This is a genomic window from Neisseria oralis, from assembly GCF_045062685.1.
Lineage (GTDB): Bacteria > Pseudomonadota > Gammaproteobacteria > Burkholderiales > Neisseriaceae > Neisseria > Neisseria oralis.
In genome coordinates this window covers 56,050-112,291 of sequence record NZ_JBJGEB010000008.1, presented here as the reverse complement: position 1 = coordinate 112,291, position 56,242 = coordinate 56,050, and the positions used below count along the sequence as shown (strand labels likewise).

Annotated in this window: 59 protein-coding genes and 1 other RNA gene (2 of these 60 running past the window's edge); 46 read left to right on the top strand and 14 right to left on the bottom strand. The window is 52.3% G+C overall.

Annotated elements, in window-relative coordinates:
• The 10 genes from ACI43T_RS08900 to ACI43T_RS08855 all read left to right on the top strand — a co-directional run.
• Positions 1–230, top strand: the 3' portion of a protein-coding gene (locus ACI43T_RS08900) for a ParB/RepB/Spo0J family partition protein (RefSeq protein WP_009175077.1). Its footprint begins 631 nt before the window's first position; only the last 230 of its 861 coding nucleotides appear in the window; its start codon lies off the left edge, out of view; it ends in the stop codon at positions 228–230.
• Between the two features lie 326 nt (positions 231–556).
• Positions 557–910: an ATP synthase subunit I gene (locus tag ACI43T_RS08895; RefSeq protein WP_405386589.1), complete on the top strand. Its 354-nt coding sequence runs from the start codon at positions 557–559 to the stop codon at positions 908–910.
• A complete protein-coding gene (atpB, locus tag ACI43T_RS08890) occupies positions 900–1,766 on the top strand; it encodes a F0F1 ATP synthase subunit A (protein WP_009175075.1) in 867 nt (288 codons plus the stop codon). Before ACI43T_RS08895 ends, atpB begins: the two co-directional genes overlap by 11 nt.
• A 69-nt stretch (positions 1,767–1,835) precedes the next feature.
• Positions 1,836–2,072, top strand: coding sequence for a F0F1 ATP synthase subunit C (atpE, locus tag ACI43T_RS08885; RefSeq protein WP_009175074.1), 237 nt, complete (start codon positions 1,836–1,838; stop codon positions 2,070–2,072).
• Between the two features lie 74 nt (positions 2,073–2,146).
• Positions 2,147–2,617 (top strand): F0F1 ATP synthase subunit B, encoded by a 471-nt coding sequence (locus ACI43T_RS08880; protein ID WP_377080396.1) that lies wholly within the window; start codon positions 2,147–2,149, stop codon positions 2,615–2,617.
• Between the two features lie 4 nt (positions 2,618–2,621).
• A complete protein-coding gene (locus ACI43T_RS08875) occupies positions 2,622–3,155 on the top strand; it encodes a F0F1 ATP synthase subunit delta (RefSeq protein WP_009175072.1) in 534 nt (177 codons plus the stop codon).
• A gap of 10 nt (positions 3,156–3,165) precedes the next feature.
• Complete coding sequence (atpA, locus tag ACI43T_RS08870) at positions 3,166–4,713, top strand: F0F1 ATP synthase subunit alpha (RefSeq protein WP_293279587.1); 1,548 nt, start codon at positions 3,166–3,168, stop codon at positions 4,711–4,713.
• A 24-nt stretch (positions 4,714–4,737) separates the two neighbouring features.
• Positions 4,738–5,613, top strand: coding sequence for a F0F1 ATP synthase subunit gamma (atpG, locus tag ACI43T_RS08865; protein ID WP_009175070.1), 876 nt, complete (start codon positions 4,738–4,740; stop codon positions 5,611–5,613).
• A 38-nt stretch (positions 5,614–5,651) separates the two neighbouring features.
• A complete protein-coding gene (atpD, locus tag ACI43T_RS08860; RefSeq protein ID WP_009175069.1) occupies positions 5,652–7,049 on the top strand; it encodes a F0F1 ATP synthase subunit beta in 1,398 nt (465 codons plus the stop codon).
• 10 nt (positions 7,050–7,059) lie between these two features.
• Complete coding sequence (locus ACI43T_RS08855) at positions 7,060–7,485, top strand: F0F1 ATP synthase subunit epsilon (RefSeq protein ID WP_009175068.1); 426 nt, start codon at positions 7,060–7,062, stop codon at positions 7,483–7,485.
• A 193-nt stretch (positions 7,486–7,678) separates the two neighbouring features.
• Here the strand turns inward: ACI43T_RS08855 and ACI43T_RS08850 are convergent, their stop codons facing one another.
• From ACI43T_RS08850 to minC, 4 genes are read right to left on the bottom strand one after another with little or no spacing between them, the layout of a single operon-like run.
• Positions 7,679–8,599: a hydrogen peroxide-inducible genes activator gene (locus ACI43T_RS08850; RefSeq protein ID WP_009175067.1), complete on the bottom strand. Its 921-nt coding sequence runs from the start codon at positions 8,597–8,599 to the stop codon at positions 7,679–7,681.
• Between the two features lie 3 nt (positions 8,600–8,602).
• Positions 8,603–8,869, bottom strand: coding sequence for a cell division topological specificity factor MinE (gene minE, locus ACI43T_RS08845; RefSeq protein WP_009175066.1), 267 nt, complete (start codon positions 8,867–8,869; stop codon positions 8,603–8,605).
• Between the two features lie 3 nt (positions 8,870–8,872).
• Positions 8,873–9,685 carry a septum site-determining protein MinD gene (gene minD, locus ACI43T_RS08840; protein ID WP_009175065.1) on the bottom strand — a complete coding sequence of 271 codons (813 nt, stop codon included), beginning with the start codon at positions 9,683–9,685 and terminating at the stop codon, positions 8,873–8,875.
• A gap of 32 nt (positions 9,686–9,717) precedes the next feature.
• Positions 9,718–10,422, bottom strand: a complete 705-nt coding sequence (minC, locus tag ACI43T_RS08835; protein ID WP_377080402.1) for a septum site-determining protein MinC — start codon at positions 10,420–10,422, stop codon at positions 9,718–9,720.
• 278 nt (positions 10,423–10,700) lie between these two features.
• Between minC and rnpB the strand changes: the two genes are divergently transcribed.
• Positions 10,701–11,066, top strand: an RNA gene (gene rnpB, locus ACI43T_RS08830) — RNase P RNA component class A.
• Positions 11,067–11,109: 43 nt separating this feature from the next.
• Here rnpB and ACI43T_RS08825 read toward each other — a convergent pair.
• The 5 genes from ACI43T_RS08825 to sstT form a co-directional block, all read right to left on the bottom strand.
• Positions 11,110–11,322: a hypothetical protein gene (locus ACI43T_RS08825; protein ID WP_377080404.1), complete on the bottom strand. Its 213-nt coding sequence runs from the start codon at positions 11,320–11,322 to the stop codon at positions 11,110–11,112.
• Complete coding sequence (locus tag ACI43T_RS08820) at positions 11,309–11,563, bottom strand: HNH endonuclease (protein ID WP_377080406.1); 255 nt, start codon at positions 11,561–11,563, stop codon at positions 11,309–11,311. Before ACI43T_RS08820 ends, ACI43T_RS08825 begins: the two co-directional genes overlap by 14 nt.
• 240 nt (positions 11,564–11,803) lie before the next feature.
• The gene (locus tag ACI43T_RS08815; protein ID WP_405386572.1) at positions 11,804–13,591 is read right to left on the bottom strand and encodes an aminopeptidase P family protein; all 1,788 of its coding nucleotides are present in this window, start codon (positions 13,589–13,591) and stop codon (positions 11,804–11,806) included.
• Positions 13,592–13,717: 126 nt separating this feature from the next.
• Complete coding sequence (locus ACI43T_RS08810) at positions 13,718–15,163, bottom strand: oligopeptide:H+ symporter (protein ID WP_405386570.1); 1,446 nt, start codon at positions 15,161–15,163, stop codon at positions 13,718–13,720.
• Positions 15,164–15,348: 185 nt separating this feature from the next.
• Positions 15,349–16,566, bottom strand: a complete 1,218-nt coding sequence (gene sstT / locus ACI43T_RS08805; RefSeq protein ID WP_009175060.1) for a serine/threonine transporter SstT — start codon at positions 16,564–16,566, stop codon at positions 15,349–15,351.
• 349 nt (positions 16,567–16,915) lie between these two features.
• On the opposite strand from sstT, the gene ACI43T_RS08800 reads away from it, so the two are divergent.
• Complete coding sequence (locus ACI43T_RS08800) at positions 16,916–18,754, top strand: autotransporter assembly complex protein TamA (protein ID WP_039851154.1); 1,839 nt, start codon at positions 16,916–16,918, stop codon at positions 18,752–18,754.
• 86 nt (positions 18,755–18,840) lie between these two features.
• A complete protein-coding gene (locus ACI43T_RS08795; RefSeq protein ID WP_405386587.1) occupies positions 18,841–23,043 on the top strand; it encodes a translocation/assembly module TamB domain-containing protein in 4,203 nt (1,400 codons plus the stop codon).
• 87 nt (positions 23,044–23,130) lie between these two features.
• On the opposite strand, the gene ACI43T_RS08790 is transcribed toward ACI43T_RS08795, so the two are convergent.
• Positions 23,131–24,027, bottom strand: coding sequence for a LysR family transcriptional regulator (locus tag ACI43T_RS08790; RefSeq protein WP_009175057.1), 897 nt, complete (start codon positions 24,025–24,027; stop codon positions 23,131–23,133).
• A gap of 346 nt (positions 24,028–24,373) precedes the next feature.
• Between ACI43T_RS08790 and ACI43T_RS08785 the strand changes: the two genes are divergently transcribed.
• The gene (locus tag ACI43T_RS08785; protein WP_405386567.1) at positions 24,374–24,775 is read left to right on the top strand and encodes a DoxX family protein; all 402 of its coding nucleotides are present in this window, start codon (positions 24,374–24,376) and stop codon (positions 24,773–24,775) included.
• 96 nt (positions 24,776–24,871) lie between these two features.
• Positions 24,872–25,477, top strand: coding sequence for a nitroreductase family protein (locus ACI43T_RS08780; RefSeq protein WP_003755715.1), 606 nt, complete (start codon positions 24,872–24,874; stop codon positions 25,475–25,477).
• Between the two features lie 74 nt (positions 25,478–25,551).
• On the opposite strand, the gene ACI43T_RS08775 is transcribed toward ACI43T_RS08780, so the two are convergent.
• Positions 25,552–26,013: a four-helix bundle copper-binding protein gene (locus ACI43T_RS08775; protein ID WP_405386565.1), complete on the bottom strand. Its 462-nt coding sequence runs from the start codon at positions 26,011–26,013 to the stop codon at positions 25,552–25,554.
• Between the two features lie 371 nt (positions 26,014–26,384).
• Positions 26,385–27,755: a signal recognition particle protein gene (ffh, locus tag ACI43T_RS08770; RefSeq protein ID WP_293279561.1), complete on the bottom strand. Its 1,371-nt coding sequence runs from the start codon at positions 27,753–27,755 to the stop codon at positions 26,385–26,387.
• Between the two features lie 137 nt (positions 27,756–27,892).
• On the opposite strand from ffh, the gene ACI43T_RS08765 reads away from it, so the two are divergent.
• The gene (locus tag ACI43T_RS08765) at positions 27,893–28,699 is read left to right on the top strand and encodes a cytochrome C assembly family protein (RefSeq protein WP_009175052.1); all 807 of its coding nucleotides are present in this window, start codon (positions 27,893–27,895) and stop codon (positions 28,697–28,699) included.
• Positions 28,700–28,848: 149 nt separating this feature from the next.
• Here ACI43T_RS08765 and ACI43T_RS08760 read toward each other — a convergent pair whose 3' ends face one another.
• Together ACI43T_RS08760 and ACI43T_RS08755 are read right to left on the bottom strand one after the other, a co-directional pair.
• Entirely contained in the window at positions 28,849–29,181 is a 333-nt protein-coding gene (locus ACI43T_RS08760; protein ID WP_009175051.1) for a hypothetical protein, read from the bottom strand.
• Between the two features lie 102 nt (positions 29,182–29,283).
• Positions 29,284–31,146 carry a ribonuclease catalytic domain-containing protein gene (locus ACI43T_RS08755; protein WP_377079646.1) on the bottom strand — a complete coding sequence of 621 codons (1,863 nt, stop codon included), beginning with the start codon at positions 31,144–31,146 and terminating at the stop codon, positions 29,284–29,286.
• Between the two features lie 148 nt (positions 31,147–31,294).
• On the opposite strand from ACI43T_RS08755, the gene ACI43T_RS08750 reads away from it, so the two are divergent.
• The 30 genes from ACI43T_RS08750 to nuoN all read left to right on the top strand — a co-directional run.
• On the top strand, positions 31,295–31,438 hold the full coding sequence (locus ACI43T_RS08750; protein WP_377079647.1) for a hypothetical protein: 144 nt from the start codon (positions 31,295–31,297) through the stop codon (positions 31,436–31,438).
• Positions 31,439–31,441: 3 nt separating this feature from the next.
• On the top strand, positions 31,442–31,738 hold the full coding sequence (locus ACI43T_RS08745) for a hypothetical protein (RefSeq protein WP_377079648.1): 297 nt from the start codon (positions 31,442–31,444) through the stop codon (positions 31,736–31,738).
• A 94-nt stretch (positions 31,739–31,832) separates the two neighbouring features.
• Positions 31,833–32,564 carry an LOG family protein gene (locus ACI43T_RS08740; RefSeq protein WP_377079649.1) on the top strand — a complete coding sequence of 244 codons (732 nt, stop codon included), beginning with the start codon at positions 31,833–31,835 and terminating at the stop codon, positions 32,562–32,564.
• 371 nt (positions 32,565–32,935) lie between these two features.
• Positions 32,936–33,292 carry an NADH-quinone oxidoreductase subunit A gene (locus ACI43T_RS08735; RefSeq protein ID WP_049223664.1) on the top strand — a complete coding sequence of 119 codons (357 nt, stop codon included), beginning with the start codon at positions 32,936–32,938 and terminating at the stop codon, positions 33,290–33,292.
• Complete coding sequence (locus ACI43T_RS08730; protein ID WP_003677002.1) at positions 33,283–33,765, top strand: NuoB/complex I 20 kDa subunit family protein; 483 nt, start codon at positions 33,283–33,285, stop codon at positions 33,763–33,765. Before ACI43T_RS08735 ends, ACI43T_RS08730 begins: the two co-directional genes overlap by 10 nt.
• Positions 33,766–33,778: 13 nt before the next feature.
• Entirely contained in the window at positions 33,779–34,372 is a 594-nt protein-coding gene (locus ACI43T_RS08725; protein ID WP_405386559.1) for an NADH-quinone oxidoreductase subunit C, read from the top strand.
• A complete protein-coding gene (nuoD, locus tag ACI43T_RS08720; RefSeq protein WP_009310869.1) occupies positions 34,362–35,618 on the top strand; it encodes an NADH dehydrogenase (quinone) subunit D in 1,257 nt (418 codons plus the stop codon). The genes ACI43T_RS08725 and nuoD overlap by 11 nt, the downstream gene beginning before the upstream one ends.
• A gap of 70 nt (positions 35,619–35,688) precedes the next feature.
• Positions 35,689–36,129, top strand: coding sequence for a pyruvate kinase (locus ACI43T_RS08715; RefSeq protein ID WP_405386557.1), 441 nt, complete (start codon positions 35,689–35,691; stop codon positions 36,127–36,129).
• A 53-nt stretch (positions 36,130–36,182) separates the two neighbouring features.
• On the top strand, positions 36,183–36,656 hold the full coding sequence (nuoE, locus tag ACI43T_RS08710) for an NADH-quinone oxidoreductase subunit NuoE (protein ID WP_405386555.1): 474 nt from the start codon (positions 36,183–36,185) through the stop codon (positions 36,654–36,656).
• Positions 36,657–36,801: 145 nt separating this feature from the next.
• Positions 36,802–37,242 (top strand): hypothetical protein, encoded by a 441-nt coding sequence (locus tag ACI43T_RS08705; protein WP_003776109.1) that lies wholly within the window; start codon positions 36,802–36,804, stop codon positions 37,240–37,242.
• 151 nt (positions 37,243–37,393) lie between these two features.
• On the top strand, positions 37,394–38,689 hold the full coding sequence (gene nuoF / locus ACI43T_RS08700; protein WP_308021270.1) for an NADH-quinone oxidoreductase subunit NuoF: 1,296 nt from the start codon (positions 37,394–37,396) through the stop codon (positions 38,687–38,689).
• A 187-nt stretch (positions 38,690–38,876) separates the two neighbouring features.
• Complete coding sequence (locus ACI43T_RS08695) at positions 38,877–39,233, top strand: endonuclease domain-containing protein (protein WP_070774982.1); 357 nt, start codon at positions 38,877–38,879, stop codon at positions 39,231–39,233.
• Between the two features lie 370 nt (positions 39,234–39,603).
• Positions 39,604–41,865 (top strand): NADH-quinone oxidoreductase subunit NuoG, encoded by a 2,262-nt coding sequence (gene nuoG / locus ACI43T_RS08690; protein WP_405386552.1) that lies wholly within the window; start codon positions 39,604–39,606, stop codon positions 41,863–41,865.
• A gap of 2 nt (positions 41,866–41,867) precedes the next feature.
• Positions 41,868–42,944: an NADH-quinone oxidoreductase subunit NuoH gene (nuoH, locus tag ACI43T_RS08685; RefSeq protein ID WP_003776119.1), complete on the top strand. Its 1,077-nt coding sequence runs from the start codon at positions 41,868–41,870 to the stop codon at positions 42,942–42,944.
• A 76-nt stretch (positions 42,945–43,020) separates the two neighbouring features.
• Positions 43,021–43,449 carry a hypothetical protein gene (locus ACI43T_RS08680; RefSeq protein WP_405386549.1) on the top strand — a complete coding sequence of 143 codons (429 nt, stop codon included), beginning with the start codon at positions 43,021–43,023 and terminating at the stop codon, positions 43,447–43,449.
• A gap of 28 nt (positions 43,450–43,477) precedes the next feature.
• A complete protein-coding gene (locus ACI43T_RS08675; protein WP_405386547.1) occupies positions 43,478–44,377 on the top strand; it encodes a hypothetical protein in 900 nt (299 codons plus the stop codon).
• Entirely contained in the window at positions 44,374–45,717 is a 1,344-nt protein-coding gene (locus ACI43T_RS08670) for a hypothetical protein (protein ID WP_070636168.1), read from the top strand. The genes ACI43T_RS08675 and ACI43T_RS08670 overlap by 4 nt, the downstream gene beginning before the upstream one ends.
• Before the next feature lie 72 nt (positions 45,718–45,789).
• A complete protein-coding gene (locus ACI43T_RS08665; RefSeq protein WP_405386545.1) occupies positions 45,790–46,359 on the top strand; it encodes a hypothetical protein in 570 nt (189 codons plus the stop codon).
• 58 nt (positions 46,360–46,417) lie between these two features.
• Positions 46,418–46,897, top strand: coding sequence for an NADH-quinone oxidoreductase subunit NuoI (gene nuoI / locus ACI43T_RS08660; RefSeq protein ID WP_002216341.1), 480 nt, complete (start codon positions 46,418–46,420; stop codon positions 46,895–46,897).
• Positions 46,898–46,908: 11 nt separating this feature from the next.
• Positions 46,909–47,580, top strand: a complete 672-nt coding sequence (locus tag ACI43T_RS08655; protein WP_039404433.1) for an NADH-quinone oxidoreductase subunit J — start codon at positions 46,909–46,911, stop codon at positions 47,578–47,580.
• Positions 47,577–47,882, top strand: coding sequence for an NADH-quinone oxidoreductase subunit NuoK (gene nuoK, locus ACI43T_RS08650; RefSeq protein ID WP_002215628.1), 306 nt, complete (start codon positions 47,577–47,579; stop codon positions 47,880–47,882). The genes ACI43T_RS08655 and nuoK overlap by 4 nt, the downstream gene beginning before the upstream one ends.
• Positions 47,883–47,947: 65 nt before the next feature.
• Positions 47,948–48,493 carry a protein adenylyltransferase Fic gene (fic, locus tag ACI43T_RS08645; protein WP_405386540.1) on the top strand — a complete coding sequence of 182 codons (546 nt, stop codon included), beginning with the start codon at positions 47,948–47,950 and terminating at the stop codon, positions 48,491–48,493.
• A 131-nt stretch (positions 48,494–48,624) separates the two neighbouring features.
• Positions 48,625–48,966 (top strand): hypothetical protein, encoded by a 342-nt coding sequence (locus ACI43T_RS08640; protein WP_002215633.1) that lies wholly within the window; start codon positions 48,625–48,627, stop codon positions 48,964–48,966.
• Between the two features lie 48 nt (positions 48,967–49,014).
• The gene (nuoL, locus tag ACI43T_RS08635) at positions 49,015–51,039 is read left to right on the top strand and encodes an NADH-quinone oxidoreductase subunit L (protein ID WP_405386537.1); all 2,025 of its coding nucleotides are present in this window, start codon (positions 49,015–49,017) and stop codon (positions 51,037–51,039) included.
• A 190-nt stretch (positions 51,040–51,229) separates the two neighbouring features.
• Positions 51,230–51,556: a chorismate mutase gene (locus tag ACI43T_RS08630; protein ID WP_405386535.1), complete on the top strand. Its 327-nt coding sequence runs from the start codon at positions 51,230–51,232 to the stop codon at positions 51,554–51,556.
• 202 nt (positions 51,557–51,758) lie between these two features.
• Positions 51,759–52,079 (top strand): cupin domain-containing protein, encoded by a 321-nt coding sequence (locus ACI43T_RS08625; RefSeq protein WP_405386533.1) that lies wholly within the window; start codon positions 51,759–51,761, stop codon positions 52,077–52,079.
• Positions 52,080–52,180: 101 nt separating this feature from the next.
• The gene (locus ACI43T_RS08620) at positions 52,181–53,359 is read left to right on the top strand and encodes an AAA family ATPase (RefSeq protein WP_405386531.1); all 1,179 of its coding nucleotides are present in this window, start codon (positions 52,181–52,183) and stop codon (positions 53,357–53,359) included.
• Entirely contained in the window at positions 53,359–53,829 is a 471-nt protein-coding gene (locus ACI43T_RS08615; RefSeq protein WP_405386529.1) for a type II toxin-antitoxin system VapC family toxin, read from the top strand. Before ACI43T_RS08620 ends, ACI43T_RS08615 begins: the two co-directional genes overlap by 1 nt.
• A gap of 100 nt (positions 53,830–53,929) precedes the next feature.
• Complete coding sequence (locus ACI43T_RS08610; protein WP_060974819.1) at positions 53,930–55,426, top strand: NADH-quinone oxidoreductase subunit M; 1,497 nt, start codon at positions 53,930–53,932, stop codon at positions 55,424–55,426.
• A 9-nt stretch (positions 55,427–55,435) separates the two neighbouring features.
• Positions 55,436–56,242, top strand: partial view of an NADH-quinone oxidoreductase subunit NuoN gene (gene nuoN, locus ACI43T_RS08605; RefSeq protein ID WP_039404494.1) — the 5' portion only. The gene runs 669 nt beyond the window's last position; the window shows 807 of its 1,476 coding nt (coding positions 1–807); its start codon is at positions 55,436–55,438; the stop codon falls past the right edge of the window.

Genomic DNA, 56,242 nt, shown 5'->3' with positions numbered 1-56,242 from the left:
GCGAAGTGGAACGGCGCAGCCAAGTGGCGCAACAGGCAGTCCGCAAAGACGTCAAAAAGACCATCAGTGCCGATATACGCCGTCTGAACGATGCACTGACCGAAAAATTGGGCGTTAACGTTGAAGTCCGTACCACCAATCATAAAAAAGGCAAAATCGTCCTGCATTTCGATACGCCGGAGACGTTCGAATATCTACTCAAACAGTTAGGTGTGGAATACGAAGCGTAGAATACGACCGGCACTCTTAGCGCAACACAGGCCGTCTGAAAATTTTTAGACGGCCTGTGTTGAAGAAATAAACATTTTTAGTTCAAAGGAGTTTGAAATATCCGTCAATTCAGAGAGGATATAGTGGCTGTGCGATAAGGGGATTGCATGTAATGCTGTGTAGTTTATGTTAAAATCAATAAAGATCACTGCTGCTGTGCTTTTATGGCAAGGAATATCAAAGTTGTATTTTCACAAAGGTTAACACGCCCTTGACGCTGCGCCCCCTCTTCAATTATAGTGGCCTTACTTGAATCTTTAATATGGTATTGGTTTCCCTGACAATTATGCGGCAGATTCTGATTTGGCAGTGTGCGATGCTGGCGGCAGTTGCTTTTGTCAGTGCAGTTTGTTGGGGAGGAAGAGGATTTTGGTCCGCTTTGGCCGGCGGCGCATCTTACCTGATACCGACTGTGGCCGCGGTTTTACTTTTAAGGCTTTTAAAAAACAGGCCGTACCTGCAAAGTAGAATGTTCATGGCAGGAGAGGCTTTAAAAGTAATGCTGTCGTTGGCGTTGATGTTGTCGTTTTTTGCTGTATGGCATCAATCGCTGGTGTTTTTACCGTTTTTGTTCGGTTTGTTCAGCGTCAGCCATTTGGTTTTTTTAGTATTGTTGAGAGTTAAAGATTATGGCAGGTGAATCAATGACTGCTGCCGACTACATCAAGCACCACTTGCAAAGCTTGACTAGTCTGTCGGATGTAGCGCAGGGACAAGGTTTGAAAAATATTGCTGATTTCTCATTCATCAATATGGATACTTTATTCTTTTCCATATTGTTGGGCGTAATCAGCAGCTTTTTGCTGTGGCGCGGCGCCAAAAAAGCTACCGCCGGTGTTCCGGGGCGTTTTCAAGCAGCGGTGGAAATCCTGTTCGAATTTGTCGACGATATGTGCAAGAGCATTATTCATAACGAAAAATCGCGCAGGGCTGTCGCTCCGTTGGGATTAACGTTGTTTGTTTGGATTTTTTTAATGAATGCGATGGATATGCTGCCAGTAGATTTGCTGCCATGGACTTGGCAACATCTGACAGGCAATCACCATGCCCTGTTACGCATCGTCCCAACTGCCGACTTGAACACTACGCTGGCTTTGGCCATCGGTGTACTCGGTATTTGTATTTACTATAATATCAAAATTAAAGGCTTCGGCGGTTGGATGCATGAGTTGTTCAGCGCGCCATTTGGTGCGAAGTTGGCGCCGGCTAACTTCTTGTTGAATTTGGTTGAATTCTTGTCGAAAACCGTATCACACGGTATGCGGTTGTTCGGTAATATGTATGCTGGCGAATTGGTATTTTTGCTGATTGCACTATTAGGCGGTGCATGGGCCGCGTCAGGCAGTGTCGGTGTAATGGATCCGATTTTATTTGTACTTCATCTTATCGCCGGTTTAGCGTGGGCGATTTTCCATATTTTGGTCATTACTTTGCAGGCATTTATCTTCATGGCTTTGGCGTTTGTCTACATCGGCCAAGCCCATGATACACATTGATGTTTTTTATAAGTTTTCAGAAATTTTTCCAACGTAGTTTAATTTTTAGCTTTTCAAGGAGTTTTTAAAATGGGTGGTTTAATTGCTATCGCTTGTGGTTTGATCGTTGCATTCGGCGCGATGGGTGCCGCCATCGGCATCGGTATGGTCGGTTCCAAATATTTGGAATCTTCCGCTCGCCAACCCGAACTGATCGGCCCGCTGCAAACCAAACTGTTCCTGATTGCCGGTTTGATTGACGCTGCATTCCTGATTGGCGTGGCTATCGCATTACTGTTTGCTTTCGTTAACCCGTTTGCAGGCTAATCCGGACAGTTAACTGTTTCGATACAGACGGTCAGCCGTTTGTTTGATTAACCCTAATACGAAGGTTAGGTAAAGTGAATATTAATGCAACCTTATTTGCGCAGATCTTAGTCTTTATCGGTTTGGTTTGGTTTACCATGAAGTTTGTGTGGCCTCCAATCGCAAAAGCTTTGGATGAGCGTGCTGCGAAAGTTGCCGAAGGCTTGGCTGCTGCTGAGCGCGGTAAAAATGACTTTGAGCAGGCGGAAAAGAAAGTTGCAGAACTTTTGGCCGAAGGGCGTACTCAAGTTGCCGAAATGGTGGCTAATGCAGAAAAACGCGCGGCAAAAATCGTGGAAGAAGCTAAAGAACAGGCTTCTACTGAAGCTGCCCGAATTACTGCGCAAGCTAAAGCTGATGTTGAGCAGGAGATGGTTCGTGCACGTGAAGTATTACGTGAACAGGTAGCCTCACTGGCAGTGAAAGGTGCAGAGTCTATTTTGCGCGATGAAGTTGATGTTTCTAAACATGCGCAGTTGCTCGGTGCCTTGAAACAGGAGCTGTAATCTTATGGCAGAGTTCGCAACTATTGCTAGGCCGTATGCGAAAGCATTATTTGGTTTAGCTCAGGAAAAAAAACAGATAGAGTCTTGGTTGGGCGAACTTAAAAATCTGTCGGCGGTTGTACGGCAGGAAAAAGTGATTTCCTTAATCGAACAACCTGAAACGGACACTTCCGAAAAGGCAAGATTATTAACTGATTTGGTCGGTTTAAAAGACGACAGTCTCAAAAATTTCGTGACTGTTTTGGCTGAGCAGAAACGGTTACCGATTTTGCCGGAAGTTTATGTGCAATATCAAGACTTAACCTTGACACTCAACGATACCAAGTCAGCCGTTATTTACAGTGCTTATGAATTGACTTCTGCTCAAGCGGCAGAATTGACTGAAATGCTGAAAAAGCGCTTCAACACTGAATTGGTAGTAACAACCCAAGTCGATCCAAAATTAATTGGGGGGATAAGGGTAGAAGTGGGTGATCAGGTCTTGGATTTGTCTATACGGGGCAAATTAAATGCTTTGTATACGACTATGACAAATTAGGAGAGTTTTCATGCAGCTTAATCCTGCTGAAATTAGCGAATTGATTAAAGCCAAAATCGAAAATTTGTCTGTAAATACGGAAGTTCGTACACGTGGTACGGTTATTTCCGTGACAGATGGTATTGTGCGTATTCACGGCTTATCAGACGCAATGCAAGGTGAGATGCTCGAATTTCCGGGTAACACTTTCGGTTTGGCTATGAACTTAGAGCGCGACTCTGTAGGTGCCGTAGTGTTGGGTGAATATGAGCACATTAAAGAAGGTGATACAGTTACATGTACTGGCCGTATTTTAGAAGTACCGGTTGGTCGTGAATTAGTTGGGCGCGTAGTTGATGCGCTGGGTCGCCCGATTGATGGTAAAGGCCCGATTAATACGACTCAAACTGCACCAATCGAAAAAATTGCACCTGGTGTAATTGCCCGTAAATCGGTTGATCAGCCGATGCAGACAGGTTTGAAGGCAATTGATTCAATGGTTCCGATTGGTCGGGGACAACGTGAGCTGATTATTGGTGACCGTCAGACCGGTAAAACTGCAGTAGCATTGGATGCGATTGTAAATCAAAAAGATACCGATGTTATCTGTATTTATGTGGCAATTGGTCAAAAAGCTTCATCCATTGCTAATGTGGTTCGCAAACTTGAAGAATACGGCGCAATGGAACATACTATTGTTGTGGCAGCTACAGCTTCGGAGGCCGCCGCCCTGCAATATATCGCCCCATATGCCGGTTGTACAATGGGAGAGTTTTTCCGTGACCGCGGTGAAGATGCTTTGATCGTATACGATGATCTATCTAAACAGGCTGTTGCGTATCGCCAGATTTCCCTATTATTGCGTCGTCCTCCTGGTCGTGAGGCATATCCGGGTGATGTGTTCTATCTGCATTCCCGCCTATTGGAACGTGCTGCCCGTATCAATCAAGATGAGGTTGAAAAGTTGACTGACGGTGCGGTCAAAGGAAAAACGGGTTCGTTAACAGCACTACCTATCATTGAAACGCAAGCTGGTGACGTATCTGCATTCGTACCGACCAACGTTATTTCGATTACCGACGGTCAAATTTTTTTGGAAACTGACCTGTTTAATGCAGGTATCCGTCCGGCAATCAATGCTGGTATTTCTGTATCGCGTGTAGGTGGCGCGGCGCAGACCAAAGTGATCAAAAAATTGGGTGGTGGCATTCGTTTGGCATTGGCTCAGTATCGTGAATTGGCCGCGTTCTCTCAGTTTGCTTCCGATCTGGATGAAGCAACGCGTAAACAGCTGCAGCATGGCGAAGTGGTTACAGAACTGATGAAACAAAAACAGTTCAGTACCTTGAATACTGCTGAAATGGCTCTGACTTTATGGGCAATTAATAACGGTTCATATGAGGATGTACCGGTTTCTAAAGCTTTGGCTTTTGAGACGGAGTTTTTAAGTTATGTCCGTACACAACAGCCTGGTGTTTTGGATGCCATCAATTCATCAGGTGCAATGTCTGATGAAAGCGAGCAGATATTGGCCGAAGCCATGAAATCTTTCAAATCTTCTTATGCTTACCAAGCATAAGATTTGAGATGAAAGGAGTCTGAAATGGCAGTCGGGAAAGAGATTCTCACCAAAATCCGAAGTGTTCAGAATACCCAAAAGATCACTAAAGCGATGCAGATGGTGTCAACTTCCAAAATGCGGAAGACTCAGGAGCGGATGCGCTTGGCGCGTCCGTACGCCGAAAAAGTACGTTTGGTTATGAGCCATTTGGCACAAACCAATTCGGATCATGGGATTAAATTATTGGAACCTCACCGCGAAATCCGCAAGGCTGGTTTCATTTTAATTACTTCCGATAAAGGCTTGTGCGGAGGCTTGAATGCTAACGTATTAAAGCGATTTTTGGCGCAAGTCCAAGAGTATCAGGAAAAGGGCATTGCAGTTGAAGTTGTATGTTTGGGCAGTAAAGGTTTGGCGGCCTGTCAAAATATTGGGTTAAATATCATCGCCAGTGCGACAAATTTAGGCGATACCCCAAAAATGGAAACGCTGCTGGGACCATTAACCGAAATATTCCAACGATATGAAAAGCATGAGTTAGATGTGATTCAGTTGGTTTACTCGGGCTTCATCAATACCATGCGGCAAGAACCGCGTATGGAGGTGTTGCTGCCCATCGGACAGAGTGTGATGGACGAAGTCAATACGCGCAATGATTACAATTGGGATTACCGCTATGAACCGAGTCCCGTTGCCGTATTGGAATATTTGGTTCGTCGCTATTTGGAATCTGTGGTTTACCAAGCATTAAGCGATAATATGGCATCAGAACAAGCCGCTCGTATGGTTGCAATGAAAGCTGCGACCGACAATGCAGGCAATGCCATCAAAGAGTTGCGGTTGGTATACAACAAGTCGCGTCAAGCTGCGATTACCACGGAATTGACAGAAATTGTGGCAGGAGCGGCGGCAGTTTGAGGCCGTCTGAAACCTGTACAGGAAATTAGGATACGATAATGAGCCAAGGCAAAATCGTACAAATTATTGGTGCGGTAGTTGATGTGGAATTTCCGCGTGACGCCATTCCGCATGTTTACGACGCTCTGAAATTAGACGAAAACAATCTGACTTTGGAAGTTCAACAACTTCTGGGGGACGGTGTGGTTCGTACTATTGCAATGGGTAGTTCAGACGGCCTTAAGCGGGGTATGACTGTAAGCAATACAGGCGCGCCGATTACTGTGCCGGTAGGTAAAGGCACTTTGGGACGTATTGTCGATGTATTGGGTACACCTGTTGATGAAGCAGGTCCGATTGATACCAACAAACACCGTGCCATCCATCAGACAGCCCCGAAATTCGATGAGTTGTCCGCTACTACTGAGCTGCTGGAAACAGGCATTAAAGTGATTGATTTGCTGTGTCCGTTTGCCAAAGGCGGTAAAGTAGGTCTGTTTGGCGGTGCCGGAGTAGGCAAAACCGTAAACATGATGGAATTGATTAACAACATCGCCAAAGCACACAGCGGCTTGTCCGTATTTGCGGGCGTAGGTGAGCGTACCCGTGAAGGTAATGACTTCTACCACGAGATGAAAGATTCCAACGTATTGGACAAAGTGGCCATGGTTTACGGTCAGATGAACGAACCTCCGGGTAACCGTCTGCGTGTAGCCTTGACCGGCTTGACTATGGCCGAATATTTCCGTGATGAAAAAGACGAAAGCGGCAAAGGTCGCGACGTATTGTTCTTCGTGGACAACATTTACCGTTACACTTTGGCCGGTACCGAAGTGTCTGCATTGCTGGGCCGTATGCCTTCAGCAGTGGGTTATCAACCGACATTGGCTGAAGAAATGGGTCGTTTGCAAGAGCGTATTACCTCTACCCAAACAGGTTCCATTACTTCCATCCAAGCCGTATATGTGCCTGCCGATGACTTGACCGACCCGTCTCCTGCAACGACGTTTGCCCACTTGGACGCTACTGTCGTATTGAGCCGTGATATTGCATCTTTGGGTATTTACCCTGCAGTTGACCCGCTTGATTCCACTTCACGCCAACTGGATCCGATGGTGTTGGGTCAAGAGCACTACGATGTGGCACGCGGCGTACAGTCCACTTTGCAAAAATATAAAGAATTGCGTGACATTATCGCTATTCTGGGTATGGATGAATTGTCAGACGAAGATAAACTGACCGTGATGCGTGCGCGTAAGATTCAACGCTTCCTGTCGCAACCGTTCCACGTTGCCGAAGTATTTACCGGCTCTCCTGGTAAATATGTATCGTTGCGTGACACCATTGCCGGTTTTAAAGCGATTTTGAGCGGCGAATACGATCACCTGCCGGAACAAGCGTTCTACATGGTGGGCAGCATTGATGAAGCCGTAGAGAAAGCGAAAACCGTAAATTGAGGAGGCTGGCATGAATGTCATGCAAGTTGAAGTGGTAAGTAACGAACAAAATATCTACTCAGGCGAAGCTACATTTGTAGTTATTCCGACTGTGCAAGGTGAACTCGGTATTTATCCGCGACATGAGCCGATTATGAGTTTGGTGCGTCCTGGGGCATTGCGCTTGACTGTGCCTGACCAAACGGAGGAAGTGTTGGTTGCCGTTTCGGGAGGACTGTTGGAAGTACAACCTGAAAAGATAACCATTTTGGCTGATGTGGCAGTACGCAGTGGTGAAATGGATCAGGCACGAGCAGAGGAAGCGAAAAAAGTGGCGGAAGCTGGTATTTCGCAAGCTCAAGATGACGAATCGTTGGCTAAAGCGCAAGTTGCTCTGGCGGCAGCGATTGCCCAGCTTAAAACTTTGGATTATCTTCGTTCTCAAAGAAACAAATAGGAATTTTGTTTTAAAGGAAAAGCACGGCGAGCCGTGCTTTTTTGTTGGCTGGCTGATATTGCCAATAGTGAAAATGATAGGGAACATTTGTAGTAAAGACTTTTGCTTAATGGGCTTGAGAATAAAACAGGCCGTCTGAAAAATAAGAGGTTTTGCCCTTTATTTTTCAGACGGCCTGTTTTGTATGTAGAAATTACTCTTTTACAAAAGTAACACCGTTCAGATGAGAGTGTAATATTGCATTGCGCAAAGCAGTTAAGGCTTTAGGTCGTACGAAATTGCGGCGGTAAGCCAATACGACGCGGCGTTTGGGTGCGGTTGCTTCAAACGGGATAATGCTGAACAGCATGTGGTCGTTTTCGGTCAGTGCCGTAGCGGGCATGACGCTGATGGCAAGGCCGCTGGCAACCATATGGCGGATGGTGTTGATGGAACTGCCTTGCAAGGTATTGGTCAACCCTTGAATCCTCTGCTTGGCCGCTAGTTCCGAACAGCTTGCCAGCACTTGATCGCGCATACAATTACCTTCGGTTAACAGCAAGACCTTCTCTTCCGACAGTAGATGGGGAGTAATAGCATCTAATTCTTCAAACGGGTGTCCTTTAGGGACGATAACAAAGAAAGGCTCGTCATAAAGCGGTTCGGTAACGATGCCCGGTTCTTGGAACGGTTCGGCAACAACGATGGCATCCAAATCACCGCGTTTGAGGGTTTCGGTCAGAATGTGGGTATAGTTTTCCTCCAGCATCAATGGCATTTTAGGCGCGCTTTCGCGTAAAGCCATAATTAGCTTGGGCAGCAGGTACGGGGCAACGGTGAAAATCAGGCCGAGTTTGAATGCACCTTCAAGCTCGTTTTGCTCTTCATTGGCCAAATGCTTGATTAAGTCCGCTTCTTCCAACACACGGCGGGCTTGGGCGACGATGCGTTCGCCTGCTTCGGTGGTAATGATATCGTTGCTGCTGCGGTCAAACAGCGATACTGAAAGTTCTTCTTCCAGCTTCTTGATGGCGATGGAAAGGGTGGGCTGGCTGACGAAGCAGCGCCGCGCTGCGCGTCCGAAATGACGCTCTTGCGCGACGGCTACGATATAACGCAATTCGGTCAGCGTCATGGATTAAACCTTTTTTTGTTCGGGCAGGGTGATGTTCAGTTCGAGAACATCCATACCATCTTGTTTTTCTTGAGAGATACGGATGTCGTCAAGTGATACGTTGACGTATTTCGACAGGACTTCCAGCAACTCTTTGCGCAATGTCGGCAGGTAATCGGGCGTTGCACTTGTGCCTTGAGCGCGTTCTTGTGCGATGATGATTTGCAGGCGGTCGCGCGCAACGGTTGCGGTTTTGGTTTTTTTGCCGAACAGGATATCAATCAGAGACATGAATCAACCTCCGAACAGTCGTTTGAAGAAGCCTTTTTTCTCGGCTTCCAAGAAACGCATTTCCCGGTTTTCACCGAGCAGTCGGGCAATAACGTCTTTATAGGCTTCTGCCGCGGTAGCATCCTGCTGATGGATGACGGGTTCGCCGGCATTGGAAGCCTGCAATACGTTTTGTGATTCGGGAATCACGCCGATGAGCGGGATGCGCAAGATGTCGCAGATGTCCTGTACCGACAGCATTTCGTCTTTTGCAACGCGCTCGGGGGAGTAGCGGGTAATCAACAGGTGTTCTTTTACCGTGCCGCCTTGTTCCGCTTTGCGGGATTTGCTTTGCAGGATGCCCAGAATGCGGTCTGAGTCGCGCACGCTGGAAACTTCGGGGTTGGTCGTGATAATGGCCTCGTCGGCAAAGTAGAGTGCCATCAGTGCTCCTTGCTCGATACCGGCGGGGGAGTCGCAGATAACGTATTCGAAACCCATTTTTTCGGTCAGTTCGGTCATGATTTTTTCTACGCCGTCCCTGTTCAGGGCGTCTTTGTCACGGGTTTGCGACGCGGGCAGGATAAACAGGTTTTCGCAGTTTTTGTCTTTAATCAGCGCTTGGGTGAGTGTTGCTTCACCTTGAATGACGTTGATTAGGTCGTAAACCACGCGGCGTTCGCAGCCCATAATCAAATCCAAGTTACGCAGGCCGACGTCGAAGTCGATGACGGCGGTTTTGTGCCCGCGCAAGGCTAGGCCGGTTGCGATGCTGGCGCTGGTAGTGGTTTTACCTACGCCGCCTTTACCTGAGGTTACTACAATAATTTTTGCCACAATATTTCCTTTTCAGATACTAAAAATGGGTTTTACTCCGCGTCGATTGCGCTGATGACCAAACGGTCGTCCTGTAATGAAATCTGCACCGGTTTTTTATGCAGGTGGTCGGGCAAATCCTGCTCGAAGTTTCGATAGATACCTGCGACGGATACCAGTTCCGCCTGCATGGAATGGATGAAGATTCTGGCATTGCGGTTGCCGCCCGCACCCGCTAATGCGCGCCCGCGCATCGGTGCATAAACGTGGATGTTGCCGTCGGCAATAAGTTCTGCGCCTTGGCTGACGGCGCCGGTAACGATTAAGTCGGCGTTTTCGGCGTAAACCTGTTGTCCGGTACGGACCGGCGTGCTGACCAATACGGTCGGATTGCCGGCAGCCGGTGTTTGGACTGGGGCGGGGGTCGCTGCTTTGGGCTGGGGTTCGGCGGGGGCACTGTCGCCGAGCGTAAACACCAAATGGAGCTTGGCAGCATACGGCGCCCAAATTTCGCTGGTGTGGCGCAAGCCCAGAATCTGCATTCCGTAACGGGCGAATAATGAAACCACTGCACCGGTGTTCAAGGATTCGGGATGGTCGAAATCCTGCACATCCAATATGAAAGGTACGACATCCAGCTCTCGATATTGACCGGTACGCTGGCGTAAAAATTCTTCTAATTCGGTTAAATCTGCGGTGTGCAGTTGAACGGCCAGCACGTCAAGCCGGGCTGACTTTACATCAAAGGCGGGTTTCATAGTGAGTGAGTGTTATCATTAAAAAATTTAATGGTATAAGTTTACCGTGTAAATCTAAGCTATTCAATCCGTTTGGCCGTCTGAAATGAAAAAAATGTTCCTTTCCGTGAAAGCAGGCGGCGCGGCGGGCGCGTTTGCAGTGCTTTTGACACACTTTGCCGCGTTATGGTTATGACACTGCGGCAGGATGCAAGGCCGTCTGAAAAGGTTGGCAAACCGCATTTTGCAGCGGTTTCAGACGGCCTTGCCCCGCCTTGTGCTATAATCCGCCACGCATACAGGCCGGACAGGCAGTCGCCGCGTATCGTCGCAAGGCATACGGGGAGGAAAGTCCGGGCTCCGCAGGGCGGAATGCCGGCTAACGGCCGGGCGCGGCAACGCGACGGAAAGTGGAACAGAGAGCAGAACCGCCGATGGCTGTCTGAAAAGGCGGCACAGGTAAGGGTGAAAAGGTGCGGTAAGAGCGCACCGTGCACCTGGCAACAGGGCGCAGCAGGCCAAACCCCATTCGGAGCAAGACCAAACAGAACGCATTGACGCGGCCCGCCGAGCGTTCGGGTAGGTTGCTGGAGCGTATCAGCAATGATGCGCCTAGAGGAATGACTGTCCGACGACAGAACCCGGCTTATCGTCCGACCTGTATGCTCCTCAACGGGCATTATGATTTTCTTAAAATCTTTGCATTCCTTAGGTTTGGGGTCGGTCTTTTACGATTTCTTTGTAAATCATTCTCAATATTCCTGCAAAGGTTGCCTTGTTTAAATGAGATTCGCCGAAATGACGGGTGCAGCCTTCCATTTTTGAAGCAATCAAGGGTTCTAATTCTTCAATTTTTGATATGCCCAGCTTCATCATTTGCTCTGAAAAAGAAACGCCATAGATTTTCTTAATATTCTTCAAACCCCTGTATTATCCCAAAAGTGTTGTACAGAGAAGTTCGGTAGGCTTTGAGCCAATCCCACATAATCTCTGGGTCAGAAACGTTCGGATTTTCTAAATGACATTTTTTGCATAACAAAACCAAATTAGAAGGTTCGTCTGCTCCTCCGCGGAGATGGGGGATGATATGGCAGCGCTCCAGTTTGGTTTGATAACCGCATCGCCAGCACCTCTCATGGGCTTCTGAGGCATCAACACTCAAATCCCCTTCATAAACTCTTGAAAATCAATAACCAACGATTTCAGGAATGGTCGTTTTTATTGCTGTTCTTTTGGTCATTTTATTCTTTTTTATTTCACCATCTTTAGTAAGTAAGAAGCGTTAATTTGATGTTTTCCTTACTTAATCTTAATAGTGGTTTGATTTTTTTGAAACAGGCCGTCTGAAAACTTGGCAATGGTTTTTCAGACGGCCTTTGTTTTACATATCCCGTATCGAATCCTACACTGCTTCCGTCCGCAATATCAGCCAGTCGCGCGCTGCGCCGTCTACCAGCGGCAGCAGTTTTTCGCGCACGTCGGCGTGGTAGGCGTTGAGCCAGCGGACTTCTGCCTTGGTCAGCAGGCCGAAGTCTATCGGACGCGTGTCTATCGGGCAGAGGGTGAGGGTTTCGAAATGCAGGAATTTGCCGAATTCGGTTTCCTGCGGCGATGCCACGGGCAGGCTGGCGACGAGGTTTTCGATGCGGATGCCCCATTTGCCCGGGCGGTAGAGGCCGGGTTCGTTGGAGGTAATCATGCCTGCCTTCATTGTTTGGTTCGGATTGGCGGGTGTGAGGTAGGAAATAATCTGCGGGCCTTCGTGCACGTTCAGGAAGTAGCCTACGCCGTGCCCCGTGCCATGGCCGTAGTTGCATTGTTCCTGCCAAAGGGGTTTGCGGCAGATGGCGTCGAGCAGGGTGGAACCGATGTTTTCGGGGAACACGGTTTCGGCCAGCGCGATATGGGCTTTTAAGACCAGCGTGTAGTCGCGTTTTTGTTCGGGCGTGGTTTCGCCGACGGGGACGACGCGGGTGATGTCGGTGGTGCCGCCCAGATATTGCGCGCCCGAGTCAATCAGCAGCAGGCCGCTGCCGGTGATGTCGCTGAACGCTTCGGGCGTGGCGGCGTAGTGCGGCAGCGCGCCGTTGGCGTTGTAGCCGGCGATGGTGTTGAAACTGAGTGAAACGAAGTTTGGGCGCGCGCTGCGGTATTTGTGGAGCATGGTGTCGATGTTCAGCTCGTTCATGGCGGTGCCGTCGACCAGATTGCGCTCGAATTCGGCGAAGAAGCCGCACAGTGCCGCACCGTCCTGCCGCATGGCTTCGCGCACATGGTCTAAATCGGCGGCGGATTTGACGGATTTGAACAGGGTGGACGGGTTGATGTTTTCAATCAAACGGTTTTCAGACGGCATGAGTTGCAGTGTGCTGACGGCGGTTTTGTCGGGGTTGACGAGCAGGCCGTCTGAAATTCCGGCCAAGGCTTCGCGCACGGCGGCGTAGGGCGCGGTGGTGATGCCCGCTTCGGCCAGCAGCGCGCGCGATGCCGGATTCAGCTTGGTTTCATCGACAAACAATACGGCCGAATCGGTGCCGATGAGCAGATACGACAGGAATACGGGATTGTACGGTACGTCGCTGCCGCGCAGATTGGTCAGCCATGCGGTGTCGTCGAGTGAAGAAATCAGATGCCAGGCCGCGCCTTGTTCTTTCATGGCGGCGCGCACGCGGGCGAGTTTGGTGGCGGCGGTTTCGGAAACGAAGGCCGCGTCGTGCGGGAAAACGGCTTCCTGCGGCAGGGCGGGGCGGTCGGCCCAAACTGTGTCGGCGATGTCGCGCGATACGTCGAGGCAGATGTTTTTGGCGGCGAAGGCGGTTTCAAGCTGGCGTTTGGCGGTCAGCGACAGCATGTCGGCCGCCGCGCCCGCCGCCGCGCCGTTCGGCAGTTCGGCGGCCAGCCAGTCGGTGTAGGGCGCGACTTCGCCGACTTTCTGCAATTCTATGCCGCTGCCTTGGAGCTGGTGTGCGGCTTGTTCCCAATAGCGGCTGTCCGCCCACAGGCCGGCTTTGTCGGCGGTAACGACCAAGGTGCCGACCGAGCCGGTGAAGCCGGAAAAATACACCCGAGCCTGCCAGTGTTCGGGCAGGTATTCGGACAAATGCGGATCGGCGGACGGGATAATCCAGGCATCTAGGTTATGTTCGCGCATGGTTTGGCGCAGGGCAGAGAGTTTTTGTTCGGCATTCATGGGGTTTTCCTTCGGTTGGAAAGGCGGCCCGCGGTTTCAGACGGCCTTTCGGTTGTTTGTTATTTCGTTGGGCGACAGGAACGGAGGCCGTCTGAAAAGTTTATTTTCCAGACGGCCTGCCGGTCTTTAATCGGCCCCTTTGAGCATCCGGTTCAATACCGGTACCAGCAGCAGCAACACAGCGCCGCCCGCCACGCCGATGCCGCACAGCAGCCAGAAAAAGCTCAGCGGGGCATCGGCGCGGTAATATGTTTTAAACAGCACGCCGCCGAGCGTAAAGCCCAGCGAAAAGCCGAGGAAGTTGAGCGCGACCATCTGCGTTTTGAACGTCGGCGGCGCGATTTTGGTCGAGAAGGACAGTGCAATCGGCGAGAGCATCAGTTCGCCGACGGTAACGGACAGCAACACCAGTGCGAATACGATAATCGGCATCGGCGTGCCCGATGAAACAAACGGCACGAAGCCGAGGTAGGACAGTCCGACCACCAGCATCGCCAGTGCGAACTTCAACGGCGTTTTCGGCTGCCGTTTGCCCATTTTCGTCCAGATGGCCGCCATCAGGCCGGAAAACAGCACGACCCACATACTCTGCATCGAGTCTTTCCACGATACGGGAATGGTGAAGCCGCCTATGGTGCGGTCGACCGTTTCGTCGAAATACACGGTTGCCACGGTATAGACTTGGAACCATACCGACCAAAACAGACACACGGTCAGAAACAAAGGGATATAGGCGGTGATATGGCGTTTGTTGTCCGCGTCGACCTGCGGGTTGGTCAGCAGGCGGATGAAGTAAACGACGACTGCCGCGATGACCGTGCCGAGCAGCGCCATGGAGAAATTGTCCAAAGTCAGCCAGCCGGCCGCAATCACGCCGCCCAAAGCCGCGGTAATCAGCAGTCCTGCCGCCGCCGCGGTTTTACCTTGGCCTTGCGGCAGCGGATTGGGTACGGACGGATGCGGCAGGTTTTTGCGGCCGCGCGAATAACGCCACAGGCCGAACGCCATGCCGACCGCCGCCGCGCCGAAGCCGTAGTGGAAACCCAGATTGGTTTGCAGCAGGCCGGTCAGGAGCGGGCCGAGAAAGCCGCCGATATTGATGGAGATATAGAAAATCGAAAAACCGGCATCGCGCAGCGGCCGCATGTCGTCGCTTTCGTAAAGTGCGCCGACCATCGAGCTGGCGGAGGATTTCACGCCGCCGCTGCCCAGCGCAATCAGCACCAGCCCCAGCAGCAGGCCGTACAATCCGGGCACGATCGCCAGTGCGATATGGCCGAGCATCACCACGACGCCGGAAATGAACAGGGTCTTTTCCGCGCCCCATACGCGGTCGGCAAACCATGCGCCGAGGATGGTGGATAGGTAGACGCTGCCGCCGTATGCGCCGACGATGCCGCCCGCGAGCGACTTGTCTATGCCCAAACCGCCTTTGTCGGCGGCGTAATACAGGTAAATCAGCAAGATGCCCTGCATACCGTAGAACGAAAAACGTTCCCAAAGCTCGATATGGAACAGGGTGGAGAGTTGGAAAGGATGGCCGAAGAAAGTTTTGTCGGAAGTACCGGACATGATGTCTCCTTTTGCAGAGTAAAGTCCGGAGCGGCCTGATTGCCGCAGGCAGACGCAGCGGACAAGAATTTTTTTGTTATGGGGCGGTTTTAACCGAATCGACGGGGTTTGTCAAACAAGGTAAAGGGAAGAGGCCGTCTGAAAACGGTTTTTCAGACGGCCTCGGTATGTTTCCGAATGCAGGGTCAGCGTTCGCGTCCCAAATCGGCGGCGGCGGTAAACAGCACGTCGGTGGACGAATTTAACGCAGTTTCCGCAGAATCCTGAATCACGCCGATGATGAAGCCGACAGCGACTACCTGCATGGCGACGTCGTTGGAAATCCCGAACAGGCTGCATGCCAGCGGCACCAGCAGCAGCGAACCGCCCGCCACGCCCGACGCGCCGCAGGCGCTGACCGTGGCGACCAGGCTGAGCAGCAGGGCGGTGAAGAAATCGACCTGGATATGCTGGGTGTGCGCCGCAGCCATCGCCAGCACGGTGATGGTAATCGCCGCCCCCGCCATATTAATGGTCGCCCCCAGCGGAATGGCGATGGAATAGGTGTCCTCATGCAGGCCGAGTTTTTTCGCCAGCGCCATGTTTACTGGAATATTGGCCGCCGACGAACGGGTGAAGAAGGCGTACACGCCGCTTTCGCGCAGGCAGGTAAACACCAGCGGATAAGGGTTGCGGCGGATTTTCCACCAGACAATCAGCGGATTGACCACCAGCGCGATGAAAATCATGCTGCCCAGCAGCACCGCCAGCAGGTGCATGTAACCTTTCAGCGCGCCGAACCCCGTTTCGGCGATGGTGGACGACACCAGTCCGAAAATACCCAGCGGCGCGAAACGGATAACCCATTTGACCACGGTGGACACGGTTTCCGCCGTATCGGCGACCACTTGGCGCGTGGTGTCGGAACCGTGATTGCGCACGGCGAAACCCAAAATCAAGGCCCAAGCTAAAATGCCGATGTAGTTGGCGTCGGCCAGCGCGCTGATCGGGTTGGACACCAGGTTCATCAGCAAAGTCTTCAGCACTTCGATAATGCCGCCCGGCGGCGTGGCCGACATATCGCCCGCTTTAGAAAAAATCAGCATGGTCGGAAAAGCAAAGCTGGCAATCACTGCGACCAAGGCCGCCGAAAACGTACCGATGAGGTACAGAACGATAATCGGTTTGATGTAGGCCTCGTTGCCTTTCTGGTGCTGCGCGATGGCGGCCAGCACCAGTGCGAACACCAAAATCGGCGCGACGGCTTTCAGCGCCCCGACGAACAGGCTGCCGAGCAGTCCGGCCGCGATGCCCGCCTGCGGCGCGAGTACCGCCAGCGCGATACCCAGAGTCAGGCCGATGACGATTTGCTGCACGAGGCTGATGCGGTTGACGGCACGAATAAGCAGGTTGCTGCTTGCCATAGTCAGTCCTTTTCATATATTAAAAATAACTTACATTCTAAAATAAAATCCCGCAGCGGTGGAAAAATCCGCTTAAAACAGCACGAACGTTCAGGAAATGACTTGATTTAAGCATAAAATACCGAAGCCGCAGAAACGGGCGGCATTATAAACAGGTCTGCAACCGCCGGAAACATCCCCTCCGGATATGCCGCGCGGGAAAGTGATAGAACATGCCGTATGCGGGACGGATTTTTACCGGTTTTCAGACGGCCTGCCAGCGTTAAAAGCCGCAAACATCTTCATAAAGATACTGAAAATAATGTTAGAATCTCCCTCTTGATTGTGTGTGAAATTCGTTGCCGAACCTATGGAAAAACTGCTCCCGCCGATTCTGACGACCACGCTCGCCTTGGCCTGCGCGCAGGCTTGGGCGGCGGATGACTTCGACCCGAATACGGCGGAGTACCGCCGTATTCCGCAGAAGCAGACGCAGGGTCAGGAGCAGGAAAAGCAGGTCAAGCTCAAACCCAAGTTCCCCGTCAGGGTCGAAACCGACCATTCTGAAATCAAGAAAATGATTGAAGAATACCTGCCGCTGATTACCCAGCAACAGGAAGAAGAGCTGGATAGCGAGCAAGTAGGCTTTCTGGCGGAAGAAGCCCCCGACAACGTCAAAACCATGCTGCGCACCAAAGGCTATTTCAACAGCAAAGTCAGCATCCGCGCCGAAAAAGGCGGTTATGTGGTCAGCGTTACTCCGGGGCCGCGCACCAAAGTCGACAATGTCAGCGTGGCGATTCTCGGCGACATCCTGTCCGACGAAAATCTGGCCGACTACTATAAACACGCTATGGAAAACTGGGGCCAGCCGGTGGGCGGCTATTTCGACAATGCCGAATGGAGCAACAGCAAAACCTCCGTCCTCTCCGCCGTAACCCGCAAGAAATACCCGCTGGCCAAAATCAGCACGTCGCAGGCCACCGTCAATCCTGACAAACATACCGCCGACTTGAACGTCATCGTTGAAAGCAAACAGCCGGTTTATTTCGGCGATTTCGAAATCAGCGGCACCAAACGCTACCCCGTCAGCGTCGTGCAGGGCTTGGCGCGGTTCAGGCCCGGGTCGCCCTACGATTTGGATTTGCTGCTCGACTTCCAGCAGGCTCTGGAGCAGAACGGCCACTATTCCGGCGCCTCGGTGCAGGCCGATTTCAACAATATGAAAGACGACCGCGTGCCGGTTAAAGTCAACGTCAGCGAAACCAAACTGCACAAACTCGAAACCGGCGTCCGCTATGATTCGGAATACGGTCTGGGCGGCAAAATCGGCTACGACTATTACAACCTTTTCAACCGCGGCTACATCGGTTCGGTGGTGTGGGACATGGACAAATACGAAACCACCCTTGCCGCCGGTATCAGCCAGCCGCGCAACAGCGACGGCAAATACTGGACGACCAACACGTCCTACAACCGCTCTACCACCCAAAACCTTGAAAAACGCGCCCTGACCACCGGCATCTGGCGCGTGCGCGACCGCAACGGCATCGAATCGCGCCTCGGCCTGGAATTTATCACCGAAGACCGCAAAGTTCCCGATACCAACTATGATTTGGGCCGCAGCCACGCGACCATGCTGACCGCTTCATGGAAGCGGCAAAACATCGAAACCGAGCTGCGCCCCGAAAACGGCTATTATCTCGACGGCAAAATCGGCGCGACGCTGGGCAGCCTGTTTTCGTCCACCGCGATGGCGCGCGCCGCCGCCAAGGCGGGTTATTTCTTCACGCCCGAAAACAAAAAAATCGGCACGTTCATCGTCCGCGGCCAGGCCGGTTACGTTTATGCCAAAGAAGGCAAGGAAGTGCCTTCCTCCCTCGAATTCCGTACCGGCGGCGCATCGTCGGTGCGTGGTTACGAATTGGACAGCATCGGCAAGGCGGGGCCGAACGGTTCGGTACTGCCCGAACGCGCCCTGCTGGTGGGCAGTCTGGAATACCAGTTCCCGCTGACCAAAAGCCTTTCCGGTGCGGTGTTCCACGACATGGGCGATGCCGCCGTCAACTTCAAGAAAATGACCATGAAACACGGTACGGGCTTGGGGGTGCGCTGGTTCAGCCCCGTCGCCCCGTTCGCCTTCGACATCGCCTACGGCCATCAAGACAAGAAAATCCGCTGGCACATCAGCCTGGGTACGCGCTTCTGATGTTCAGACGGCCTGTGCGCACGGTGCGGCAGGCCGTCTGAACAGGCCGCCGTCCGATGCCGGCAACACTCTATTCCGACAACGACATGACGCAAGAACAAGAAAACCTCCAATCCGCCGAAACGCAGAAGCCGTCTGAAAATGACAGGCCGTCTGAAAACGAAAAACGCAGCGATGCCGCGCCGCCGAAACGCAGGAAGAACCGGCTGCGCGGTTTGCTGCTGGCGTTTTCGGGCGTCGCGCTGGCGTCGGCCGGCTTCGTCGGCTGGCTGGCGGGGACGGAGTCGGGGCTGCGTTTCGGTTTGTACAAAATCCCGTCGTGGTTCGGCGTGAAAATCACGTCCGAATCGCTGCACGGCACGCTGTGGCGCGGGTTTCACGGTGAAAACTGGCTGATTGAGACCGACGGTGCGGATGTCGCCCTGAGCCGCTTCCGTTTCGGCTGGCGGCCGCGCGAACTTTCCGATTTGCGCCTGCACGTTACCGAATTGTCGGCGGGCGACATCCGGATTGCGACCAAACCGACGCCGCCGAAGGAGAAAAAACCGTCGCAGGGGCTGCCCGAAAGCATAGACCTGCCGGTATGGATAACGCTCGACCGGCTGGAAACCGGCAAAATCAGCGTCGGCAAAAATTTTAAAAAACAGACGGTATATCTCAACCGTGTCCGGGCGGCCTACCGCTATGATCAGAAACAGCACCGTCTGGACATCGAACGCCTCGAATCGCCGTGGAGCAACTCCGCCGGCGCGGTCGAAATCGGCCTGAAGCCGCCGTTTGCACTCAACAGCGCGATTTACACCAAAGGCGAATTGGACGGCGAAACCATCCACGGCACCACGCGGCTCACAGGCAGCCTGCGCGATATGCAGTCCGAACTGCTGCTCGACGGCGACGCCGTGCACCTCAAAGCCCGAAGCCTGCTGCACCCGTTTGCCGGCAAGCTGAACGAAATCATCAAAGAAGTCCAGATTAAGGGCTTCAACATCAATCCGCACTCCTTCCTCGACAGCCTGCCCAAGGCGGAATTAGACTTCGACGCCATCGTCGTGCCTTCGTTTTCAGACGGCATCGCATTGGACGGCGCTATCGACTTGTCCAACGAAGCCGCCGGATACGCCGATGAAAACAGCATTCCCGTGCGCTCGATACTGGGCGACTTCACCATCGACGGCAACGGCCTGATCCGCGTGAAAGACACCGCCGTCGAGTTGTTGCAGCAGGGTACCGTTACCGTCAACGGCAGCGTCGATACCGCCGCCGACAAATTGGATTTGGCGCTGGCGGTGAAAAACCTCGGCGCCGACGATGCGGTCAGACAACAGATTGCAGGCCGCCTGAACGGCAGCATTAACGTCAAAGGCGAAACAGGTTCGCCCGAAATCGGCTGGAAGCTCGACAGCGGTTACGCCGAAACCGACGGCCTGCTCACCATCCGCAGCGACCGCAGGCTCGGCCAGAAAACGCTGACGCTGGACAAACTGCGCATCCGGCCCGACAACGGCGGCGAACTAGCCGCAACCGGTTCGCTGGAGCTGTTCCGCCACCGCCGCCTCAAGCTCGACGTGTCCAGCAAGGCGTTCAACCCCGCCCGTATCGACCGGCAGCTCCCCGAAGGCAACGTCAACGGCACGATAGCCGTCAGCGGCGAGTTGGCCGACCAAAAATTCGGCGGCAAAATGAAATTCGCACCGAGCACCCTCAGCGGCGTGGCCCTGAGCGGCAGCGCCGACATCCAATATGAAAGCAACTACCTCAGCCGCGCGCTGACCGACATCCGCCTCGGCAGCAACACCATCAAGACCAGCGGCAGCTTCGGCAGAAAGGGCCGCCGCCTGAACCTCGACATCAGCGCGCCCGACCTGTCGCGCTTCGGTTTCGGACTGGGCGGCGCGGTAACGGCCAAGGGTTATGTGTCGGGCGACCTTTCAGACGGCCTCAAAACGTTGGAAGCCGATTTGGACGGCCGCGCGCGCGCGTTCCGCATGGCCAATTTGGTGCAGATAAACACCCTCGATTTCAAACTCAAAGGTTCGCCGGACATCAACCGCCCGCTCAACGCCGAACTCAAGGGCGAACGCATCGTGCTGGCGGGCAAATCGCCGACCACGGTGGACGCGGTCAACCTGTTCGTCAGCGGTACCGGCGCGAACCACCGTATCCGCGGCGGAAGCAGTATGGCGCTGGACGACAAACGCTACAAACTGGAAATCGATGCGGCGGGCGGGCTGAACAAAGACAAAACCCGTTGGAAGGGCATCATCGACGCGCTCGACATCAGCGGCGCGTTCAACCTCAAACTGCAAAACCGCATGAATCTGGAGGCGGGCGCAGACCACGTTTCCATGAGCGCGGCGCGCTGGTCGGCGATGGGCGGCAGCCTCAACCTGCAAAATTTCGTGTGGGACAAGAAAACCGGCATCACCACCAAAGGCAACGCACAAAACCTGCACATGGCCGAACTGCACAATTTCTACACTCCGCCGGTCGAACATAATCTGGTACTGGGCGGCGACTGGGATATGTCGTACAGCCAGAACGCGCGCGGCTACCTCAACATCGTCCGCCAGAGCGGCGACATCATCCTGCCCGACAACAAACAGCCGCTCGGCCTGAGCGCGCTGGCGCTGCGCACCCGTTTCCAGAACGGCCGCATCGACGCCGCGCTCGAAGGCGGCACCCGCTTCGGCAAAGTGGACGCCACCGTCGGCATCAGCCAGCAGTTCGGCAACAACATCGCCAACGCGCCCGTCAGCGGTAAAGTAAACGTCAGCATCGCCCGCCTCGAAAGCCTGCGCGTATTGCTGCCGAGCACCGCCCAATCCCTGAGCGGCAGCTTCAACGCCTCCGCCGTCATCGGCGGGCGGGCCGGTTCGCCCACCGTCAACGGCACCCTGAACGGCGCAACCAACTACGGCCGCCTCGACGGCAACGTTACCGTCGGCCAAGGCAGCGATTTCATGAATGCGCCGCTGGGCGGGCGGATAAACATCACCGTGCCCGAACTGGAAGCCATACGCAACTTCCTGCCCGTCGGCCAAACCGTCAAAGGCCGTCTGAATGCCGCCGTTACGCTGGCCGGACGCGTCAACGAGCCGCAACTCAACGGCACGCTCAACGGCGAGAACCTCTACTACCGCAACCAGGCTCAGGGCCTGATACTCGACAACGGCATCCTGCGTTCGCGCCTGCAAGGCCAGAAATGGATTATCGACAGCCTGAAATTCCACCGCGGCGGCACGGTCGAACTCAAAGGCGAAGCCGCGCTGGATAAAAGCAATCCTGATGTCAACGTCGACATCGTGTTCGACAAATACCGCACCCTGTCGCGCCCCAACCGCCGGTTGGTGTTGAGCGGCCAGACCAAAGTGCTGTACCACCCCGAAAAAGGCCTGGTGCTCACCGGTTCGCTCAAAGCCGATTCCGGCATGTTCGGCCTGCAAAAATCCTCCATGCCGACGCTGGACGACGACGTAACCGTTGTCGGAGAAGAGCAGAAAGTTCAGACGGCCTCCACGCCGATTTTCATGGATTTGGATTTGGATTTGAACGACAACGTCCGCTTTTCCGGCGAAGGGCTCAACGTTATGCTGGGCGGCACGCTCAAATTGCAGGCGCGTCCCGGCGAAACGATACAGGGCGTCGGCGCGGTCAAAGTCGTCAAAGGCCGCTATAAAGCCTACGGGCAGGATTTGGACATCACCAAAGGCGTGATTTCCTTCGTCGGCCCGCTGACCGACCCCAACCTCAACATCCGTGCCGAACGCCGCCTCTCGCCGGTGGGTGCGGGAGTGGAAGTGCTCGGCAGCCTCAACAATCCGCGCGTAACGCTGGTTGCCGACGAAGTCATGAGCGAAAAAGACAAACTCTCATGGCTCATCCTCAACCGTGCCAGCAGCGGCAACGACAGCGACAACGCCGCACTCTCCGCCGCCGCCGGCGCGCTGCTGGCCGGACAAATCAACGACCGCATCGGCCTGGTGGACGATTTCGGCTTCACCAGCAAACGCAGCCGCAACGCCCAGACGGGCGAACTCAACCCCGCCGAGCAGGTGCTGACCGTCGGCAAGCAGTTGACCAGCGAACTTTACCTCGGCTACGAATACGGCATGAACAGCGCCGCACAGTCGGCCAAACTGGTATACCAGCTCACCCGCGCGATTCAGGCCATCGTCAGAGTCGGCAACGAATCGTCCGGCGGCGAGTTGAAATACACCATCCGCTTCGACCATTGGCGCAAACAGAAAGAGCCGCAGGAAACGGTGGAAAGCAAAGGTAAGGTGCAGTAGCCGGTCTTTTGGAGATAGAGATGAGGCCGTCTGAAAAGCAATTTTCAGACGGCCTCTCTTTGTTTGCCCATCTTCGCCGATGTTGCGTCAATCCTGCTCCGCCGAAATCTTCTCGTTCAGAAAATCAATAAAACTGCGCACCTTCGCGCTTAAGAATGCCCTGTCCACATAAACTGCGTTCAGTTGGACGGTCAGCACCCGATAGTCCGGCAGCAGGCGTGCCAGCCTGCCTTCCGCCAAATCCTGTCTGACCGACCACAGCGGCTGATAGGCGATGCCCGCGCCCGTCCTGATTAATTCGCGTATCATCAGCGTGTTGTCGCATTGGATGACCGGATTGAGCGTCAGAATGCTTTTTTCGCCCGTTTCCCGATGCGTGATTTCCATATTGCGCTGGTCGGTGTAGGACGGCAGGATGGCAGGATGGTGCATGGCTTCTTCGGGCGTTTGCGGGGTGCCGTGTTTCGCCAGATAGTCGGGCGAGGCAAGCAGGACGAATTGGATTTTCGCCAGCGGCTTGATGATAAGCGATGGCGACAGGGTTTTCGCCACGCGCAAGGCGAGGTCGAAGCCTTCTGCGATTAAATCGACGTGGCGGTTGTCGAGTACCAAATCGAGCGTCACTTCGGGATAGCGTTCGCGGTATTCCACCAGCCAGTTGCTGATTAAATTGCCCGCGAACCAAAGCGGCATGGTCACGCGCAACATGCCCTGCGGCGTGTCCGCCCCGCCTGCCGCCTTTTGCGCGGCAGTGTCGAGCGTATCGAGCGCGTAGCTGCATTGGCGGTAGTATTCTTCGCCCGCTTCGGTCAGGTGGAGGTTGCGGCTGTTGCGGTGCAGCAGTTTGGCTTTAATCGAATTTTCCAGATGGCTGACGTGTTTGCTCGCCATCGCGGTGGAAATATCAAGCTGCTCGGCGGCGCGGGTGAAGCTGCCGCTTTGGACAACTTGGCGGAAAACTTTGAGGCTGAACAGGGTATCCATGTTTTCTTTTGGGGAAACGTTGCGTCAATGAAAGGAGTATATATCTACTGCCAGTAATTATCTATACTGCGCAGATAAGATTAATTTTCATTAAGCCTTTTGAGATTGCAGGAAACAAATCTGACGGTTTGGACCCTCTCCCAGGCTTTCTCCCACTTGGGAGGGGGAGTCGGATTTGCTTTTTTAAGTGAGTTTGAATAGGAAATGCTCATATCGTTATTCCCGACCCCGTACAAGTGAAGCGGGAATAACGATGGTTGGAATATCTTATTTGAATTTACTGTGGCCTGCCGTACAAGGCATTTCGTAATCGGTTTGTTTCAAATTTAAACATCAGGAGTAATTTATGTCTGCAACCTGCACCCGTATCCAACCTATTTTATTGTCCGTATTGCGTATCGTAACCGCCTACCTCTTCCTCTTACACGGTACGGCAAAATTCTTCGGCTTCCCGACCGCCATGGGCAGCGGCTCGCCCGAAGGCTTGATGCTGGTGGCAGGCATTTTGGAAATCGTCGGCGGCATCCTGTTGATTCTCGGACTGTTCACCCGTCCCGCCGCTTTCGTCCTGTCCGGTCAGATGGCGGCTGCCTACTTTATGGCACACGCTGCCAAAGGTTCGGCGCTGTTCCCGCTTGCCAACGGCGGCGAATCGGCAGTATTGTTCTGCTTCGTGTTCCTCTATCTCGCCGCAGCAGGCGGCGGTTCATTGGCATTGGACAACCTGTTCGGCAAAAACAAATCCTGATGCGCCCAAAGGCCGTCTGAAAACAAGCAAAGCGGGTTTTGCGAATCCATTGCCAAACCCGCCAACCGATTAAACTTAAATCAAAGGAAAAACAAAATGACTTATCAAACCTTGCAACAAGCGGCCGAAACCCGCCGTTCCATTTACGCACTGAATAAAAATCTGCCTGTCAGCAACGAAGAAATCAGCGAAATCGTCAAACACGCCGTTTTGCACACGCCTTCTTCCTTCAACTCGCAATCCACCCGCGTCGTCGTCCTCTTCGGCGAAGAACACGGCAAAGTGTGGCAATTCGTTGAAGACGCATTGCGCGCCATCGTGCCTGCCGAACAATTCGAGCCGACTGCGCAAAAATTAAACTTGTTCAAAGCAGGCGCGGCGACCATTTTGTTCTTCGAAGACCAAAACGTCGTCAAAGGCCTGCAAGAGCAGTTCCCTTCTTATGCCGCCAACTTCCCCGTCTGGGCGGACCATGCGAACGCGATGACGCAATACGCCGTCTGGACGACGCTTGCCGCCGCCGGCGTGGGCGCGAACCTGCAACACTACAACCCGCTGCCCGACGCCGCCATCGCCAAAGAATGGAACCTGCCCGAAAGCTGGCTTTTGCGCGCGCAAATGGTTATCGGCGGCATCGAAGCGCCTGCCGGTGAAAAAACCTTCGAACCGGTGGAAAACCGTTTGAAAGTGTTCGGCGCGTGATGCGTGTTGGCAAGTAAAACTGAAAGGCCGTCTGAAACAAGTTTTCAGACGGCCTTTCAGTTTTATTTTAAAGGTCAGGCGGCGATTTTTTCGCACTCTTTAATACAGGCCAGGCAGGATTTGTAGCAGGCTTTGCATTCGGCGTGGTGTCCGGCGTGTACTTTGCAGGCGGCAGAGCATTGTTTGCATGCTTCAAGGCAGACTTTTGCCAATGCGGGAACCAGGCGGGAGTTTTGCGCCGCAAGGTTTTGCAGCGAACCGCACAAGGCCAGCATCTGATTGACCGCGACCGAGCAGTCTTTCATAGACGTATCGCCGTTGCTCAACAAAGCAATGCAGTGCGCCAGGCAGATTTGGCCTGTTTCGACACAGTCTGCCGCAGCCTTGCGTGCCGCTTCGTAGGCTTTGGGTGCGGCGGTAGTAGCAGTATGGACATGGTTGCCGGTGTGGCTGTGATGGTCGTGGGCGCGCGCGAAAGAGGCAGCGGCGGCAAGGGAAACAGCGGCAGTGCCGCCGAGAAATTGACGTCGGTTCATACTTAAATTTTCCTTATTTGGGCCTGTCGGCAATCATTAATCATAATCGGGCAAACCGTTTGCCCTGAGGCGGATTGACAATTTGAAAACGGCAGCCTGCATTTCGATAGATAAAACGGCAACCTTCACGCGTTGGAAACGCAAGAAAATCTTGCTGTGTTTCCACCTTGAAGCTGCCGTTTTCCGCATCAAAATCCGCTGGTTTTTTGTTGTCTGCAAACCTTGGCGAAAATCCTAACACGGGCCGGAACGGCGGGCAATAACCCGAAAGACGAGGGTTTGGGCCGACCGTAAAGTCGAAAAGGCCGTCTGAAAATTTGTTTCGGCTTCGTTGGAGCCGGTATTTTCAGACGGCCTTTGCGTTATTGCCGTTACAAGCCGGGGAACATGCCTTTCATACCCTTGATGCCTTTGGCCATGCGCATGAGTTTCGCCATGCCGCTGCCGCTGAACATTTTCATCATCTGCTGGGACTGTTCGAACTGTTTGAGCAGTTTGTTGACTTCCTGCACGCTCGTACCCGCGCCCGCGGCAATGCGGCGTTTGCGGCTGGCCTTGAGCAGGGCGGGGTTGGCGCGTTCTTTCGGCGTCATGGAATTGATGATGGCTTCGACTTTGCCCATCGCTTTTTCAGCCGTGCCTTCGGGAATCTGCTTGGAAATCTGGCCCAGTTCGCCCGGCATTTTCGACATCAGGCTTTCCAAACCGCCCATATTGCGCATTTGCTGGATTTGTTCTTTAAAATCATTGAGGTCGAAGCCTTTGCCTTTTTGCAGTTTCTTCGCCATTTTGGCGGCGGCTTCTTCGTCTATGCCTTTTTGGACGTCTTCAATCAGGCTCAACACGTCGCCCATGCCGAGGATGCGGCTGGCGATGCGGTCGGGGTGGAAAGGCTCGAGTCCGGTGATTTTTTCGCCGACACCGATAAACTTAATCGGTTTGCCGGTAATCTGGCGCACGGACAATGCCGCACCGCCGCGCGAATCGCCGTCCATTTTGGTCAGGATGACGCCGGTCAGCGGCAGGGCTTCGTTAAACGCCTGCGCCGTGTTCACCGCGTCCTGACCCAGCATGGCATCGACGACGAATAAGGTTTCCACAGGATTGACGGCGGCGTGCAGTGCCTTGATTTCGTTCATCATCTCTTCGTCAATCGCCAAGCGTCCGGCGGTGTCGACCATCAATACGTCGTAAAAATGTTTTTTGGCATAATCAACGGCGGCGGCAGCGATTTCGACAGGCTTCTGGCCGGAATCGGAAGGGAAAAAATCGATGCCGACTTGTTCGGCCAAAAGGCGCAACTGCTCGATGGCGGCGGGTCGGTACACGTCGGCGGAAACGACCAAGACTTTTTTCTTCTGCTCGTTTTTCAGCAGGCGGGCGAGTTTGCCGACGGTGGTGGTTTTACCCGCGCCCTGCAAGCCGGCCATCAGCACGACGGCTGGCGGCGCGACCGACAAATCAAGGGTTTTGTTTTCCTTGCCCATCAGTTCGATTAAGGCTTGGTTGACTACGCCGATAAAGGCTTGGTCGGGCGTCAGGCTGCCGGCCACTTCCTGACCGAGTGCCTTTTCTTTGACGTTGTTGACAAATTCTTTGACGACGCTCAGGGCGACGTCGGCCTCAAGCAGGGCAAGGCGGACTTCGCGCAAGGCTTCTTTAATATTGTCTTCGGTCAGTTTGGCTTGGCCGCGGATGTTTTTGAGGACATTGCTGAAGCGGTTGGTTAAGTTGTCTAACATATTTATCCTTATCGGTATCGGGGACGGTGCGGCAGGGTATGCTGCCACAGCGGGACATTCTTTGATAAAATGAAATTCAGTTTATTTTACACTATATCGTGCGCCGGTTTGAGCCGGACGCGCGCAGAAAGTTGGTTATGCCGATTATTTTGATTTGTCTGATGCTGACCTATGCGGGACTGGGCGCATTCGTCTGGCAACGCCACAGGAAATACGGCAACAAAGCATATCCGCTGAAAGCGGAGCTGGCGGTATTGGGCGTGGCATTGCTGGTGCACGGGGCGGCGCTGCTGATGCCGGTGCTACGGGATAACGTGCTGATTACGGGTTTCGGCTATTCGGTCAGCCTGATTGTGTGGCTGATGCTGATGATGTACTGCTTGGGCAGCTTTTTCTATTGCCTGCGCGGGTTGCAGTTGCTGCTGTATCCTTGTGCGACGGTCGCACTGCTGCTGGGGTGGGTGTTTCCGGGCAAATTCGTCGGCTATCAGATTAACGATTTGCCGTTTATGCTGCATATCGTCTCGTCGCTGCTGGCATACGGGCTGTTCGGGATAGTAACGCTGTTTGCGGTACTGATACTGCTGCTGAACCGCAACTTGCACAGGCGGCGGGCATCGGCCTTATCGAATTTCCTGCCGCCGCTGCTGAGTCTGGAAAAACTGATGTTCCGCGGCATGTTGGCGGGATTCGTGCTGTTGACGTATTCCGTCGTCAGCGGCACGTTTTTTGCCGAAAGCGTGTTCGGCAAGCCGCTGACCTTTACACACAAAACCATGTTCGGCATCCTGTCGTGGCTGATTTACGGCGGGCTGCTGCTGAAACACAGCATGACCGCATGGCGCGGCAAGAAAGCGGCGGTTTGGACGATAATCGGCTTCGTCAGCCTGCTGCTGGCTTATGTGGGCAGTAAGTTTGTGCTGGAGATAGTGCTGCACCGGTAGGGGCGGCGAGATGGTGAGGCCGTCTGAAGGGCTTAACATGGCAATTTCGCAGATTCCGTTTTGCCGTGCGGGTATTCTGACCAAACGAGGGCCGATAGTGTGAGGACGGTACAGGATTTGCCGTAATCCTTATTTAATTGGCGGCGTTGTCAGGACTGAATTAATTGCCGCAGCGAAGAGTGGTTTTGTTTGATGTCGATGATTATCCGGTCGTACTGGTGCATTTTCATCAGTGAGCGCGCAATCAGATACACGGCAAATGCAATCAGGCCGAGGTTGATGAGGCTGACCAACACCAGCAGCGGCCAGACTTCCAATACGTTGTACCATTTCGAAGTTGCAATCAGCGCGCTGAATATCGACAGCGGCAGGGCGAGTACGGCTATGCCGGTGCGCATGATGGCCAAAGCGGTGCGCTTTTCCGCCAGCAGGAGTTGCACTTGGTTGATGCAGAGGATGTCGTTTTGTTGTTCGGAGGTCATGTTCAGACGGCCTTTCCTGTTTTTTGGGTTTTGATGGCAGCCGTCCGTACTGCGATGTGTCGACAGGCCGTCTGAAAATTGTTTTCAGACGGCCTGTCGCTGTTATGGCGCAGGCGGTGCGACGGCTTTCACATAATTCAGCGCGATAAACTGCTTTTCGGGATCAAGCTCGGTGATTTTGAGCAGGACTTGCGATTTGGGCAGCGCGTCGAACGGGATACCGGTGGCGCGGGTTACCAGCGGCAGGCCTTCGATGCGGACGAGGTCTTCTTTGAGGATGGTCGCGGTCAGCTCGTTTGTGCCTTGCTGTTGCAGGTACACGAGGCTCCAGTAGGCTTCCATCTGCCGTTGGAAATCGGCGTAGGCGGCGTAGGCGGTATCGAAATCGCGCAGGGCGGCGAAGAGTTCGGCATCGCTTTGCCGGAAGAGCGGTTCGGCGGAGTCGTCTATCAGGCTGAGGAGTTGTTTTTGGTTGATGTAGTCGGCGGCGCGGCGCAGCGGCGAGGTGAACCAGCCGTAATGCTGTACGCCCATGCCGATGTGCGGCTCGGATTTGGTGCTCATGCGCACTTTTCCGGCAGGTTGGACGCGGAAGAGGCCGGGCAGGTCGTTATCATGGAGCATCTGCGCCCAAGTGCTGTTGGCGAGTATCATCATTTCGCTGACCAGCATGTCGATGGGCGAACCGCGTTCGCGGCGGACGACGGATACGTTGCCTTCTTCATCCAATTCAATGCTGTAATCGTATTGCGGCGCGCGGTCGGGTTCGTATTTGCCGCGCGCTTTTTGCAGGGCGACGGCGAATTGGTGGAACCAAATCAGGTCTTGATGGTGGGCGAACATCATTTCGCCTGCTTCGTCCAAGCCCGCTTCGGCGTTGAAATGCGGCTCGATGGTTTGGATGCGCAGGTTTTCGGCGATGTTGACGGCTTCGATTTTGCAGGTCGGCTCGCCGACGTTGAACTCGCTGTCCACATCGAAATAAATGCTGACGGCAGGACGGTACGCGCCCGCATCAAGGCTGAACGCGGCAATCCAGTTCTCGGGCAGCATGGTGATTTTGCCGCCGGGGAAATAGACCGTGCTCAAGCGTTCCATGATGTTTTTTTCCATTTTGTCGCCTGGTTTAATGGCAAGCGACGGCGCGGCGATGTGGATGCCGACGCGTTTCGTGCCGTTGCCCAAATCGGTCAGGCTTAAAGCATCGTCCACTTCGGTTGTCGATTCGTCGTCGATGGAAAAGGCGGTAACATCGGCTTTGGGCAGGTCGGGCATTTCAGGCAGGGGGAGGTCGGGGAAACCTGTTCCGTTGGGAAAGTATTTGATTTCAAAGCCATCTTGCAGATATTGGGGAATGGACGTAATGCCGCCCGTTTTTTTCGCCAATTCGTAGGCGGAGGTTTTCAGTGCGTCGGCGGCTTTGGTAAAGGCCTTGTAGGTCAGCGACTGCTTGTCGGGCGCGTGCAGGATGGTTTTCAAATCCGCCGCGATTTCAGACGGCATCTCGCCGCGTTTCAAGGCTTCCGCCCAAGTATCGATTTGCGCGTCTTGTTGTTTTTTGCGTTCGATGGCGACAAGCGCCTGTTTCAAAGTTTCTTCAGGCGCGGCTTTGAACACGCCTTTGGCTTTTTTGTAGAAATACATCGGCGCGGCGTAAAGCGCAATCAAAGTCGCCGCCAGCTCGGTTTTGGTCGGCGCATGACCGTAATATTCTTCGGCGATGGCTTCGGCGGAAAATTCTTCTTCGCCGCACACTTCCCACAACAAATCGGTGTCGATGTCCGCCGCCTGCGCCTGCGCGTTCTCCAAAAACGCCGCCATATCGCCGTCGAACTCGGCAAAGACATTATTCGCCTTCACTTTGGTGCGCTTGCCGTGTTGGGTATCGACTTGGTAGGTGGCGTCGTTTTTTTGGACGATGGCGGCGACTTTGAACTGGCCGGACTCTTCGTAAAAGATATTCATGTATTCAGGCAGTGGGGGAGTTTGGAATGGGAGGGATTTTAACAGATTATCACTTTGACGAACGGATATAAGGCCGTCTGAAAAACGTTTTCAGACGGCCTTTTGCAAATGTGTTCCGATTGCGGCGGAAACGGATTTCTCCTCGGATTTGGTGTTCGCGCATTTTGCCCTTGCCGCCGCGGTGTTGACCAAGGTACTGCATGTCGATTTTTTGCTGCTGAAAAATTATGCCGTACTGCTGGATAAAGACCTTGTCGACAAAATCGGCAAAGCCAAACAAACCGCTTTGTGAGGGTTGGCGGGATTGATTGTTACGGGCGCGGTGCTGGTGGTTTACGGCATGGTGACCAGCCAAGGCTATCTCAACGATCCCAAACTGTGGGTGAAATTTATCTGCGTGGCGGTGCTGATGGCCAACGGCTATCTGGTGCACCTTTTAGGGCGTCATGTTAAGGAGCAAACCGTGCTGGCCGATTTTTCCTATGGGATTTCCGTGCTGATTTCGATTGTAGGGGCGGTCAGCTCGTCAAGCTGGATTTTCGCCTGCTGGCTGGGTATCGCCCGCGCATGGAACAAAGTCATGCCGTTTTAAAATGCCTGATGGAAGTATTGCGTTTCAGACGGCCTCTGAACATTCGAACCAAATCAGTTACAATCCTTTCCGAACCAACCATAAAGGAAAATCTGTGAGCCTGCTCAAAAAACTGCCCAAACCCATGTTGCCCGATGAGACGCGCCGCGAGATTCAGGCGCGGGAGTCGTATCATGTTTTGAAGATTATTTCGGAATTTGTCGAAGCGGGCGAAGAGCTGCGCGCCATTCAACCTGCGGTCAGCATTTACGGCAGTGCGCGCACGCCGGAGAATCATCCCGACTATGAATTTACGCTGCGGCTGGCGCGCAAGCTGTCGGATGCGGGTTTTTCCGTGATTTCCGGCGGCGGACCGGGGATTATGGAGGCGGCGAACAAGGGCGCGTTTGCAGGTGCAAGCCCTGCGGTCGGGCTGAATATCGTATTGCCGCACGAACAAAAAGCAAATCCGTATCAGGATTTGTCCATCAAATTCCAACACTTCTTCCCGCGAAAAGTGATGTTTGTGAAACACGCGGTGGCGTATGTCGTCATGCCCGGCGGTTTCGGTACGCTGGACGAACTGTTTGAAAGCCTGACGCTGGTGCAGACGGGCAAGACGCCCAACCGCCCGATTATTTTGGTGGGCAGGGATTTTTGGTCGGGATTATTGGGCTGGATACGCAAAGAGCTGCTCGGACGCGGCCTGATCGCGGCGGCAGACATGGATTTAATCCGCCTGATTGACGACGAAGACAAAATCATCGAAGAAATTTTCGCTCATTATGAAAACCGGCTGGAAACGTTGGGCGAATTGGGGGCGGATACTTGGTCGCTGGGTTTGTAGGTGGTGCACTGCCGTTACCGTTTCATATCGGAGGGCGCAGGCCGTCTGAAAAGGGTTTCAGACGGCCTTTGGTTTCGTTGTGTACGGAATATCGGCGAAACCGCCGTCAAACGATAATCTCCGCCTTCGCCTTGCCCGTACTATTCCGAAAGTAGGAAAGGACTTGCGGATGCAGTGCGACAAAAGGACTAGCCTGATGCTCATTAAGCATCAGGTGTAAACATAAATGAGAATCGTTATCGAAAAGTTATTGAATTTATTGGCTTTTTTTGTGCTTTTTTCATGCCTCGAACTTCAAATAGTTTTTGAAGTTCGTTAAAATAAGACAGAATCTTTAGCGGTATTTATTGTTAAAAAATCAGGTACAAACCATGTTGGCCAGTTACTTTCCCGTCCTCGTATTCATCCTCGTCGGCCTTGCGGCCGGCGTGCTGTTTATCCTGCTCGGCACGATTTTAGGTCCGAAACGCCACTACGCCGAAAAAGACGCGGCTTACGAATGTGGTTTCGAAGCCTTTGAAAACGCCAGGATGAAGTTTGACGTGCGTTATTATCTCGTCGCCATCCTGTTCATCCTCTTCGATTTGGAGGTTGCGTTTATGCTGCCGTGGGCGGTGGTGTTCAAAGATTTGGGCGCATACGGCTTCTGGTCTATGCTGGTGTTTATCGTCGTTCTGACGGTAGGCTTTGTTTACGAATGGAAAAAAGGTGCGCTGGAATGGGAATAGAAGGCGTTTTGAAAAAAGGTTTCATCACCACCAGCGCGGATACGGTGCTGAACTATATGCGTACCGGTTCGCTGTGGCCGGTTACTTTCGGTTTGGCCTGCTGCGCCGTGGAAATGATGCACGCGGGTATGGCGCGTTACGACCTTGACCGTTTCGGCATTATTTTCCGTCCGTCTCCCCGTCAGGCCGACCTGATGATTGTGGCGGGTACGCTGACTAACAAAATGGCGCCCGCCCTTCGCCGGGTGTACGACCAGCTTGCCGAGCCGCGTTGGGTATTGTCTATGGGTTCGTGTGCCAACGGCGGCGGCTACTATCATTATTCTTATTCCGTCGTGCGCGGTGCCGACCGTGTTGTGCCGGTAGACGTTTATGTGCCGGGTTGCCCGCCGACTGCGGAAGCCCTGATTTACGGCCTGATGCAGCTCCAACAAAAAATCAAGCGCACTTCTACCATCGCGCGGGACGAGTAGGGTAGGGAACGATATGGCAAGCATTCAAAACTTATACGAAACCGCCGACCGCGTTTTGGGCAATCAGGCAAGCAAAGTCATTTCCGCTTTGGGCGAGATTACCGTCGAGTGTCTGCCCGAACACTATATTTCAGTGATGACCACGTTGCGCGACCATGAAGAACTGCATTTCGAGCTTTTGGTCGATTTGTGCGGCGTCGATTACAGCACTTACAAAAACGAAGCATGGCAGGGCAAACGTTTCGCCGTTGTTAGCCAGCTTCTTTCTGTTAAAAACAATCAGCGCATCCGCGTGCGCGTCTGGGTTTCAGACGACGATTTCCCCGTGGTCGAATCCGTGGTTCCCGTTTACAACAGCGCGGATTGGTACGAGCGCGAAGCCTTCGATTTGTACGGCATCATGTTCAACAACCATCCCGACCTGCGCCGCATCCTGACCGATTACGGCTTCGTCGGACATCCGTTCCGCAAAGACTTCCCGATTTCCGGCTATGTGGAAATGCGTTACGACGAAGAACAAAAACGCGTGATTTACCAACCTGTTACCATCGAGCCGCGCGAAATCACGCCGCGTATCGTCCGTGAGGAGAACTACGGTGGCCAATAAATTAAGAAACTACACCATCAACTTCGGCCCGCAACACCCTGCGGCGCACGGCGTATTGCGCATGATTTTGGAGCTGGACGGCGAACAAATCGTCCGTGCCGACCCGCATATCGGCCTCCTGCATCGCGGTACCGAAAAGCTGGCGGAAACCAAAACCTATCTGCAAGCCCTGCCCTATATGGACCGCTTGGACTACGTTTCCATGATGGTCAACGAACAGGCATATTGCTTGGCGGTAGAAAAACTCGCCGGTATTGACGTGCCTATCCGCGCCCAATACATCCGTGTCATGTTCGCCGAAGTAACGCGTATCCTCAATCACCTGATGGGCATCGGTTCGCACGCCTTCGACATCGGCGCGATGACCGCCATCCTCTACGCCTTCCGCGACCGCGAAGAACTGATGGACTTGTACGAAGCCGTGTCCGGCGCGCGTATGCACGCCGCCTACTTCCGTCCCGGCGGCGTTTACCGCGACCTGCCCGACTTTATGCCCAAATACGAGAGCAGCAAATTCCGCAACGCCAAAGTATTGAAGCAGCTCAACGAATCCCGCGAAGGCACCATGCTCGATTTTATCGACGCCTTCTGTGAACGCTTCCCCAAAAACATCGACACACTCGAAACCCTCCTAACCGACAACCGCATCTGGAAACAGCGTACCGTCGGCATCGGCGTCGTCTCCCCCGAGCGCGCCATGCAAAAAGGCTTTACCGGCGTGATGCTGCGCGGTTCGGGCGTGGAATGGGACGTGCGTAAGAAACAGCCGTATGAAGTGTACGACCAAATGGATTTCGATATTCCCGTCGGCGTTAACGGCGACTGCTACGACCGCTATCTCTGCCGTATGGAAGAAATGCGTCAATCCGTACGCATCATCAAACAATGCGCCGACTGGCTGCGCGTCAATCCCGGCCCGGTCATCACCACAAACCACAAATTCGCTCCGCCCAAACGTACCGAAATGAAAACAGGTATGGAAGACCTGATTCACCATTTCAAACTCTTCACCGAGGGTATGCACGTTCCCGAGGGCGAAACCTATACCGCTGTCGAACACCCGAAAGGCGAGTTCGGCGTTTACATCATTTCAGACGGCGCAAACAAACCCTACCGCCTGAAAATCCGCGCACCCGGCTTCGCCCACCTGCAAGGCATGGACGAAATGGCAAAAGGTCACATGCTGGCCGACGTCGTTGCCATCATCGGTACGCAGGACATCGTATTCGGGGAAGTAGATAGATAAGCTGCAAAAAACAGCCTGCACTGTTCAGGCTGCCTGAAAGCTGGGCAAATAAATACGAGGAATATTAGAAATGAATTTTTGGCATATGCAGATGCACCCAACTGATGAAATTGAGTTCTCTGAGAACATTGATTGGATTTTAGAGCAAAAAAAAATTATTGGGCTAGGGCAATGGGAAGGCGGAGAAAAACAAATTAACCGTTTTATCAATGAAATTCAGGTCAATGACATTGTTGCAATAAAACGCGGGGGAGAGCTGATTGCGCTTGTCCAAGTTACGGGTGGGGCATATAAAGTTACTAACGATACTAATTCTGGTACGGGTTGGATTGTGAATCGCCGTCCTATTCGTGTTTTAGATTGGGCGATTGAACCGAAAACATTGAAAGATGTGCGCGGCACATTAAAACGTTGTAAGAACGATGATGTGGAAACTACTCAAACCATTAAACAATGGTATGAAGCCGTAGTGAAATCATTTGCAAAACGAAGAGTGGATTTAACCGTTTAAATTAGTCTTCAGGCTGCCTGGAACCCGCCCATCATTTTATCGAGAATAAAACCATGTTATCCGCACAATCGTTGCAACAAATCGACATCGAGTTGGCGAAATATCCCGTCGACCAACGCCGTTCCGCCATCATGGGCGCGTTGCGTATCGCCCAAACCGAAAAAGGCTGGCTCGCCCCCGAAACCATCGCCTTTGTTGCCGACTACATCGGCATCACGCCGGCGCAGGCATATGAAGTCGCCACTTTCTACAATATGTACGACCTTGAGCCGGTCGGCAAATACAAACTGACCGTCTGCACCAACCTTCCCTGCGCCCTGCGCGGCGGCATGGATACCGGCGAATACCTGAAGAAAAAACTCGGTATCGGCTATGGCGAAACCACGCCCGACGGCAAATTTACCCTCGTCGAAGGCGAGTGCATGGGCGCATGCGGCGACGCTCCGGTTATGCTGGTAAACAATCACAGCATGTGCAGCTTTATGACCGAAGAAGCGATTGAGAAGAAACTGGCGGAGTTGGAGTAGGTCGTCTGAAAAGTAAAGAAAGTAGTTTGGGGTTGAACCCAACAAAAACGAATTAAAGGTCGTCTGAAAATGTTAGGTTTTCAATCTAACTGAAAACATATCAGACAATTTTGAAAATCATCTAAAGATAAAAGGATGTGGGAAAATGAAATTTTGGCATATGCAAATGCACCCAACAGGTGAAATTAGATTTTCTAAAAATATTGATTGGATTTTAGAGCATAAAAAAATTATTGGATTGGGACAATGGAAAGAAGGACAGGATCAAATTGACCAATTTATTAACGATATTAAGGTTAATGATGTTGTCGCTTTAAAGAGAGGTTCGGAATTGATTGCACTTGTTCAAGTTACTGGTGGAGCATATCAAGTTACAGATGATACAAATCCTGAAACTTCTTGGATAGTTAATCGCCGCCCTGTTCGTATTTTGGATTGGGCGATTGAAAAACGGACTCTGCCACAACCGCGTGGCACATTAAATCCTTGTGTAAGTAATGATGCAGAAACAACAAAGATTATTAAGCAATGGTATCAAGATGTACTAAAATCATTTGAAAAACGTAAGTTAGATTTTACTGTCTAGGTTGGCAAGGTAAGTTAGACCGAGACTCAATAAAAATGACCAAAGGTCGTCTGAAAACAAAGCCCTACACAAACCGTCATACAGACACAAACCTAAAGCAAGCTGCTAAAGCGCAGCCGCAACCGATACGAAAACGAACAGGCACACCAAAATGGCTATTTACCAATCAGGCGTGATTTTTGACCAAGTGGATACCGCCAATCCCGACTGCTGGACATTGGACGAATACGTCAAACGCGGCGGTTACAGCGCGCTGCGTAGAATCCTGTCCGAAAACATCTCGCAAACCGATGTGATTGACGAAGTCAAAACCTCCGGTCTGCGCGGGCGAGGCGGTGCGGGCTTCCCGACAGGCTTGAAATGGAGCTTTATGCCCCGTTCCTTCCCCGGTGAAAAATACGTCGTCTGCAACACAGACGAAGGCGAACCGGGTACGTTCAAAGACCGCGACATCATCATGTTCAACCCTCATGCCCTGATTGAAGGCATGATTATCGCCGGTTACGCGATGGGCGCGAAAGCGGGCTACAACTACATTCACGGCGAAATTTTCGAAGGTTATCAACGTTTTGAAGCTGCACTCGACCAAGCGCGCGCCGCAGGTTTTTTGGGTAAAAATATTTTAGGTTCGGACTTCGAATTCGAACTCTTCGCCCACCACGGCTACGGCGCATACATTTGTGGCGAAGAAACCGCATTGCTCGAATCGCTGGAAGGCAAAAAAGGCCAGCCGCGCTTCAAACCGCCGTTCCCCGCCTCGTTCGGCCTGTACGGCAAGCCGACCACCATCAACAATACCGAAACCTTCGCTTCCGTGCCGTTTATCGTCCGCGACGGCGGTCAGGCGTTTGCCGACAAAGGTATTCCGAATGCCGGCGGTACTAAACTGTTCTGCATCTCCGGCCATGTCGAACGTCCGGGCAATTATGAAGTGCCATTAGGCACGCCGTTTGCCGAAATCCTGAAAATGGCGGGCGGTATGCGCGGCGGCAAAAAACTTAAAGCCGTTATCCCCGGCGGTTCGTCCGCGCCCGTATTGCCTGCCGACATTATGATGCAGACCAATATGGACTACGACTCGATTTCCAAAGCCGGCTCGATGCTCGGTTCCGGCGCGATTATCGTGATGGACGAAGACGTGTGCATGGTTAAAGCCCTTGAGCGCCTGAGCTATTTCTACTACGACGAATCCTGCGGCCAATGCACCCCCTGCCGCGAAGGCACCGGCTGGCTCTACCGCATCGTCCACCGCATCGTAGAAGGCAAAGGCCGCATGGAAGACTTGGATTTGCTCGATTCCGTCGGCAACCAAATGGCAGGCCGCACCATCTGCGCCCTCGCCGACGCCGCCGTCTTCCCCGTCCGCAGCTTTACCAAGCATTTCCGTGATGAGTTTGTGCATTACATTGAACACGGCGGGCCGATGAAACCGAATAAGTGGTGTTGAGGTTTCAGACGACCTGCGTATCGGTGGTGTTTGGGATTCTCACCAGCAAATTAATTCCCTCTCCCGCTTGCGGGGGAGGGTTAGGGTGGGGGTGGTACTTGGAATATTTTGAAACAGATTTTTATACGGGCAAGATTCAGACGGCCTCCGTATAGGTCGTCTGAAAAAGGTTGAGGCCAACTCGGCTATGCGGTACAGCACAAGAAATACGGCATTAAAACAGAATGTCCGTAATCTGAAGCAGAATATGACTTTGGCCGAGCAGAAATTGTGGGATCACTTGCGCGGTAAACGGTTAAACGGAATAAAATTCCGACGCCAACAGACAATAGGCGGATACATCGTCGATTTTGTCAGTATGGAGCATCGTTTGATTATTGAATTGGACGGCGGACAACATTCGGAACAGATTGAGTATGACGAGCGGCGGACGGCGTTTTTGAATGCTCAAGGTTATCGGGTGTTGCGATTTTGGAATAATGAAGTTTTGCAGCAAACTGAAGCAGTACTGGAAAAGATTATCGAAATGTGCGGTGAGAAATAAGACGGCCGCAATGTTGCAAAGCCACCCCCATCCTAGCCTTCCCCCGCCGGACGGGGGAAGGGACAGACAGTAGCAGATTTGAATGTTTCGGGTTTATTCCTGAGATTCAAGTAAACATAAAACATGATATTGAAAGACGTGACGGCAGCATCTGCTACTTTATGTTCTGACAGAAACCTGTTTCTTTTCTCGTCAGGCGGGAGAGGGTGGGAGGATAGGTTGTACTAGAATTTGGATTTTTCAAAATTAAGAAACCCCTCCTAAAAATAAACAAGCAATAAACTTATACTTTAAAGGCCGTCTGAAACCCATTTTTCAGACGACCTCCATAAAAGATTATTTATCAAATACCCGTAACTAGGAACGAACCATGTTACAAATCGAAATCGACGGCAAACAGGTATCTGTGGAGCAGGGCGCGACGGTGATTGAGGCCGCGCACAAGCTCGGTACTTATATTCCGCATTTCTGTTACCACAAAAAGCTCTCCATCGCCGCCAACTGCCGTATGTGTCTGGTGGACGTGGAAAAAGCCCCCAAACCGCTGCCCGCCTGCGCCACGCCGGTAACGGACGGCATGATTGTACGTACGCATTCGGCAAAAGCCCGCGAGGCGCAGGAAGGCGTGATGGAGTTCCTGCTCATCAACCATCCGCTCGACTGTCCGACCTGCGACCAAGGCGGCGAGTGCCAGTTGCAGGATTTGGCGGTGGGCTACGGTAAAACCACCAGCCGCTACACTGAAGAAAAACGTTCCGTCGTCGGCAAAGACATGGGGCCTTTGGTTTCCGCCGAGGAAATGAGCCGCTGTATCCACTGCACCCGCTGCGTACGTTTCACCGAAGAAATCGCCGGCTTGCAGGAAATTGCGATGGCCAATCGCGGCGAACACTCCGAAATCATGCCCTTTATCGGCAAAGCGGTGGAAACCGAACTGTCGGGCAACGTCATCGATTTGTGTCCTGTCGGCGCATTGACCAGCAAACCGTTCCGCTTCAACGCGCGTACTTGGGAATTGAACCGCCGCAAATCCGTTTCCGCCCATGACGCTTTGGGCAGCAACCTGATTGTGCAAACCAAAGACCATACCGTCCGCCGCGTGCTGCCGCTGGAAAACGAAGCGATTAACGAATGCTGGCTGTCCGACCGCGACCGTTTCGCCTACGAAGGCCTGTATCACGAAAGCCGTCTGAAAAACCCGAAAATCAAACAGGGCGGCGAATGGATGGACGTGGATTGGAAAACTGCGCTGGAATATGTCCGCAGCGCGATTGACTGTATCGCCAAAGACGGCAACCAAAACCAAGTCGGCATTTGGGCGAACCCGATGAATACGGTCGAAGAGCTGTATTTGGCGAAGAAACTTGCCGACGGCTTGGGCGTTAAAAATTTCGCCACCCGCCTGCGCCAACAGGACAAACGTCTTTCAGACGACCTCAATGGTGCGCAATGGTTGGGACAAAGTATCGAATCGCTGGCGGACAACGAAGCCGTACTGGTAGTCGGTGCGAACCTGCGCAAAGAACAGCCGCTTCTGACCGCCCGCCTGCGTCGCGCTGCTAAAGAGCGCATGGCCTTGAGCGTGTTGGCAAGCAGCAAGGAAGAGTTGTTTATGCCGCTTCTGGCTCAGGAAGCGGTGCATCCCGACGAGTGGGCAGGTCGTCTGAAAAACCTGTCTGCCGATGCGGAAAACGCGATTACCGCGAGCCTGAAAAACGCTGAAAAAGCAGCGGTGATTTTGGGCGCGGAAGTGCAAAACCATCCCGATTACGCTGCGATTTACGCCGCCGCACAAGAGCTGGCGGACGCAACCGGCGCGGTACTGGGTATTTTGCCGCAGGCTGCCAACAGCGTCGGTGCGGACGTATTGGGTGTGAACTCGGGCGAGAGCGTTGCCGAAATGGCAAACGCGCCGAAACAGGCAGTCTTGCTGCTCAACGTCGAGCCGGAAATCGATACGGCAGACGGCGCAAAAGCCGTGGCCGCGTTGAAACAGGCGAAAAGCGTGATGGCGTTTACGCCGTTTGTCAGCGAAACGCTGCTGGACGTGTGCGACGTATTGTTGCCGATTGCGCCGTTTACCGAAACATCGGGTAGCTTCATCAATATGGAAGGCCGTCTGCAATCTTTCCACGGCGTGGTACAAGGCTTCGGCGATTCGCGTCCGCTGTGGAAAGTGTTGCGCGTATTGGGCAACCTGTTTGACCTGCAAGGTTTTGAATACCACGATACCGCCGCGATTCTGAAAGATGCGTTGGACGTGGAAAGCCTGCCGTCCAAACTAAACAACCGCGCCGCTTCGACTCAAAAAGATTTTCAGACGACCTCAAACCGCCTCGTGCGCGTAGGCGGAGTCGGTATTTATCACACCGATGCCATCGTGCGCCGTTCCGCGCCGTTGCAAGCAACCAGCCATGCCGCCGTGCCCACCGCGCGAGTGAATCCGAACACATTGGCGCGCTTAGGTCTGCAAGACGGACAAAACGCTGTTGCCAAGCAAAACGGCGCAGGCGTGTCCGTGGTGGTCAAAGCCGATGCCGGACTGCCTGAAAACGTGGTGCATCTGCCGCTGCATACCGAAAATGCCGCGCTGGGTGCGTTGATGGACACTATTGAACTGGCGGGAGCTTGATTATGCAGGAATGGTTCCAAAACCTCTTTGCCGCAACGCTCGGTCTGGGCGATTTGGGTATCACCGTGGGCTTGGTGGTGTCCGTCATCGTCAAAATCGTGATTATCCTGATTCCGCTGATTCTGACCGTCGCCTACCTGACTTATTTCGAACGTAAAGTCATTGGCTTCATGCAGCTTCGCGTCGGCCCGAATGTAACCGGTCCGTGGGGTCTGATTCAGCCGTTTGCCGACGTGTTCAAACTCTTGTTTAAAGAAGTTACCCGTCCGAAGCTGTCAAACAAAGCCCTGTTCTACATCGGCCCGATTATGTCGCTCGCCCCGTCTTTCGCGGCGTGGGCGGTGATTCCGTTCAACGAAGAATGGGTGCTGACCAATATCAATATCGGCCTTTTGTACATCCTGATGATTACCTCGCTGTCGGTTTACGGCGTGATTATCGCGGGCTGGGCTTCCAACTCCAAATATTCGTTCTTGGGCGCAATGCGTGCCTCCGCGCAAAGTATTTCTTACGAGATTGCCATGAGCGCCGCGCTGGTGTGCGTCGTGATGGTGTCGGGCAGCATGAACTTCTCCGACATCGTTGCCGCGCAGGCAAAAGGCATCGCGGGCGGTTCCGTGTTCTCGTGGAACTGGCTGCCGCTGTTCCCCATCTTCATCGTCTATCTGATTTCCGCCGTTGCCGAAACCAACCGCGCGCCGTTTGACGTAGCAGAGGGCGAATCCGAAATCGTTGCCGGACACCACGTCGAATATTCCGGCTTCGCGTTCGCGCTGTTCTTCCTCGCCGAATACATTTTCATGATCCTGATTGCCGCGCTGACATCGCTGATGTTCCTCGGCGGCTGGCTGTCCCCGTTCCCGCAAAGCTGGGGCATTGTCGGCACACCTTCCGCATTCTGGATGTTTGTGAAAATGGCGGCTGTGCTGTACTGGTATCTGTGGATTCGTGCAACCTTCCCGCGTTACCGCTACGACCAAATCATGCGCTTGGGTTGGAAAGTGCTGATTCCCATCGGCTTCGCCTATATCGTGATTTTGGGTCTGTGGATGATTTCGCCGCTGAATTTGTGGAAATAAGTTTCAGACGGCATCTTGAGGCCGTCTGAAAAAGCGATGTCCGTATAACTAGAGGGCAATAGGGAATAAAAATTGAATGACAAAAGAAAAAAAGATTGCAGCTTTAAGCATATTGGTTGGGTTGATAGTTCCTTGCATATCGGTAGGTTACGTTACCACTCCGTCCAATATAAATGAGATTTTATTGCTCTCCCTCAACATTTTGCTCTTTTGGTGCGGATTGTTATTATCTTGCGTGCTTTATATGCGTATACGAGGTTTTGCGGTAGCCGGTTCCGCCTTTGCTATAACAGCAGTCCATATTTATTTCGCCTGCAAAATAGGTTCTTTGGGTGATCCGAAGGCCGGGGCTCTATGGTGGATGTATTTTGCTTGGTGTACGGTATCTTTTGTGGTATCTATCTTTTGGGTATGGACAAAACCTAAAATCTTTACACAATCTGCGCTATGGTCATTTGTTCTGAGTGCAGTTACATCGTTGTTGGGTATTTTTTTGTTGTTTTGATAAGTAATTAAGAGAAACAGGGAATAAGATGAAGAAATGGCTGCTGGGATTGTGTTTGCTGTTCGGGTTGGCAACGTTGTCGGTATGTTCCTTTTCAGACGGCCTCTTGATCGGGAAAACCCAAAGAGAGCTACAAGACGCAGTCTTTTCGGACAAGGGCAGGGTGGAAGTGCCGGAGGATTCCTACAAGATCGGCACATTGGGCGGCAGGAAGGTTAGGATGTCTTCCTATCAGGTTCAGGATGTTTCCTATACTGATACGCCGACGGCGTTTTCAAAAGACTGGGAGACATACAAAGCCCCGCCGAGGACGTATGATTCGGTGTTGACGGGATTTGACTTTTACCTGAATTACGAAACGGGCGTTATCCGCGATATACGCCATGATGACGGTTTTTACGATGAATTGAAGGCTTCAGGGAGACCGTGGGTATTAGTTGGAGTGGGCAATAATCTGAATCCTATGGATGCGCCTCTCCCCGATAAGTTTGACCGTTTGTTGGCAACACGTTTAAGAACAACTAATCCTCCATACAGGCGGTATGTCAGGTTGCCGGATGGAGATCTTTACGGTTTGGAACAGTATCGAGTTTTAGGTATTAATCCTGAGACAGGGATACCGTATCGGAACGAACCGGGGAATAATGAAGATGATATATTCATTAGTCGAGGTAAGGACGGTCGTGTACTCAGTTATATTGCATGTGCTACAAACACTGATGTACCCAATCCGCCTTGTTCTCATGATGTTATGTTTAGGGAAAAGGGATTGGATATTGCCTTAGGTATGCTTTATAGCCGCCACCGCTTATATGATTGGCGAAAAATAGAGGAACAGGCGGGAAAAGCAGTTTTGGCTTTTGCGGAAGCTGCCGATAAAGATATAAAGGCAGATGCCCATCGTAAAACAACAGGAGGCAAAAAATGAGACCGCTGACGCAGCAAGATATTGACCGTTACAAAAACGACATCAAGCAGAACCATATCCAAGGCGTTGTCCGAACCTATTCCGACTTGTTGTCCAAAGGCTACAACTATGCCGGCTGGGCGAAAGGCGTGGCGGAAGCGGAGGGCATGACTTGGGGCAGCCTGCCGAAAGGGGAGACGACGGGTCGGGCAGCGGTGATGTTTATGAAGGATTCTTCGGGGCAAACGTTTTCCGAACAAAAATTGAATCGGATTCGTGTGGGGATGGCGGAAGGCTATCTGAATTTTTTGGAAAGCCGATTGGGTGAACCTCCCCGAGATGTTAATTTTAAGGAAATGCGCAGATTCCACGAAAAAGTATTTGAGAAAAACGGTTTGTCCATCGACAACTGGACGCTGGAAACTCCGATGAAGCTGATAGGGAAGTACGAAGGGGAGCGGAGGCAGGAAGAAATCTGGCAGAAACTGTTGGCGACGCGTGGCAGCGGTATAGGCGCGCTGACCGAAAGTGCAACGTTGTATCAGGCGGTGGAAGATTATGCGCAAGGGCATATCTATTTCGATAAGAAGGGGGGGCGGATAGAGAATACGAAGGTAGAAGACAATGACGGTACCCCTGTGATGACGGTCAATGTTCGGCGAATCAGTGAAGCCGACCGTATGGAAGCTACAAAGTGGATTCGCAATGTCAGCAGGTTCAAGCCCTTGCTGTTTTCGGAAGCGGAGCAGGCGCAGGAAATGCAATACACGGCGGCTGCCAAACAAGACGATTTCCTGTCCGCCACCAACGATCTGATAGCCCGCCTGAAATCGGGCGACCAAACCGCCCTGTCGGATTTTATGGGTAGGGACGATGTACGGCAGATACAGAGGGAATCCGCCATGACGGCGCAGGCATTCCTTAGCCGCAATCCGGGATACGGGGAAGAGATGCTGCCGAACCGTTTTCAAAGGTTGGAGATGGAGGATATGTCTGACCGTTTTCGGAATCTGTACAAAGACAGTAGGGAGCAGCTTGCCGGATATTATCAGGAACAAGGTATCCGCTACCGCGAAGAGGCATTGGACAATACGGCTGCGGCATTGGCTGCGGCAGGCTGCCGCAGCAGGATGAAATGCGTTTCGATGATTTCCGTCGCGGACGGGCAAGTCAACATCGGCGACGAATCCTTCCCCGATTTCAGGACGGCATCGGTAAATGCGCGGAATGCTTCGCTGACGGGGATGCAGGAGAGTATGGAATCGGCTCAGCGGACAGAGCGGGAGTTTGAAGAACAGGCAAGACAGCGCGAAATGGAAAGGATGGCGCAGAGCCACTCGCGCGGTATGAGCATAGGCTGACGGGTTTAAGGTTTCAGACGGCCTGTCGAGACAGAAAAGATAACAAAGTTATTCGGAACATTCGGAAAAGTGATGGACGAACGGCAATTACAGCAATTAATCATCAATATTTCGGCACTACATCAGGAGCTTCAGAAGCAGAGTACCGAAGCCTTGTCATTGCAGGCGCAGGGTATCAGAAGGTTGGAAGAGGGGCTGTCGGAAGTCAATCGGTTGGTTGCCGATGAGGTTTCTAATCAGATGGCTGCCGTGTCGGGTGACTTGCGGCGCAATATCAAGAAAGGCAGTCAGGAAGGATTGGATGATTTGAGGGCGGAAATTGATGATGTGAAAAAGCATATGGAAGATTTTGCAGGTTTTTCCGCCGTCGCCCAAAATCGTTTGGATGTCGCCAGCCGTTCGGTATTGTTGAGAATCGGGTACCTTGCCGCTGCTGCATTGGTCTGCGTTATTGGTGTTTCCCTATGGCAGGGTTGGTATTACGGACAGGTTGTCCGTGAGAAAAAAGCCAGCGTGGAAAATCTGGAATTACTCGGACAGGCGGATATTATCAAATGCGGAGAACGGTTATGCGCCAAAATGGCGAAAAATACACCTGCCGAATACCGTAAGCAGGGATATGTTTTAATCGAATTCAAATAAAGGATGACTTGCAAATAGCAGGTCGTCTGAAAATAAAAACCATGTAAAGGAATGCAGCATGGCAAACCTAGTAAAAACCTTTCTTTTGGGCGAGTTGGTAAAAGGCATGGGCGTAACGCTCAAAAACTTTTTCGCCCGCAAAGACACGATTTATTTCCCCGAAGAGAAAACGCCGCAATCCGTGCGTTTCCGCGGCCTGCACGCGCAACGCCGTTATCCGAACGGCGAGGAACGCTGCATCGCGTGTAAATTGTGCGAGGCGGTGTGTCCGGCAATGGCGATCAACATCGAATCGGAAGAACGCGAAGACGGCACGCGCCGCACCAAGCGTTACGACATCGACCTGACCAAGTGCATCTTCTGCGGCTTCTGCGAAGAGGCCTGTCCGACCGATGCGATTGTGGAAACGCATATTTTTGAATACCACGGCGAGAAAAAAGGCGACTTGCACATGACCAAGCCGATCCTCTTGGCAATCGGCGACAAATACGAAGCCGAAATCGCCAAACGCAAAGCCGCTGACGCGCCGTACCGTTAAGGAGCAGACGAATGACTTTTTCCGCGATTCTGTTCTATATCCTTGCCGCCATCGTGCTATACGGCGCGCTGCGTACCGTTACCGCGAAAAACCCTGTCCACGCCGCTTTGCATCTGGTGCTGACCTTCTGCGTGAGCGCGATGATTTGGATGCTGATGCAGGCGGAGTTTTTGGGCGTTACGCTGGTGGTCGTGTATGTCGGCGCTGTGATGGTGCTGTTCCTGTTCGTCGTGATGATGCTGAATATCGACATCGAGGAAATGCGCGCCGGTTTCTGGCGTCATGCGCCTGTTGCCGGTGTGGTCGGTACGCTGTTGGCGGTTGCGCTGATTCTGATTCTGGTCAACCCGAAAACCGACCTTGCTGCATTTGGTTTGATGAAAGACATTCCAGCCGATTACAACAACATCCGCGATTTGGGCAGCCGTATTTATACCGATTATCTGCTGCCGTTCGAACTGGCGGCGGTATTGCTGCTGTTGGGTATGGTGGCGGCGATTGCGCTGGTTCACCGCAAAACCACCAATCCGAAACGCATGGATCCTGCCGACCAAGTTAAAGTGCGCGCCGACCAAGGCCGTATGCGCTTGGTGAAAATGGAAGCCGTGAAACCGCAAACCGAATCTGCGGAAGAAAACGAAGTTTCAGACGACCTCAAGCCGAAAGAGGAGGGCAAAGCATGATTACCTTGACGCATTATTTGGTATTGGGCGCGCTCCTGTTCGGTATCAGCGCGATGGGCATCTTTATGAACCGCAAAAACGTGCTGGTCTTGCTGATGTCGATCGAGCTGATGCTTTTGGCGGTGAACTTCAACTTTATCGCCTTCTCGCAGCATCTGGGCGATACCGCCGGACAGATTTTTGTATTTTTCGTACTGACCGTCGCCGCTGCCGAATCCGCCATCGGTCTGGCGATTATGGTGCTGGTGTACCGTAACCGACAAACGATTAATGTTGCCGATTTGGACGAGTTGAAAGGGTAATAAAGGTAGGTTTGGTCGAGGCCCGACAAGGCGCCGATGCCGTCTGAAAACCCGATAGGAAAACGATGAAATCCATAGACGAACAAAGCCTGCACAATGCCTGCCGCCTGTTTGAAAGCGGCGACATCGACCGTATCGAAGTCGGTACCACCGCGGGCCTGCAACAGATTCACCGTTACCTGTTCGGCGGCTTATATGATTTTGCGGGTCAAATCAGGGAAGACAACATTTCCAAAGGCGGTTTCCGTTTTGCCAACGCCATGTATTTAAAAGAGGCTTTGGTTAAAATCGAGCAGATGCCTGAGCGGACTTTTGAAGAAATCATCGCCAAATATGTTGAAATGAACATTGCTCATCCGTTTTTGGAGGGTAATGGCAGAAGCACCCGCATCTGGCTGGACTTGGTGCTGAAGAAAAACCTGAAAAAAGTCGTAAACTGGCAAAATGTAAGCAAAACTCTGTATTTGCAGGCGATGGAACGCAGCCCCGTCAACGATTTAGAACTGCGCTTTCTATTGAAGGACAACCTGACCGACGATGTGGACAACCGCGAAATCATCTTTAAAGGAATCGAGCAGTCGTATTATTACGAAGGGTATAAGAAAGGGTAAAGGTCGTCTGAAAAACGGCTTCAGACGACCTTAAGCGGTAGGTCGGATACTTGTATCCGACATTTTGGGGAAACAGGCAGATTTGTCGGATTCGAGAATCCGACCTACGAGACTGAAATATTGAAAGAAGAATGATGGATAAAAATCAGTTAGAACAAGAATTTCATAAAGCCATGTTAAATATTTATCAGGAGGCTTTGAATTTGCCGCAACCTTACAAGGCGACACGATTTTTACAAATTGTAAATGAATTTGGTGGTAAAGAGGCGGCGGATAAATTATTGAGTACGGGGGAAAAGAAGACTCAGACCGGTTTTACAGAGCTAATTTTGAGTGGTGGCGGAGTCCACGCCTTGAAATACAGTATGGAATATCTGGTGTTACAAAAGCCGTGGTGTGATTTATTTACTGAAGAGCAATTAGCTGTGGCACGCAAACGATTGGAGCGTGTTGGATTTGTTTTTCCGAAGTAATTTTGTACGAAACAAACATAGATTTTTAAATCAATCGGATTCAATCAAATGAACGACATGACTTTATATCTCATCATTGCCCTCGTGCCTTTGGCAGGCTCGCTGATTGCGGGTTTGTTCGGCAATAAAATCGGACGCGCCGGCGCGCATACGGTTACGATACTCGGCGTGGCGGTGTCCGCCGTGCTGTCGGCTTATGTGCTGTGGGGCTTTATCGACGGCAGCCGCGCCAAGTTTGACGAGAACGTCTATACCTGGCTGACGATGGGCGGTTTGGATTTTTCCGTCGGCTTCTTGGTCGATACGATGACGGCGATGATGATGGTCGTGGTAACGGGCGTGTCGTTGATGGTGCATATCTACACCATCGGCTATATGCACGATGAAAAAGTCGGCTACCAACGCTTCTTCAGCTATATTTCTTTGTTTACATTCAGCATGTTGATGTTGATTATGAGCAACAACTTCATCCAGCTCTTCTTCGGTTGGGAAGCGGTGGGCTTGGTGTCGTATCTCTTGATCGGTTTCTATTTCAAACGTCCGAGTGCGATTTTCGCCAATCTGAAAGCCTTTTTGATCAACCGCGTCGGCGACTTCGGCTTTTTGCTCGGTATCGGCTTGGTGCTTGCCTATTTCGGCGGCAGCCTGCGCTATCAGGACGTATTCGCCTATCTGCCCAACGTACAAAATGCCACCATCCAGCTTTTCCCCGGTGTGGAATGGTCGTTGATTACCGTAACCTGCCTGCTCCTGTTTGTGGGCGCGATGGGTAAATCGGCTCAATTCCCGCTGCATGTCTGGCTGCCCGATTCGATGGAAGGCCCGACGCCGATTTCTGCGTTGATTCACGCCGCGACGATGGTTACGGCGGGTCTGTTCATGGTGTCGCGCATGTCGCCGATTTACGAAATGAGCAGCACTGCGCTGTCGGTCATTATGGTGATTGGCGCGATTACCGCCCTGTTTATGGGCTTCTTGGGCGTGATTCAAAACGACATCAAGCGCGTGGTTGCGTATTCCACCCTGTCGCAACTGGGCTATATGACCGTGGCTCTGGGCGCGTCCGCCTATTCCGTGGCGATGTTCCACGTCATGACCCACGCCTTCTTTAAAGCCTTGCTGTTCTTGGCGGCGGGTAGCGCCATTATCGGTATGCACCACGACCAAGACATGCGCCACATGGGCAATCTGAAAAAATACATGCCGATTACTTGGCTGACCATGCTGATCGGTAACTTGTCGCTGATTGGTACGCCGTTCTTCTCCGGCTTCTACTCCAAAGATTCGATTATCGAAGCGGCGAAATATAGCACCCTGCCGGGCAGCGGCTTTACCTATTTTGCCGTCCTCGCCAGCGTTTTCGTTACCGCGTTTTACGCGTTCCGCCAATACTTTATGGTGTTCCACGGTGAAGAAAAATGGCGCAGCCTGCCCGAACACCATTCGGACGACCATGGCGAAGAACATCACGGCTTGGGCAAAAACGACAATCCGCACGAAAGCCCGCTGGTCGTTACCCTGCCGCTGATTCTGCTTGCGATTCCGTCCGTCATCATCGGCTACATCGCCATCGAACCCATGCTCTACGGCGATTTCTTCAAAGACGTGATTTTCGTCAACGCCGACGCGCATCCGACCATGCACATCATGAAGGAAGAGTTCCACGGCGCATTGGCGATGGTGTCGCACAGCCTGCATTCGCCCGTCCTCTACCTCGCAATCGCAGGCGTATTGAGCGCATGGCTTTTGTACGTCAAACTGCCGCACCTGCCCGCCAAAATCGCGCAGACGTTCCGTCCGGTTTACGTTTTGTTTGAAAACAAATACTACCTCGACGCCCTGTATTTCAACGTCTTCGCCAAAGGCACGCGCGCATTGGGCAACTTCTTTTGGAAAGTCGGCGATACCGCCATTATCGACAACGGCATCGTCAACGGCTCCGCTAAACTGGTCGGCGCGATTGCCGCTCAGATACGCAAAGTCCAAACCGGCTTTATCTACACCTACGCCGCCGCTATGGTGTTCGGCGTATTGGTCTTGCTCGGCATGACTTTCTGGGGATTGTTCAGATAAAGGCGGGGTTTCAGACGACCTGTCTGTAGTCGGTGTAGAGGTCGTCTGAAAAAGAACCATTCAAGTTGTAGGTCGGATACTTGTATCCGACATGAAAAAGAAAAATAGTACGGCATATCAGGATTGCTCAGGTAAAGATGAGATTTTCAGACGACGTTTAGGTCGTCTGAAAAAGGAAACATGAGAAACAATGGTTGAAGACAAATTACCGCAAACCCTAAACGAAGTCCGTGAAGCCATCGACGGTTTGGACAAGGAATTAATAGAATTACTCGCCCGCCGGCAGAAGCTGGTACGGCAGGCAGGCCGTCTGAAACCTAAAAACGATATGCAGGCGGTTTCCGCGCCCGAACGGGTAGCGCAAGTGATTGCCTCGCGCCGTGCCTATGCCGAAAAGGCCGGTTTGTCGCCCGAAGTTGCCGAAGCAGTTTGGCGCAGTATGATTGATGCGTTCATTAAACTGGAGATGGAAACCAACCGTGTTGATGGGGGCAGTCAACATTTCGGTCATAATTGATTTACTTGGATAGATACGGAATTTGCCGACTGCCGTCATTCCCGCGCAGGCGGGAATCCAGACCTATCGGCGCATAAACCTGTCAAGGAAAAAGATTTCCTAAAATCTACGTTCTGGATTCCCGCCTGCGCGGGAATGACGGGATTTAATAAACAGTTGTATTGACAGGTTTATCTAGATACAGAATCAAAGAGACGCGAAAATGCCCGACACGCACACCATCCGCTCCGCCGAATTTACCGCTCCCCACGCATGGGGCGCACTCGACATCGCCAATATGAACGGCACTACTGTGCGCCTGCACTGGACGGACCAGCCCTACAAATGGCACGTCAACGACGGCGAGGAAGTGTTTGCCGTGATGGACGGCGAAGTCGATATGCACTACCGAGAAAACGGCGAAGAACACATCGTTCGGTTGAAAAGCGGCGACATCTTCTACGCAGGAATCGGTACGGAACACGTTGCCCATCCATGCGGCGAAGCACGGATTTTGGTGATCGAGAAAGAAGGCAGTGTTTGAGGTCGTCTGAAAAAAGTTTCAGGCGGCAATAGATTAGAGTTTCAGACGACATCTGACATTTCAGATAATCATGCTGTCTGAAAAATAGAAGGGCAGATAATATGGATAAACGGCTGTTTGACGGTACAGTTCGTTTTGAGCATGTAACCGGTGTCGGCACGATGCAGGTAGATTTCCAGCCCAATCAGCGTGTTTATACGATGATTGGCGAGAATGGTGTCGGTAAGACCAAATTTTTGGAATGTTTGTTTACGGTATTGTTGTTTACTTATCGAATGGCGAACATAAACATAGGTTTTAGTTGGATAGATTTGCAACGTTTACCTTTGAAAATAGTTGAATTGCCTAATGGAAAAAATGAGGATTTTAGGCGCTTTTCAGAGCGTAGTAATCAGGGCTTTAATATTAACGAAGACGTTTTGTTCTCAGGGTATCAACATCAACTTCCTTTTGTATATTTGGCGGCACAGAGTCGTGGGTGGGTAAAAAAAACAAACTTCCAAACTCAGTCGTTGGGAAGTTCTCAAGGGCGTGCAAGCAAATATCTGGGGAATTTGTTTTCTGTTTTTCAATCTGGCCATAGTTCATTCTCGCTTAAATCCTTAAATATGGAAAACGATTTAGAAGAATGGATTATCCAGCGCGCCCGATCAGCCAATCCGTATCAGGCAAACGAAGATAATCGAAAAATTGAAATTGATACTTTACTGTTTCTTCTTAATCAATTTGATGGTCGTATTGCACCTGATTTTTTAGAAATTAAAGGAGATGATCGTATATTCATCAAGTTGGATAATCAAAAACGCGAATTGTCAGAATTATCCAGCGGGTTTACGTCTATTTTGAAAATTATGCAATCTATTGTTGCGGGATACAGTTACTTTACCAACGAGCAGCAAATTGCCAATGTGCGCGGCGTGGTGCTGATTGATGAGATAGAAAGCCATTTGCACAACGAATGGCAGATCAAAATCGTGCCGCTGCTGAAAAAATTGTTTCCGAACACAACGTTTTTTATTACCACGCATTCGTCTTTGGTCATCAGTCAGTTGGAGCAGGGAGAAGCCTACCGTTTGGCACGTAGCAAGGACGGGGTGGTCTATGGCAAGATGATTGACTATCCAAGTAATGCTTCTTTTGTGGATTTGCTCAACGAAGCATTCGGCGTGGATTTGAATAAGAAGAAGATAGAACGCGTCCAAGAACGTGATCAAGAACAGGCAAAAAAAGCCTTATTGGAATTGGTACGTCAGGAATTGGGCGGATTAGGGGATAAATAATGACGGTTTATCTTTTAGATACCAATTACTTGGTTTATTTGGCGGATGATGACAGTGACGAAGAAAAGCGGAAAGCCGTATTGAGCGATATGGCGGAAAAGTTGCAACAGGATGACAACCGTTTTGTGATTACCCCGCTTATCCGTTATGAAGTTTTGCGCGGTGTGGATTGGGGAAAATCTGAGAAATTGTCTCGATTGACCGGTGTTTTGGCACAGTTTGAATCTTTGGACATTACACAGAATGTTTCTGATTTGGCAAGTAATCTGTACCGCTTTGATAAGTTTGAAGCCGAACGTGATAAGACGCCGAAGAATTTAGAAAAACGTAAATTCGATATGTTTCATTATGCGACTGCCAGTGTGAATAATTTAGAAATCTTATCCCACGATACCGATGTTAATAAGATCAAATATTTACATGAAAGAATGAGGCTGGAAGATTCGGCAAAATTAGCTCGAGACAAATAGCAGAAGCCTGAACAAACCTTTTTCAGACGGCCTCTTAAAACGTCGTCTGAAAAACCAACCCATACAACTATATTTTTATTTTAACCACAGGTTAACCACTATGTTTTCCAACTACCTACTCAGCTTGGCAATATGGATACCCATCGCTGCGGGCGTGCTGGTTTTGGCGACGGGGCCGGACAGCCGTGCGCCGCTTGCCCGCGTGCTCGCTTTAATCGGTGCGCTTGCCGGTTTCTTGGTAACGCTGCCCTTGTTTACGGGTTTCGACCGTTTGAGTGGCGGCTATCAGTTTACCGAGTTCCACGAGTGGATTCCGCTTTTGCGAATCAACTATTCGCTGGGTGTGGACGGTATTTCGGTGCTGTTTGTCATTCTGAACGCGTTTATCACGCTGATGGTGGTGCTGGCGGGTTGGGAAGTGATTCAGAAGCGTCCGGCGCAGTATATGGCGGCGTTTTTAATCATGTCGGGTCTGATTAACGGCGCGTTTTCAGCGCGGGATGCCCTGCTGTTTTATGTGTTCTTCGAGGGTATGCTGATTCCGCTGTACCTGATTATCGGCGTGTGGGGCGGTCCGCGCCGAGTGTATGCGTCGGTGAAGCTGTTTCTCTATACGCTGATGGGTTCGTTGCTGATGCTGGTGGCGATTGTGTATCTGTCTTACCAAGTCGGCGGCTTTGCGATTGAGGATTTCCAAAACATCAAACAGATTCCGCTGGGCGTGCAACAGCTTTTGTTTGTGGCGTTTTTCCTGTCGTTTGCGGTGAAAGTGCCGATGTTCCCCGTGCACACTTGGCTGCCGGATGCCCACGTTGAGGCGCCGACGGGCGGTTCGATGGTATTGGCGGCGATTACGCTGAAATTGGGCGCATACGGCTTTTTGCGCTTCATCCTGCCGATTCTGCCCGATGCGTCGCGCTATTTCGCGCCGGTCATCATCGTGTTGAGCCTGATTGCGGTGGTGTATATCGGCATGGTCGCGCTGGTGCAGACCGATATGAAAAAACTGGTGGCGTATTCATCCATCAGCCATATGGGTTTCGTTACCTTGGGGATGTTCTTGTTCATTAACGGCCAGTTGAACGACTGGGCGTTGAAAGGCGCGGTCATTCAGATGATTTCGCACGGTTTCGTGTCGGCGGCGATGTTTATGTGCATCGGCGTGATGTACGACCGCCTGCACACGCGCAATATCGCCGATTACGGCGGCGTGGTGAACGTGATGCCCAAGTTTGCGGCTTTTATGATGCTGTTTGCGATGGCGAATGCGGGTCTGCCGGCGACTTCGGGCTTCGTGGGCGAGTTTATGGTAATTATGGGCGCGGTCAAAGTGAATTTCTGGGTGGGCGCGCTGGCGGCGCTGACGCTGATTTACGGTGCGTCTTACACGCTGTGGATGTATAAGCGCGTGATTTTCGGTGCGGTCGGTAATCCGCACGTTGCCGATATGAAAGACATCAACTGCCGCGAATTTGCGATTCTGGCGATTTTGGCGGTTGCGGTATTGGGTATGGGCCTGTATCCGCAGGCGTTTATCGAAGTGGTGCATCAGGCGGCAAACGATTTGATTGCCCATGTGGCGCAAAGCAAGATTTGAGGTGTGCGAATGAACTTGATTGATTTGAACTTAATGCCTGCCATGCCCGAAATCGTGCTGTTTGCGCTCTTGATTGCCGTATTGCTGGCAGATTTGTGGATTAGCGATGAAAACCGCTATCTGACCCATCTGATGAGCTTGGGAACCGTTATTATCGTGGCGGTTACGCAGCTGGCGGTGTGGGAGCAGGGCAGTACGTTGGCGTTTCACGGGATGTATATCGCCGACGGTATGTCGCGCCTGTCCAAGCTGGTGCTGTACGGGCTGACCTTCGGGCTGTTTATTTACAGCAAGCCCTATAATCAGGCGCGCGGTATTTTTAAAGGCGAGTTTTATACTTTGTCGCTGTTTGCCCTGTTAGGCATGAGCGTGATGGTGAGCGCGGCGCATTTCCTGACCGCCTACATCGGTTTGGAACTTTTGTCGCTGTCGCTTTACGCCATGATTGCACTGCGCCGCGATTCCGGCCGTTCCGCCGAAGCCGCGCTCAAATATTTCGTCTTGGGCGCGCTGGCTTCCGGCCTGCTGCTCTACGGCATTTCGATGGTGTACGGCGCGACGGGTTCGCTGGAGTTTGCCACTGTTTTGGCGTCGTCTTACAGCGAACTTGCCAACGAATGGCTGTTGAAACTGGGGCTGGTGTTTATCGTCGTGGCGGTGGCGTTCAAACTGGGCGCGGTGCCGTTTCATATGTGGGTGCCCGACGTGTACCACGGCGCGCCGACATCCGTTGCCGCGTTTGTCGGTACGGCGCCGAAAATCGCCGCCGTCGTCTTTGCCTTCCGCATCTTGGTTACTGGTTTGGGAACAGTGCAT

Excerpts from the sequence above, each read along its gene's own strand:
- ACI43T_RS08895 (WP_405386589.1), top strand. The coding sequence starts at position 557 with ATGCGGCAGATTCTGATTTGGCAGTGTGCGATGCTGGCGGCAGTTGCT.
- atpB (WP_009175075.1), top strand. The coding sequence starts at position 900 with ATGGCAGGTGAATCAATGACTGCTGCCGACTACATCAAGCACCACTTG.
- atpE (WP_009175074.1), top strand. The coding sequence starts at position 1,836 with ATGGGTGGTTTAATTGCTATCGCTTGTGGTTTGATCGTTGCATTCGGC.
- ACI43T_RS08875 (WP_009175072.1), top strand. The coding sequence starts at position 2,622 with ATGGCAGAGTTCGCAACTATTGCTAGGCCGTATGCGAAAGCATTATTT.
- atpA (WP_293279587.1), top strand. The coding sequence starts at position 3,166 with ATGCAGCTTAATCCTGCTGAAATTAGCGAATTGATTAAAGCCAAAATC.
- atpG (WP_009175070.1), top strand. The coding sequence starts at position 4,738 with ATGGCAGTCGGGAAAGAGATTCTCACCAAAATCCGAAGTGTTCAGAAT.
- atpD (WP_009175069.1), top strand. The coding sequence starts at position 5,652 with ATGAGCCAAGGCAAAATCGTACAAATTATTGGTGCGGTAGTTGATGTG.
- ACI43T_RS08855 (WP_009175068.1), top strand. The coding sequence starts at position 7,060 with ATGAATGTCATGCAAGTTGAAGTGGTAAGTAACGAACAAAATATCTAC.
- ACI43T_RS08850 (WP_009175067.1), bottom strand. The coding sequence starts at position 8,599 with ATGACGCTGACCGAATTGCGTTATATCGTAGCCGTCGCGCAAGAGCGT.
- minE (WP_009175066.1), bottom strand. The coding sequence starts at position 8,869 with ATGTCTCTGATTGATATCCTGTTCGGCAAAAAAACCAAAACCGCAACC.
- minC (WP_377080402.1), bottom strand. The coding sequence starts at position 10,422 with ATGAAACCCGCCTTTGATGTAAAGTCAGCCCGGCTTGACGTGCTGGCC.
- ACI43T_RS08815 (WP_405386572.1), bottom strand. The coding sequence starts at position 13,591 with ATGAATGCCGAACAAAAACTCTCTGCCCTGCGCCAAACCATGCGCGAA.
- ACI43T_RS08810 (WP_405386570.1), bottom strand. The coding sequence starts at position 15,163 with ATGTCCGGTACTTCCGACAAAACTTTCTTCGGCCATCCTTTCCAACTC.
- sstT (WP_009175060.1), bottom strand. The coding sequence starts at position 16,566 with ATGGCAAGCAGCAACCTGCTTATTCGTGCCGTCAACCGCATCAGCCTC.
- ACI43T_RS08800 (WP_039851154.1), top strand. The coding sequence starts at position 16,916 with ATGGAAAAACTGCTCCCGCCGATTCTGACGACCACGCTCGCCTTGGCC.
- ACI43T_RS08795 (WP_405386587.1), top strand. The coding sequence starts at position 18,841 with ATGACGCAAGAACAAGAAAACCTCCAATCCGCCGAAACGCAGAAGCCG.
- ACI43T_RS08790 (WP_009175057.1), bottom strand. The coding sequence starts at position 24,027 with ATGGATACCCTGTTCAGCCTCAAAGTTTTCCGCCAAGTTGTCCAAAGC.
- ACI43T_RS08785 (WP_405386567.1), top strand. The coding sequence starts at position 24,374 with ATGTCTGCAACCTGCACCCGTATCCAACCTATTTTATTGTCCGTATTG.
- ACI43T_RS08780 (WP_003755715.1), top strand. The coding sequence starts at position 24,872 with ATGACTTATCAAACCTTGCAACAAGCGGCCGAAACCCGCCGTTCCATT.
- ACI43T_RS08775 (WP_405386565.1), bottom strand. The coding sequence starts at position 26,013 with ATGAACCGACGTCAATTTCTCGGCGGCACTGCCGCTGTTTCCCTTGCC.
- ffh (WP_293279561.1), bottom strand. The coding sequence starts at position 27,755 with ATGTTAGACAACTTAACCAACCGCTTCAGCAATGTCCTCAAAAACATC.
- ACI43T_RS08765 (WP_009175052.1), top strand. The coding sequence starts at position 27,893 with ATGCCGATTATTTTGATTTGTCTGATGCTGACCTATGCGGGACTGGGC.
- ACI43T_RS08760 (WP_009175051.1), bottom strand. The coding sequence starts at position 29,181 with ATGACCTCCGAACAACAAAACGACATCCTCTGCATCAACCAAGTGCAA.
- ACI43T_RS08755 (WP_377079646.1), bottom strand. The coding sequence starts at position 31,146 with ATGAATATCTTTTACGAAGAGTCCGGCCAGTTCAAAGTCGCCGCCATC.
- ACI43T_RS08735 (WP_049223664.1), top strand. The coding sequence starts at position 32,936 with ATGTTGGCCAGTTACTTTCCCGTCCTCGTATTCATCCTCGTCGGCCTT.
- ACI43T_RS08730 (WP_003677002.1), top strand. The coding sequence starts at position 33,283 with ATGGGAATAGAAGGCGTTTTGAAAAAAGGTTTCATCACCACCAGCGCG.
- ACI43T_RS08725 (WP_405386559.1), top strand. The coding sequence starts at position 33,779 with ATGGCAAGCATTCAAAACTTATACGAAACCGCCGACCGCGTTTTGGGC.
- ACI43T_RS08715 (WP_405386557.1), top strand. The coding sequence starts at position 35,689 with ATGAATTTTTGGCATATGCAGATGCACCCAACTGATGAAATTGAGTTC.
- nuoE (WP_405386555.1), top strand. The coding sequence starts at position 36,183 with ATGTTATCCGCACAATCGTTGCAACAAATCGACATCGAGTTGGCGAAA.
- ACI43T_RS08705 (WP_003776109.1), top strand. The coding sequence starts at position 36,802 with ATGAAATTTTGGCATATGCAAATGCACCCAACAGGTGAAATTAGATTT.
- nuoF (WP_308021270.1), top strand. The coding sequence starts at position 37,394 with ATGGCTATTTACCAATCAGGCGTGATTTTTGACCAAGTGGATACCGCC.
- ACI43T_RS08695 (WP_070774982.1), top strand. The coding sequence starts at position 38,877 with ATGCGGTACAGCACAAGAAATACGGCATTAAAACAGAATGTCCGTAAT.
- nuoG (WP_405386552.1), top strand. The coding sequence starts at position 39,604 with ATGTTACAAATCGAAATCGACGGCAAACAGGTATCTGTGGAGCAGGGC.
- nuoH (WP_003776119.1), top strand. The coding sequence starts at position 41,868 with ATGCAGGAATGGTTCCAAAACCTCTTTGCCGCAACGCTCGGTCTGGGC.
- ACI43T_RS08680 (WP_405386549.1), top strand. The coding sequence starts at position 43,021 with ATGACAAAAGAAAAAAAGATTGCAGCTTTAAGCATATTGGTTGGGTTG.
- ACI43T_RS08675 (WP_405386547.1), top strand. The coding sequence starts at position 43,478 with ATGAAGAAATGGCTGCTGGGATTGTGTTTGCTGTTCGGGTTGGCAACG.
- ACI43T_RS08670 (WP_070636168.1), top strand. The coding sequence starts at position 44,374 with ATGAGACCGCTGACGCAGCAAGATATTGACCGTTACAAAAACGACATC.
- ACI43T_RS08665 (WP_405386545.1), top strand. The coding sequence starts at position 45,790 with ATGGACGAACGGCAATTACAGCAATTAATCATCAATATTTCGGCACTA.
- nuoI (WP_002216341.1), top strand. The coding sequence starts at position 46,418 with ATGGCAAACCTAGTAAAAACCTTTCTTTTGGGCGAGTTGGTAAAAGGC.
- ACI43T_RS08655 (WP_039404433.1), top strand. The coding sequence starts at position 46,909 with ATGACTTTTTCCGCGATTCTGTTCTATATCCTTGCCGCCATCGTGCTA.
- nuoK (WP_002215628.1), top strand. The coding sequence starts at position 47,577 with ATGATTACCTTGACGCATTATTTGGTATTGGGCGCGCTCCTGTTCGGT.
- fic (WP_405386540.1), top strand. The coding sequence starts at position 47,948 with ATGAAATCCATAGACGAACAAAGCCTGCACAATGCCTGCCGCCTGTTT.
- ACI43T_RS08640 (WP_002215633.1), top strand. The coding sequence starts at position 48,625 with ATGATGGATAAAAATCAGTTAGAACAAGAATTTCATAAAGCCATGTTA.
- nuoL (WP_405386537.1), top strand. The coding sequence starts at position 49,015 with ATGAACGACATGACTTTATATCTCATCATTGCCCTCGTGCCTTTGGCA.
- ACI43T_RS08630 (WP_405386535.1), top strand. The coding sequence starts at position 51,230 with ATGGTTGAAGACAAATTACCGCAAACCCTAAACGAAGTCCGTGAAGCC.
- ACI43T_RS08625 (WP_405386533.1), top strand. The coding sequence starts at position 51,759 with ATGCCCGACACGCACACCATCCGCTCCGCCGAATTTACCGCTCCCCAC.
- ACI43T_RS08620 (WP_405386531.1), top strand. The coding sequence starts at position 52,181 with ATGGATAAACGGCTGTTTGACGGTACAGTTCGTTTTGAGCATGTAACC.
- ACI43T_RS08615 (WP_405386529.1), top strand. The coding sequence starts at position 53,359 with ATGACGGTTTATCTTTTAGATACCAATTACTTGGTTTATTTGGCGGAT.
- ACI43T_RS08610 (WP_060974819.1), top strand. The coding sequence starts at position 53,930 with ATGTTTTCCAACTACCTACTCAGCTTGGCAATATGGATACCCATCGCT.